This window comes from Yoonia sp. R2-816 (assembly GCF_046762905.1).
GTDB lineage: Bacteria > Pseudomonadota > Alphaproteobacteria > Rhodobacterales > Rhodobacteraceae > Yoonia.
Genome location: NZ_JBKQXN010000350.1, coordinates 1 through 57,542, shown reverse-complemented (window position 1 = coordinate 57,542; position 57,542 = coordinate 1). Strand labels below are relative to the sequence as shown.

55 protein-coding genes (1 of these 55 running past the window's edge) are annotated in these 57,542 nt (G+C 60.3%); 40 read left to right on the top strand and 15 right to left on the bottom strand.

From position 1 onward, the window contains the following. The 4 genes in view from ACFWW2_RS26195 to ACFWW2_RS26180 are tightly spaced (at most 52 nt apart) and all read left to right on the top strand, a layout consistent with a single transcriptional unit that may run on beyond the window. Positions 1-274: the final stretch of an NAD(P)-dependent oxidoreductase gene (locus ACFWW2_RS26195; protein ID WP_393933656.1), read on the top strand. The gene continues 1,067 nt to the left of window position 1, outside the view; the window shows 274 of its 1,341 coding nt (coding positions 1,068-1,341); its start codon lies off the left edge, out of view; it ends in the stop codon at positions 272-274. Positions 275-282: 8 nt separating this feature from the next. Then, entirely contained in the window at positions 283-1,149 is an 867-nt protein-coding gene (locus ACFWW2_RS26190) for a class I SAM-dependent methyltransferase (RefSeq protein WP_393933530.1), read from the top strand. Between the two features lie 23 nt (positions 1,150-1,172). Beyond that, positions 1,173-2,477, top strand: coding sequence for an NAD-dependent dihydropyrimidine dehydrogenase subunit PreA (gene preA, locus ACFWW2_RS26185; RefSeq protein ID WP_393933528.1), 1,305 nt, complete (start codon positions 1,173-1,175; stop codon positions 2,475-2,477). Positions 2,478-2,529: 52 nt separating this feature from the next. Next, positions 2,530-2,793 (top strand): Rho termination factor N-terminal domain-containing protein, encoded by a 264-nt coding sequence (locus ACFWW2_RS26180; RefSeq protein ID WP_393933526.1) that lies wholly within the window; start codon positions 2,530-2,532, stop codon positions 2,791-2,793. 67 nt (positions 2,794-2,860) lie between these two features. Here the strand turns inward: ACFWW2_RS26180 and ACFWW2_RS26175 are convergent, their stop codons facing one another. Both ACFWW2_RS26175 and ACFWW2_RS26170 read right to left on the bottom strand, forming a co-directional pair. Next, positions 2,861-3,106, bottom strand: a complete 246-nt coding sequence (locus ACFWW2_RS26175; RefSeq protein ID WP_393933524.1) for a hypothetical protein — start codon at positions 3,104-3,106, stop codon at positions 2,861-2,863. A 35-nt stretch (positions 3,107-3,141) separates the two neighbouring features. Beyond that, positions 3,142-3,810 carry an FAD-binding oxidoreductase gene (locus ACFWW2_RS26170; protein ID WP_393933522.1) on the bottom strand — a complete coding sequence of 223 codons (669 nt, stop codon included), beginning with the start codon at positions 3,808-3,810 and terminating at the stop codon, positions 3,142-3,144. A gap of 132 nt (positions 3,811-3,942) precedes the next feature. Between ACFWW2_RS26170 and ACFWW2_RS26165 the strand changes: the two genes are divergently transcribed. Beyond that, on the top strand, positions 3,943-4,902 hold the full coding sequence (locus ACFWW2_RS26165) for an MBL fold metallo-hydrolase (RefSeq protein ID WP_393933520.1): 960 nt from the start codon (positions 3,943-3,945) through the stop codon (positions 4,900-4,902). Here ACFWW2_RS26165 and ACFWW2_RS26160 read toward each other — a convergent pair. Next, positions 4,899-5,501, bottom strand: a complete 603-nt coding sequence (locus ACFWW2_RS26160; protein ID WP_393933518.1) for a TetR family transcriptional regulator C-terminal domain-containing protein — start codon at positions 5,499-5,501, stop codon at positions 4,899-4,901. The genes ACFWW2_RS26165 and ACFWW2_RS26160 overlap by 4 nt on opposite strands. A 172-nt stretch (positions 5,502-5,673) precedes the next feature. On the opposite strand from ACFWW2_RS26160, the gene ACFWW2_RS26155 reads away from it, so the two are divergent. The 9 genes from ACFWW2_RS26155 (at position 5,674) to ACFWW2_RS26115 (ending at position 13,955) form a co-directional block, all read left to right on the top strand. Next, entirely contained in the window at positions 5,674-6,924 is a 1,251-nt protein-coding gene (locus ACFWW2_RS26155) for a Zn-dependent hydrolase (protein ID WP_393933516.1), read from the top strand. A gap of 26 nt (positions 6,925-6,950) precedes the next feature. Continuing rightward, the gene (locus tag ACFWW2_RS26150; protein ID WP_393933514.1) at positions 6,951-7,373 is read left to right on the top strand and encodes a hypothetical protein; all 423 of its coding nucleotides are present in this window, start codon (positions 6,951-6,953) and stop codon (positions 7,371-7,373) included. A gap of 4 nt (positions 7,374-7,377) precedes the next feature. Continuing rightward, the gene (hydA, locus tag ACFWW2_RS26145) at positions 7,378-8,832 is read left to right on the top strand and encodes a dihydropyrimidinase (protein ID WP_393933512.1); all 1,455 of its coding nucleotides are present in this window, start codon (positions 7,378-7,380) and stop codon (positions 8,830-8,832) included. A gap of 163 nt (positions 8,833-8,995) precedes the next feature. After that, positions 8,996-9,205: a hypothetical protein gene (locus ACFWW2_RS26140; RefSeq protein ID WP_393933510.1), complete on the top strand. Its 210-nt coding sequence runs from the start codon at positions 8,996-8,998 to the stop codon at positions 9,203-9,205. 125 nt (positions 9,206-9,330) lie between these two features. Next, the gene (locus ACFWW2_RS26135; RefSeq protein ID WP_393933654.1) at positions 9,331-10,098 is read left to right on the top strand and encodes an ABC transporter ATP-binding protein; all 768 of its coding nucleotides are present in this window, start codon (positions 9,331-9,333) and stop codon (positions 10,096-10,098) included. A 51-nt stretch (positions 10,099-10,149) separates the two neighbouring features. Further along, positions 10,150-11,070 carry an ABC transporter permease gene (locus tag ACFWW2_RS26130; RefSeq protein WP_393933508.1) on the top strand — a complete coding sequence of 307 codons (921 nt, stop codon included), beginning with the start codon at positions 10,150-10,152 and terminating at the stop codon, positions 11,068-11,070. Continuing rightward, the gene (locus tag ACFWW2_RS26125; RefSeq protein WP_393933506.1) at positions 11,067-11,918 is read left to right on the top strand and encodes an ABC transporter permease; all 852 of its coding nucleotides are present in this window, start codon (positions 11,067-11,069) and stop codon (positions 11,916-11,918) included. Before ACFWW2_RS26130 ends, ACFWW2_RS26125 begins: the two co-directional genes overlap by 4 nt. Before the next feature lie 43 nt (positions 11,919-11,961). Beyond that, positions 11,962-12,954 carry an ABC transporter substrate-binding protein gene (locus tag ACFWW2_RS26120; protein ID WP_393933504.1) on the top strand — a complete coding sequence of 331 codons (993 nt, stop codon included), beginning with the start codon at positions 11,962-11,964 and terminating at the stop codon, positions 12,952-12,954. A 128-nt stretch (positions 12,955-13,082) separates the two neighbouring features. Further along, positions 13,083-13,955: a hypothetical protein gene (locus ACFWW2_RS26115; protein WP_393933502.1), complete on the top strand. Its 873-nt coding sequence runs from the start codon at positions 13,083-13,085 to the stop codon at positions 13,953-13,955. Between the two features lie 204 nt (positions 13,956-14,159). Here the strand turns inward: ACFWW2_RS26115 and ACFWW2_RS26110 are convergent, their stop codons facing one another. The 8 genes from ACFWW2_RS26110 to ACFWW2_RS26075 all read right to left on the bottom strand — a co-directional run bounded on the left by ACFWW2_RS26110 (position 14,160) and on the right by ACFWW2_RS26075 (position 22,777). Then, positions 14,160-15,179: a P1 family peptidase gene (locus ACFWW2_RS26110; RefSeq protein ID WP_393933500.1), complete on the bottom strand. Its 1,020-nt coding sequence runs from the start codon at positions 15,177-15,179 to the stop codon at positions 14,160-14,162. Then, positions 15,163-15,900, bottom strand: a complete 738-nt coding sequence (locus tag ACFWW2_RS26105) for an SDR family oxidoreductase (RefSeq protein ID WP_393933498.1) — start codon at positions 15,898-15,900, stop codon at positions 15,163-15,165. Before ACFWW2_RS26105 ends, ACFWW2_RS26110 begins: the two co-directional genes overlap by 17 nt. Beyond that, positions 15,897-16,421: a hypothetical protein gene (locus tag ACFWW2_RS26100; protein ID WP_393933496.1), complete on the bottom strand. Its 525-nt coding sequence runs from the start codon at positions 16,419-16,421 to the stop codon at positions 15,897-15,899. Before ACFWW2_RS26100 ends, ACFWW2_RS26105 begins: the two co-directional genes overlap by 4 nt. 6 nt (positions 16,422-16,427) lie before the next feature. Then, entirely contained in the window at positions 16,428-17,870 is a 1,443-nt protein-coding gene (locus tag ACFWW2_RS26095; protein ID WP_393933494.1) for an aldehyde dehydrogenase family protein, read from the bottom strand. After that, positions 17,851-19,446, bottom strand: coding sequence for an ABC transporter ATP-binding protein (locus ACFWW2_RS26090; RefSeq protein WP_393933492.1), 1,596 nt, complete (start codon positions 19,444-19,446; stop codon positions 17,851-17,853). Before ACFWW2_RS26090 ends, ACFWW2_RS26095 begins: the two co-directional genes overlap by 20 nt. Beyond that, entirely contained in the window at positions 19,443-20,258 is an 816-nt protein-coding gene (locus tag ACFWW2_RS26085) for an ABC transporter permease (protein WP_393933490.1), read from the bottom strand. Before ACFWW2_RS26085 ends, ACFWW2_RS26090 begins: the two co-directional genes overlap by 4 nt. Next, positions 20,255-21,199, bottom strand: coding sequence for an ABC transporter permease (locus ACFWW2_RS26080; protein ID WP_393933488.1), 945 nt, complete (start codon positions 21,197-21,199; stop codon positions 20,255-20,257). The genes ACFWW2_RS26085 and ACFWW2_RS26080 overlap by 4 nt, the downstream gene beginning before the upstream one ends. 102 nt (positions 21,200-21,301) lie before the next feature. Beyond that, the gene (locus ACFWW2_RS26075) at positions 21,302-22,777 is read right to left on the bottom strand and encodes an ABC transporter substrate-binding protein (protein ID WP_393933486.1); all 1,476 of its coding nucleotides are present in this window, start codon (positions 22,775-22,777) and stop codon (positions 21,302-21,304) included. Between the two features lie 390 nt (positions 22,778-23,167). Here ACFWW2_RS26075 and panB point away from each other — a divergent pair, with 390 nt between their 5' ends. After that, complete coding sequence (panB, locus tag ACFWW2_RS26070; protein WP_393933484.1) at positions 23,168-23,992, top strand: 3-methyl-2-oxobutanoate hydroxymethyltransferase; 825 nt, start codon at positions 23,168-23,170, stop codon at positions 23,990-23,992. Continuing rightward, positions 23,989-24,846 (top strand): pantoate--beta-alanine ligase, encoded by an 858-nt coding sequence (gene panC, locus ACFWW2_RS26065; protein ID WP_393933482.1) that lies wholly within the window; start codon positions 23,989-23,991, stop codon positions 24,844-24,846. Before panB ends, panC begins: the two co-directional genes overlap by 4 nt. A gap of 144 nt (positions 24,847-24,990) precedes the next feature. Here panC and ACFWW2_RS26060 read toward each other — a convergent pair whose 3' ends face one another. Together ACFWW2_RS26060 and ACFWW2_RS26055 are read right to left on the bottom strand one after the other, a co-directional pair. Then, positions 24,991-25,488, bottom strand: coding sequence for a hypothetical protein (locus tag ACFWW2_RS26060; protein ID WP_393933480.1), 498 nt, complete (start codon positions 25,486-25,488; stop codon positions 24,991-24,993). 212 nt (positions 25,489-25,700) lie between these two features. Then, entirely contained in the window at positions 25,701-26,972 is a 1,272-nt protein-coding gene (locus ACFWW2_RS26055; RefSeq protein ID WP_393933653.1) for an acetylornithine deacetylase/succinyl-diaminopimelate desuccinylase family protein, read from the bottom strand. Between the two features lie 82 nt (positions 26,973-27,054). Here ACFWW2_RS26055 and ACFWW2_RS26050 point away from each other — a divergent pair, with 82 nt between their 5' ends. The 10 genes from ACFWW2_RS26050 (at position 27,055) to ACFWW2_RS26005 (ending at position 42,601) form a co-directional block, all read left to right on the top strand. Further along, complete coding sequence (locus tag ACFWW2_RS26050; RefSeq protein ID WP_393933478.1) at positions 27,055-29,052, top strand: hydantoinase/oxoprolinase N-terminal domain-containing protein; 1,998 nt, start codon at positions 27,055-27,057, stop codon at positions 29,050-29,052. A gap of 144 nt (positions 29,053-29,196) precedes the next feature. Then, entirely contained in the window at positions 29,197-30,831 is a 1,635-nt protein-coding gene (locus tag ACFWW2_RS26045; protein ID WP_393933476.1) for a S8 family peptidase, read from the top strand. Between the two features lie 8 nt (positions 30,832-30,839). Next, positions 30,840-32,603, top strand: coding sequence for a trypsin-like serine peptidase (locus ACFWW2_RS26040; RefSeq protein ID WP_393933474.1), 1,764 nt, complete (start codon positions 30,840-30,842; stop codon positions 32,601-32,603). Next, positions 32,600-35,755 carry an ATP-binding protein gene (locus ACFWW2_RS26035; RefSeq protein WP_393933472.1) on the top strand — a complete coding sequence of 1,052 codons (3,156 nt, stop codon included), beginning with the start codon at positions 32,600-32,602 and terminating at the stop codon, positions 35,753-35,755. Before ACFWW2_RS26040 ends, ACFWW2_RS26035 begins: the two co-directional genes overlap by 4 nt. A gap of 18 nt (positions 35,756-35,773) precedes the next feature. Further along, positions 35,774-37,714, top strand: a complete 1,941-nt coding sequence (locus tag ACFWW2_RS26030) for a DNA/RNA non-specific endonuclease (protein WP_393933470.1) — start codon at positions 35,774-35,776, stop codon at positions 37,712-37,714. Positions 37,715-37,810: 96 nt separating this feature from the next. Next, complete coding sequence (locus ACFWW2_RS26025; protein WP_393933468.1) at positions 37,811-38,419, top strand: CDP-alcohol phosphatidyltransferase family protein; 609 nt, start codon at positions 37,811-37,813, stop codon at positions 38,417-38,419. A 12-nt stretch (positions 38,420-38,431) separates the two neighbouring features. Further along, the gene (locus ACFWW2_RS26020) at positions 38,432-39,631 is read left to right on the top strand and encodes an ABC transporter substrate-binding protein (RefSeq protein ID WP_393933466.1); all 1,200 of its coding nucleotides are present in this window, start codon (positions 38,432-38,434) and stop codon (positions 39,629-39,631) included. 55 nt (positions 39,632-39,686) lie between these two features. Beyond that, positions 39,687-41,381: an ABC transporter permease gene (locus ACFWW2_RS26015; RefSeq protein ID WP_393933464.1), complete on the top strand. Its 1,695-nt coding sequence runs from the start codon at positions 39,687-39,689 to the stop codon at positions 41,379-41,381. Continuing rightward, positions 41,374-42,009, top strand: coding sequence for an ATP-binding cassette domain-containing protein (locus tag ACFWW2_RS26010; RefSeq protein ID WP_393933462.1), 636 nt, complete (start codon positions 41,374-41,376; stop codon positions 42,007-42,009). The genes ACFWW2_RS26015 and ACFWW2_RS26010 overlap by 8 nt, the downstream gene beginning before the upstream one ends. Positions 42,010-42,106: 97 nt before the next feature. Further along, positions 42,107-42,601 carry a GNAT family N-acetyltransferase gene (locus ACFWW2_RS26005; RefSeq protein WP_393933460.1) on the top strand — a complete coding sequence of 165 codons (495 nt, stop codon included), beginning with the start codon at positions 42,107-42,109 and terminating at the stop codon, positions 42,599-42,601. Here the strand turns inward: ACFWW2_RS26005 and crtC are convergent. Then, positions 42,598-43,470: a carotenoid 1,2-hydratase gene (crtC, locus tag ACFWW2_RS26000; RefSeq protein ID WP_393933652.1), complete on the bottom strand. Its 873-nt coding sequence runs from the start codon at positions 43,468-43,470 to the stop codon at positions 42,598-42,600. The genes ACFWW2_RS26005 and crtC overlap by 4 nt on opposite strands. Continuing rightward, on the bottom strand, positions 43,425-44,987 hold the full coding sequence (crtD, locus tag ACFWW2_RS25995; protein WP_393933458.1) for a 1-hydroxycarotenoid 3,4-desaturase CrtD: 1,563 nt from the start codon (positions 44,985-44,987) through the stop codon (positions 43,425-43,427). Before crtD ends, crtC begins: the two co-directional genes overlap by 46 nt. 88 nt (positions 44,988-45,075) lie before the next feature. On the opposite strand from crtD, the gene ACFWW2_RS25990 reads away from it, so the two are divergent. From ACFWW2_RS25990 to dxs, 14 genes are all read left to right on the top strand, one after another. Continuing rightward, positions 45,076-45,957, top strand: coding sequence for a polyprenyl synthetase family protein (locus tag ACFWW2_RS25990; RefSeq protein WP_393933456.1), 882 nt, complete (start codon positions 45,076-45,078; stop codon positions 45,955-45,957). Then, positions 45,957-47,105: a methyltransferase gene (locus ACFWW2_RS25985; RefSeq protein WP_393933454.1), complete on the top strand. Its 1,149-nt coding sequence runs from the start codon at positions 45,957-45,959 to the stop codon at positions 47,103-47,105. The genes ACFWW2_RS25990 and ACFWW2_RS25985 overlap by 1 nt, the downstream gene beginning before the upstream one ends. Positions 47,106-47,218: 113 nt before the next feature. Continuing rightward, on the top strand, positions 47,219-48,157 hold the full coding sequence (bchC, locus tag ACFWW2_RS25980; protein ID WP_393933452.1) for a chlorophyll synthesis pathway protein BchC: 939 nt from the start codon (positions 47,219-47,221) through the stop codon (positions 48,155-48,157). Continuing rightward, the gene (locus ACFWW2_RS25975; RefSeq protein WP_393933450.1) at positions 48,154-49,158 is read left to right on the top strand and encodes a chlorophyllide a reductase iron protein subunit X; all 1,005 of its coding nucleotides are present in this window, start codon (positions 48,154-48,156) and stop codon (positions 49,156-49,158) included. The genes bchC and ACFWW2_RS25975 overlap by 4 nt, the downstream gene beginning before the upstream one ends. Beyond that, positions 49,145-49,294 carry a hypothetical protein gene (locus ACFWW2_RS25970; protein ID WP_393933448.1) on the top strand — a complete coding sequence of 50 codons (150 nt, stop codon included), beginning with the start codon at positions 49,145-49,147 and terminating at the stop codon, positions 49,292-49,294. The genes ACFWW2_RS25975 and ACFWW2_RS25970 overlap by 14 nt, the downstream gene beginning before the upstream one ends. Continuing rightward, entirely contained in the window at positions 49,284-50,885 is a 1,602-nt protein-coding gene (bchY, locus tag ACFWW2_RS25965) for a chlorophyllide a reductase subunit Y (RefSeq protein ID WP_393933446.1), read from the top strand. The genes ACFWW2_RS25970 and bchY overlap by 11 nt, the downstream gene beginning before the upstream one ends. Before the next feature lie 76 nt (positions 50,886-50,961). Beyond that, entirely contained in the window at positions 50,962-52,422 is a 1,461-nt protein-coding gene (bchZ, locus tag ACFWW2_RS25960) for a chlorophyllide a reductase subunit Z (protein ID WP_393933444.1), read from the top strand. After that, positions 52,419-52,643, top strand: a complete 225-nt coding sequence (gene pufQ, locus ACFWW2_RS25955; RefSeq protein WP_393933442.1) for a cytochrome PufQ — start codon at positions 52,419-52,421, stop codon at positions 52,641-52,643. The genes bchZ and pufQ overlap by 4 nt, the downstream gene beginning before the upstream one ends. A 147-nt stretch (positions 52,644-52,790) precedes the next feature. Further along, the gene (pufB, locus tag ACFWW2_RS25950; RefSeq protein WP_393933440.1) at positions 52,791-52,946 is read left to right on the top strand and encodes a light-harvesting antenna LH1, beta subunit; all 156 of its coding nucleotides are present in this window, start codon (positions 52,791-52,793) and stop codon (positions 52,944-52,946) included. A 14-nt stretch (positions 52,947-52,960) separates the two neighbouring features. Further along, positions 52,961-53,116, top strand: coding sequence for a light-harvesting antenna LH1, alpha subunit (pufA, locus tag ACFWW2_RS25945; protein ID WP_393933438.1), 156 nt, complete (start codon positions 52,961-52,963; stop codon positions 53,114-53,116). A 127-nt stretch (positions 53,117-53,243) separates the two neighbouring features. Next, complete coding sequence (pufL, locus tag ACFWW2_RS25940; protein WP_393933436.1) at positions 53,244-54,074, top strand: photosynthetic reaction center subunit L; 831 nt, start codon at positions 53,244-53,246, stop codon at positions 54,072-54,074. A 13-nt stretch (positions 54,075-54,087) separates the two neighbouring features. After that, positions 54,088-55,017 (top strand): photosynthetic reaction center subunit M, encoded by a 930-nt coding sequence (pufM, locus tag ACFWW2_RS25935; protein ID WP_393933434.1) that lies wholly within the window; start codon positions 54,088-54,090, stop codon positions 55,015-55,017. Between the two features lie 11 nt (positions 55,018-55,028). After that, positions 55,029-55,262 (top strand): RC-LH1 core complex protein PufX, encoded by a 234-nt coding sequence (gene pufX, locus ACFWW2_RS25930; protein WP_393933432.1) that lies wholly within the window; start codon positions 55,029-55,031, stop codon positions 55,260-55,262. Between the two features lie 180 nt (positions 55,263-55,442). Continuing rightward, entirely contained in the window at positions 55,443-57,368 is a 1,926-nt protein-coding gene (gene dxs, locus ACFWW2_RS25925) for a 1-deoxy-D-xylulose-5-phosphate synthase (RefSeq protein WP_393933430.1), read from the top strand. Positions 57,369-57,542 lie beyond the last annotated feature (174 nt).

The following is a 57,542-nucleotide window of genomic DNA, read 5'->3' as shown; positions in this document are numbered from 1 at the left end:
TACCGCCGATGACGGCGCGGGTCTGAAAGGCACGGGCGAGACGGTGCGGCTGAGGGCGGATCAGGTGTTCAAGGCCATTGGCCAGTCCCTGGAAACCGATGCCGAACTGGCACTGAACGGGCGCAAAATCGCGGTGACGGGTGCGGGCCGCACCAGCCGCGATGGCGTCTGGGCCGGGGGTGATTGTGCCAGCGGTGGCGACGATCTGACAGTGACCGCCGTGGCCGAAGGGCGCGACGCGGCTGAGGATATCCACGCCGCGCTTTCCGCCTGATCTGTGCTATGCTGGATGCGGGACGAATAGCGCTGGAGGAAGAGATGGAGACGCTCGAAACGCGCGTGGCCGCACATTACACCACGCAAGACCTGCTTGATCGCATTGAAAAAGCCCTGAAAGAACAGGGTGTTGATGTAGCAACGGTGGATAACCTCAAACCGGTGGACGAATTCCACACCGGCGGGCTGGAGGCGACGGACGCGCTGTTATCGCAGCTGGATGTCACCCCGGACATGCGCGTTCTGGATGTCGGTTGCGGGTTGGGCGGCACTGCCCGACATATCGTGCACCGCTATGGCGCGCATGTGACGGGCATTGATCTGACGCCGCTTTATGTCGAGGTCGGGCAGGCCCTGAACGCCCGCGTGCATCTGGACGAGGCCATTAACCTGCATGTCGCTTCTGCCACTGATCTGCCGATGGAAGATGCCAGTTTCGATCTGGCAACGATGTTTCATGTTGGGATGAACATCGCCGACAAGGAACATATGTTCGCAGAAATTGCCCGCGTCCTGAAACCCGGCGGCCGCTTTGCCCTGTTCGACGTGATGCGAGATGACAGCCCCGATGATCTGTTGTTTCCGGTACCGTGGTCCGAGAAATCCGAGACCTCGTTCGTTGATGCCGCATCGGTCTATCACGGTGCAGCTGAGGCAGCGGGCTTGACCCTGCACGGTCAGCGATATCGCCGTGATTTCACGCTGAGTTTCTTTGCGCATGTTTTTGAACGTATGGCAGAGGCTGGCGGCCCGCCGCCCTTGGGCATTCATCTGCTGATGGGCGACACCGCGGGCGTGAAGCTGAAAAACTACGTCGCGAATGTAGAGGCGCGCAGGCTGGCGCCGGTTGAGATGATATTTGACAAGCCCTGAGACGGGCGGGAAAGGAACACGTGATGGCCGATCTCACCACTGATTTTCTGGGGATCAAATCCCCCAACCCGTTCTGGCTGGCCTCTGCCCCGCCAACGGACAAGGAATACAACGTGCGCCGCGCGTTCGAGGCCGGGTGGGGCGGTGTCGTCTGGAAAACCCTGGGATCAGAAGGGCCGCCTGTTGTTAACGTCAATGGCCCGCGATACGGCGCGATCTATGGTGCAGACCGGCGTTTGCTGGGTCTCAACAACATCGAGTTGATCACGGACCGCCCGCTTGAGGTCAATCTGGAAGAAATCGCACGGGTCAAGGCCGACTACCCCGACCGCGCCATGATCGTCAGCATCATGGTCCCGTGCGAGGAACAGGCGTGGAAAGATATCCTGCCCCGCGTGACTGAGACGGGTGCTGATGGTATCGAGCTGAACTTCGGCTGCCCGCACGGCATGTCTGAACGGGGCATGGGCAGCGCCGTGGGGCAGGTCCCCGAATACATCGAAATGGTCACCCGCTGGTGCAAGCAATATTACGACAAGCCGGTGATCGTGAAACTGACCCCCAACATCACCGATATCCGCAAACCGGCCGCAGCGGCCAAACGCGGTGGGGCGGATGCGGTCAGCCTGATCAACACGATCAACTCGATTACTTCTGTAAATCTCGACACCATGTCGCCCGAACCGTCGATTGACGGCAAAGGCAGCCATGGCGGCTATTGCGGCCCGGCGGTTAAACCGATTGCGATGTCGATGGTGTCGGAAATCGCGCGGCACGAGGAAACCCGCGGCATGCCGATCAGTGGGATTGGTGGGATTACCACATGGCGCGACGCGGCGGAGTTCATCAGCTTGGGCTGCGGGAATGTGCAGGTCTGCACCGCGGCGATGACCTATGGTTTCAAGGTTGTGCAGGAAATGATTAGCGGTTTGTCACAGTGGATGGACGAAAAGGGCTATACCAGTGTTGAAGAGGTTGTGGGTCGTGCCGTACCAAACGTCACCGACTGGCAGTATCTCAACCTCAACTATGTGGCCAAGGCGAAGATCAGCCAGGATGATTGCATCAAATGCGGACGCTGCTACGCGGCCTGCGAAGACACCAGCCATCAGGCGATCGCCATGTCCGAGGATCGCACATTTACGGTGATTGATGAAGAATGCGTCGCCTGTAATCTTTGTGTCGATGTTTGCCCTGTCGAAAACTGCATCACAATGGAGCCGATGAAGCCCGGTGAAGTTGATCCGCGCACCGGCAAGGTGGTCCAGAAGGAATACGCCAACTGGACAACGCACCCCAACAACCCGGGTGCTGTTGCAGCGGAATAGACGGGAACCACGGAGCCCTTTCCTTTGTTGTGCAATGGAAAGGAGTTCCAATATGACCAAAGACCACGGCCCGTCGATCAAGGATGATGAGACCTACGAGGCGCTGCGCGAAGATGGTGCGTCGAAGGAGAAAGCGGCGCGCATCGCCAATGCAAAGGCGAGCGATGATCAGTCACCATCCGAAAAAGGTGGCAAGGCAAAACCGTATGAAGAATGGACCCGCGATGAGCTTTACAAGCGCGCGCAGGAGCTCGATATCGAGGGCCGGTCAGACATGAACAAGGATGAGCTGATCGGCGCGCTGCGTGATCATTGAGACGCAGACTTTTCGTGACGAAAAGTCTGACACGGAACAAAGTCTTCGTAAAGAAGACTTTGTGGGTTCAACGATGCACGGTCAGGTGATCTGGAGCACAGATGATAACGAACTGGCCCGCGCATTCGAGTAAATGAAACTCACGTTTTTTTACTTCAGCAATTATCGCGTCGCGTCCGACTTCACGTTCCACATCGCGAACAGCGCGCCTGACGATACCGCCGGTGCGCGCAGCCTTCTCGCTGAACAGATGATAAAAGAAAGCGGGATTTCCGCCTGCAAAGCGGGTTGTACCAAGCTGTAACTGTCTCATCCCGCAACGCTAAACGCGATACGGTTTACGGACCCTTACCAGCCATCTTCGGTATAAATTCGGCCTTCGGCGACACCCATTTCTTTCAACGCGCTCCGCACATCGTCAACCATCCCGCCGGGGCCACAAATGTAGAATGGCTGACCGGTATCCCCGATCAGATCCCGCAGCATCTCCTTGTCCAGCCTGCCTTTGACATGGGCCGTGTCCTTTTGATCGGACACGACAAATGTCGTTTCGACACCTGGCATCGACTGCCACAGCTCCTGCAGGATGATGTCCTTGTCAGTCTTGTTGGAAAAGATCAGGTGCGATCCCGATGTCCCGTCTTCCTGTTGTTTGCGCAGGATGGAAATGAACGGTGTGATGCCTGCGCCACCAGCAATAAACACGCCTGGCCCATGGTCCGTGATGGCCCCAAAAGGATCGGCAACTTTCACCTGATCTGTCATCCCAAGCGTCGGGATCTGTTCGGTCACCCCGTCATGATCAGGATAGGATTTGATCACGAATTCCAGATGTTTGTCATTAGGCCGCGATGTCATGGTGAACGGGCGGCTTTCATCCTTCCACCCTTCTTTTTGCAGGGTCAACTCGGTCGCCTGCCCTGCCTCAAACTCAAAATCCTCGGGGCGGTTGAAGGTCAACTGATAGGTGTCGTGCGTCACCAGGGCGATGTCTTGCAGGGTCAATGTGTAGGTCATGCTATCGGTCCTTTTGTTGGATAGGTAACGCCCGAACCATCCGGTGGTTCCGTTGACGATTGCGTGTGTGATCTGGTTTGTGACGACCGCTGGGCGCATAGTCCCGGCATGCGTTCCTGAAAGAAAACCACAATGACCCTCGCCCCCGATCGCCGTTTTATCCTGAAAGCGCTGGGGGCCGCCGGGCTGATCAGCCTCAGCCCCTCGGGCCCGCTCCACGCCGATGGCATGATGCCGATGCGGGCGATCCGCCAGTTTCCCTTGGGTGCAATGACCGTCACCATCATTGATGATGGCAGTTTTTCCATGGGGGTCGGCATGTTTGCGGCCAATGCGGGCAAGACGGCGGCAGGCGACCTTTTGGCCAGCTATGGGCTGTCGCCCACCGTGGCGGAAATGCCGTTGCAGGTGATGCTGGTCGAAACCCAAGGGGTGCGGGTGCTGATTGATACGGGAATGGGCGACATCACCTTTCATGGCAATGTACCCGATAACGGGCGGTTGGTCCGCTCTTTACAGACGCTGGGCCTGGCCCCGTCGGATATTGATATCGTGCTGCTGACCCATGGTCACCCGGACCATGTGGGCGGGCTGACCGCCCAAGGCGAACAGGTCTTTGCAAATGCTGACCATCACTTGCCGGAAATCGAACTGGCATTCTGGACCCAGTCGCCCGACCGGGCGCCGGTGGCCTTGCGCGAGATGATCATCGAATGTCGGCGGCATCTGTTGCCGGTGGCGCATCGCCTGCGGTCCTACGATGATGGGACCGAAATTGCCCCCGGGATCACAGCAATCGCAGCACCCGGTCACACCCATGGCCACCATGCGATCATGCTGGAAAGCGATGGGCGGCAATTGCTGCATCTTGTCGATACGGCAGTGCATTACATCACCGGGCTGGAGCGGCCAGACTGGACGGTCGGGGCCGATATCGACAAACCGAAAGCGATTGAGACACGCAGACGGCTGCTGGCGCGCGCCGCAGATGACCAGATACTGATCGCCGGTTATCATTTCCCTTTTCCCGGCGTGGGACGGATCATGCGGATGGGTGACGCATATCGATACGTCCCTGTCCCGCTGGTCTAAACCCGCAAAATACTGCGCATGACATGATCAAGGAACTGACCGGCCCCCGAAAACGGGTCATCGGTACCCAGAACCGCCCGCACCTGCACATCGAAGTCGGCGTAGTGCTGGGTCAGCGCCCAGATGGAAAAGATCAGATGGTGCGGATCGACATCCGCGATCAGGCCCGCATCCGCCCACCCTTTGATAATCACCGCCTTTTCATCGACCATATCCTTCAGGTCGGTATGCAGGATGGCCTTGATCCGCGGCGCGCCTTGCAGGATTTCATTGGCAAACAGGCGGCTTTCGCGGGGGTAATCCCGGCTCATCGCCAGTTTGCGCCTGGCATAGCCCATGATCTCCTCGACCGGGTCGCCCTCGCCATCCAGCGCCTTGAGCGGATCAAGCCAGTTTTCCAGCAGCCGCTCCAGCAGGGCCGTGTGGATCGCCTCTTTGGACGGGAAGTAATAGAGGAGGTTGGGTTTGGACAGCCCCGCCGCCTCTGCAATCTGATCAAGCGTCGATCCCCGGAACCCGAACTGCGAAAAAATCACCAGCCCTGCATCGAGAATGGCCATCCGATTGCGCTGCTGAATACGGGTTGGTGGTTTGGTCATGCAAATCTCTGCTCAAAATGTGGGCGACGTGACTGACGGCGGGGTGTTCGTGCTTTCTTTGGTTGCATCTGCCTATAAGTCGTGCGGAGAACTTGACTGATGCCACCCCTCTGTTAGCGTTGTTTTGACCGTTTGGTCAAACCCAGACTGCCCCAGCCACGAGGAGAGAGCCATGGCCGCCCCCGGAGAGAACCTGCGCATCAATGGTGAACGCCTGTGGGACAGCCTGATGGAGATGGCCAAGATTGGCCCCGGCGTGGCGGGCGGCAACAACCGCCAGACCCTGACGGACGAAGACAGCGAAGGCCGCCATCTGTTCCAGAAATGGTGCGAAGATGCCGGCTGTACGATGGGTGTCGATGAGATCGGCAATATGTTCGCCCGGCGCGAAGGGACCGACCCGGATGCGCTGCCCGTCTATGTCGGCTCGCATCTGGATACGCAGCCCACCGGCGGGAAGTATGACGGAGTGCTGGGTGTGCTGGGCGGGCTGGAAATTATCCGCACGCTGAACGATCTGGACATCCAGACCAAACACCCCATCGTGGTGACGAACTGGACCAATGAAGAGGGCACGCGGTATGCCCCGGCCATGCTTGCTTCGGGCGTTTTTGCAGGCAAGCATGAACTCGACTGGGCCTATGACCGCGTTGATGCCGATGGCAAACGCTTCGGCGATGAGTTGGAGCGCATCGGCTGGAAAGGCCCCGAGAAGGTCGGCGACCGTAAGATGCATGCCTTTTTCGAATTGCATATCGAACAGGGCCCAATCCTGGAGGCCGAGGGCAAAGATATCGGCGTCGTCACCCACGGGCAGGGCCTGCGCTGGATCGAATGCACGGTGACAGGCAAGGAAAGCCACACCGGATCAACCCCCATGCATATGCGCAAGAACGCGGGGCGCGGCCTCGCCCTGATCACCGAACTGGTCCACGAAATTGCGATGAAGAACCAGCCGAATGCGGTGGGCGCCATCGGCCATATCGACGTCTACCCCAACAGCCGCAACATCATCCCCGGCAAGGTGGTCTTCACCGTCGATATGCGCACGCATCTGTTGGACAAGCTGAACGCGATGGTGGCCGAACTGATGGAGCGGGCGCCGAAGCTGTGTGAGGATATTGGCGTGACGTTTGAGGCTGAAATCGTCGGCCAATTCGATCCGCCCGCCTTTGATGAAGGCTGTGTGGCGGCCGTGCGCAACGCGGCAGAGCGGTTGGGCTACAGCCACATGGATATCGTCTCGGGCGCTGGGCATGACGCCTGCTGGATCAACGACCTGTATCCAACATCTATGGTCATGTGTCCTTGTGTCGACGGCCTGAGCCACAACGAGGCGGAAGAAATCAGCCCCGAATGGGCGCGGGCGGGGACAGATGTGCTGTTCCACGCGGTGGTCGAGACGGCGGAGATTGTGGGGTGAGGGCACAGATTGCCGGTTTGTTATGCTTGACCGCCTCAGTCGGTGCGGCGGACTCTGACATGGTGCCCCTCGCAACCATACTGGCGGACCAACCGGAACAGTCGTATCAGTACGTTAGATGTGCAGCATTCTACCTTGCAAATGTGGAGTGGGCAGGTCAGGCAATTAGCGAAGAAGTATTTGAAAGTTCGAAGAAGTCTCTTGAAGACTTGCTGCTAATTGCAACGCTCGTAAGGTCGGCAGATAGCGCGGACGGAGTTGAGCATATAGCTGAAACAGTGAACTTGGATACACGCCAAATCGCGGATTTCTATTTGGAGAACTATCGCGAAAGCTATGCTCTGAGGGGAACTGCATGGGAAGCCAATGCGGTGTGGGAAGGTGATGCAGCGACTTGCCAACCAATAGCGGAAGCTGCCAGCCAAATTGCTAAGGAATTGGGAGACTGATGAAATGACCAAAGTCATCAAAAACGGCACTATCGTCACGCATGATCTGACCTACAAGGCCGACGTCCTGATCGATGGCGGCAAGATCATTGAAATCGGCCCGGACCTGAAAGGCGACGAACAGCTCGACGCGACCGGCTGTTATGTCATGCCCGGTGGGATCGACCCGCATACCCATCTGGAAATGCCTTTCATGGGCACCTATTCCAGTGATGATTTTGAAAGTGGGACCCGCGCAGCCTTGTCCGGCGGCACCACGATGGTCGTCGATTTCGCCCTGCCCAGTCCCGGCCAGGGCCTGCATGACGCCCTGCAGATGTGGGACAACAAATCGGGCCGCGCCAATTGCGATTATTCCTTCCACATGGCCGTCACCTGGTGGGGTGAGCAGGTGTTCAATGAAATGGAAAGCGTGATCAAGGATCGCGGCATCAACACCTTCAAGCATTTTATGGCCTATAAAGGCGCGCTGATGGTGAACGATGACGAGATGTATGCGTCCTTTTCGCGCCTTGCCTCGCTTGGGGGGATTGCGCTGGTCCATGCGGAAAACGGCGATGTGGTGGCCGAACTCTCTGCCAAGCTACTGGCCGAGGGTAATACCGGCCCAGAGGCCCACGCCTATTCCCGCCCGCCCCAGGTCGAGGGCGAGGCGGCCAACCGCGCCATCATGATCGCCGACATGACCGGCGTGCCGCTTTATATCGTGCATGTGTCCTGTGAAGAGGCGCATGAGGCGATCCGGCGCGCCCGTCAGCAAGGCAAGCGCGTCTGGGGTGAGCCGCTGATCCAGCATCTGACGCTGGATGAGAGCGAGTATTTCAACAAAGACTGGGACCACGCCGCCCGCCGCGTCATGTCGCCGCCGTTCCGGAACAAGCAGCATCAGGATAGCCTTTGGGCCGGGTTGCAGGCCGGGTCATTGTCGGTTGTGGCGACGGACCACTGCGCCTTTACGACCGAGCAGAAACGGTTTGGCGTGGGTGATTTCACCAAGATCCCGAACGGGACAGGGGGGCTTGAGGATCGGATGCCGATGCTCTGGACCCATGGGGTGGCCACGGGGCGGCTGACGATGAACGAATTCGTCGCCGTGACCTCGACCAATATCGCGAAGGTACTGAACTGCTATCCCAAAAAGGGGGCCATTCTGGTCGGGGCAGATGCCGATATCGTCGTGCTTGATCCCAAGAAGTCCAAGACGATCAGTGCATCCACCCAGCAATCCGCCATCGACTACAACGTGTTCGAAGGCAAAGAGGTAACAGGCCTGCCCCGGTTCACCCTGACGCGCGGCCATGTGGCCATTCATGACGGTGAAGTGCGCACAGAGGAAGGCCACGGCGAGTTCGTGAAACGCGAGGCGAATACGCCGACCAACAAGGCGCTGAGCACGTGGAAAGAACTGACCGCGCCGCGGCCCGTGGAACGGACGGGTATTCCGGCGACGGGGGTGTGACGGATTGGGACCACTTGGGATAATTATAATCCTTGCCGCCGTCATATTGGTATTTGTCGGATTGGTATTGGGGATTGCCCATCTTACAGCGCGACTGGGTTACCCAAAGATTGGCTTGGCCTTGGTGATGCTCGGGGGGGCTTACCTCGTTTATTCTGCCGCGATGACGCTGATCGACTGCGCGGCAGTGCCCACTGTAGTTCCGCTGACAGGTGAGCTTTCTGGTGAGCTGTATGTGAGACACGCATGCGACGGGCAAGGTGGCTTTGCAAGCTATGTGTACGGGTTTGTCGCCGCGCCAAGTGGCGCGGTCATTCTGGCATTACTTGCATGGCGCCGTTGGAAAATGCTGCCCGTGTTCCCATCAATATGATGAAACCATGTCTGCCCCTACCCGTTTTGCAACTTCCGAGGATTTGATTGCCTATGCCAACTGTTGCTGAACTTGCCGTACAATCACTTGGTGCAGAGACACCCGACGCAGCACATGGTAGTCAAGTGATTGCCGCGCGTGCTCTCAATCTCACCTTCCAGACCAACGATGGCCCGGTTCATGCCCTCAAGGATGTGAACCTAACGATCAACAGGGGCGATTTCGTCAGCTTTATCGGCCCTTCTGGCTGCGGCAAGACTACTTTCCTTCGGTGCATCGCGGGGCTCGAAGCCCCCACCGGGGGCGAGATCACCGTCAACGGCATGACCCCGGACGAGGCGCGGCGGGCGCGGGCGTATGGCTATGTGTTTCAGGCGGCGGGGCTATATCCGTGGCGCACGATTGGCGGGAATATAAAACTGCCGTTGGAGATCATGGGGTTTTCCAAGTCCGAGCAGGCGGACCGGGTGAAGCGTGTGATGGAATTGGTCGATCTGGCGGGGTTTGAGAAGAAGTTTCCTTGGCAGTTATCGGGGGGCATGCAGCAACGCGCCTCTATTGCCCGCGCGCTGGCTTTTGACGCGGATATCCTGCTGATGGACGAACCCTTTGGCGCTCTGGACGAGATCGTGCGGGACCATCTGAATGAACAACTGCTCCAGCTTTGGGCGCGGACGGAAAAGACGATTGGTTTCGTCACTCATTCGATCCCCGAGGCGGTGTATCTGTCTACTAAGATCGTCGTGATGTCCCCGCGTCCGGGCCGGATCACCGACGTGATCGACAGCCCGCTGCCGAAAGAGCGACCTTTGGACATTCGGGACACGCCGGAGTTTATCGAGATCGCGCATCGGGTGCGTGATGGTCTGCGGGCAGGGCATGTGGATGACTAGGGTTTGCCTCCGGCGGGGATATTTGCGCTCGGAAGAAGCCGGGGGTCCTGCGTGAAATCATTGCTGCCGATCCTGACCGTTATTGGTGCGATCCTGCTGGTTTGGGTCGTTGCCGTGGTGCCAATGAACATGCATCTGACCGCTGATCAGGCGCAACGGGACGGGTTGGTTGTGTCGCCGGAAACCCCGGCGGAACGACAGGCCTATTCCGGGCTTGGGCTGACCCTGAAAAACCCGGCGCTGATCGGGCAGACATATAATCTGGAGCGCCCGCGCCTGCCGTCGCCGCATCAGGTCGGGGCGGAAATGTGGGACACGATCTTTGCCAAGAAAATCACGTCGCGCCGGTCGCTAGTTTATCACGGCTGGGTGACGCTGTCCGCCACGCTGCTGGGTTTCGCCATTGGCACGACGCTGGGCATCCTGCTGGCGGTCGGGATTGTCTATAACAAGGCCATGGACATGAGCGTCATGCCTTGGGCGATTGCCAGCCAGACTATTCCCATTCTGGCGCTCGCCCCGATGATCATCGTGATGCTGGGGGCGATTGGCATTCAGGGCTTGTTCCCGAAATCGGTGATCAGCGCCTATTTGAGCTTCTTTCCCGTGGTTGTCGGCATGGTCAAAGGGTTGCGCAGCCCCGATGCGATGCAGATGGATCTGCTGCGGACATACAATGCCAGCCCCGCCCAGGGGTTCTGGAAACTGCGCCTGCCGGCCTCCGTGCCGTATCTCTTCGCCTCGCTCAAGATCGGGATATCGGCGTCATTGGTGGGCGCCATTGTGGCTGAACTGCCCACCGGTGCGCGGGCCGGGTTTGGTGCCCGAATGCTGGTGGGGGATCAATATGGGCAGCCGCTGGTGACTTGGGCGGCGCTTTTTGCGGCCGCAATCACGGCGGCTGCACTTGTGGGCCTCTTCAGTGCGATTGAACGCATGACCCTGCGCCGCATGGGGATGCAGGCAACATGACCGGCACGGCGATCATCGGGGCGCTGGCCGTCTGGGGCGCTGGCTGGTTCATCAACAGTCGTCTGGCCAACTCTGCCGCGGCCCAGACCCGTTTGGTCAAACTGCTTGTCCCCGCCATTTTCGGCCTGACGATCCTGATCATGTGGGAAATGCTGGTGCGGCTGCTCGAGGTCAGCCCGGTGATCCTGCCCCCACCCACCGCCATTGCAGAACGGTTCACGCAGGAACTGCCGCTGCTCTGGGCCGATTTCGAGCAGACCGTGATCAAGGGCGCGATGACCGGCTATGTCCTTGGCGCGCTTGCGGCGCTTGTTATCGCCATTCTGGCGGACAGGTCGGAATTCTGGATCAGGGGTGTTTTGCCGGTCGGCAGCTTCATGGCCGCCCTGCCGATTGTAGGCACGGCCCCGATTTTCGTAAAGTGGCTGGGCAGCGACTGGGAATCGAAGGCCGCCGTTGTTGGCGTCATGGTATTCTTCCCCATCTTCGTGAACATTATCGCCGGCCTGCGCGACACATCGGCGATGCAGCGCGACCTGATGCGCACCTATGGGGCCGGATACTGGCCGACCCTGGTCAAGCTGCGCCTGCCCGCAGCCATGCCCTTCATCTTCAACGGGCTGAAGATCGCGACCACGCTTGCCCTGATCGGGGCCATTGTTGCTGAATTCTTTGGCTCACCCACGGTCGGTATGGGCTTTCGGATATCGACCTCGGTCGGTCAGCTTGCGTTAGATCTGGTCTGGGCTGAAATTGTGGTGGCGGCGATCGCCGGAAGCGCGTTCTATGGGGTCATGGCATGGATCGAAAGCCGGGTGACATTCTGGCACCCGTCGCAAAGGAAATAACCAAGCCCCGTAAAGTGGGCGCATAACTGACTTGGAGGTCAATATGAAAAGACTACTGATTGCCGCAGCACTTGCCGCAGGTCTGGGCGGGACAGCCCATGCGGACGGGCACGCCAATGACGTGACGCTGCAACTGCAATGGGTGACCCAATCCCAGTTCGCGGGCTATTACGTGGCCCAGGATCAGGGGTTTTACGAAGAGGAAGGGCTGAACGTGACCATCCTGTCCGGTGGTCCCGACATCGCCCCGCCACAGGTGTTGGCCGGTGGCGGTGCCGATGTGATGCTGAACTGGATGCCCTCCGCGCTTGCCGCCCGTGAAAAGGGGCTGCCCGTGGTCAATATCGCGCAGCCATTCAAGACATCGGGCCTGATGCTGACCTGCTGGAAGGACACGGGTATCGAAACGGTCGAGGATTTTCGGGGCAAGACCATCGGCGTCTGGTTCTTTGGCAATGAATACCCGTTCCTGAGTTGGATGAGCCAGGTCGGCATCCCGACCGATGGTGGCGAGGATGGCGTGACCGTGCTTAAGCAAGGCTTCAACGTCGATCCGCTGCTCCAGCGCCAGGCTGACTGCATTTCGACCATGACCTATAATGAGTATGGTCAGGTGTTGGATGCGGGCGTGTCCGAGGATGAACTGATCACCTTCAAATACGAGGATCAGGGCGTAGCCACCCTTGAGGACGGGATTTATGTGCTTGAGGAGAACCTCGAAGATCCCGTGTTCGTGGACAAGATGGTCCGCTTTGTGCGCGCATCGATGAAAGGCTGGAAATGGGCCGAGGAGAACCCCGAAGAGGCCGCAGGTATCGTGCTCGACAATGATGAAACCGGGGCGCAGTCAGAGGCCGCGCAGATCCGCATGATGGGCGAGATTGCCAAGCTGACGGCGGGGTCCAACGGGTCGCTTGATCCGGCGGATTTCCAGCGGACCGTCGACACATTGCTGGCCGGTGGGTCCGATCCTGTGATCACGGCCCAGCCCGAAGGGGCGTGGACCAGCATGATCACCGATCAGGCGCTGAACTAAACGGACCAACGACGGTTTGGGCGGGCGCCGCGATAGGCGGCGCCCGCCTGTCTTTTGCGCAGCTGGTGTTTTCAATGACTTAGGGCCCCGCCTTTTGAAAAAAAGGCAGTAGTACTTACCTAATTACCATGCCCATTTTTATACAATCGCTTCCACTCTCATTTTCCACTTTCTGGCGCTATCTGATGCTGATGCCGTTCCTGGCGATCGGTTCGATCATCTTCCATTTCGCCAGCATAATCCCTTTTATCGGTTGGCTTGTGCCTGGGATGATCAGCGTCTGGTTGACGGTGATGGGTCTGCGCTGTGCCCTCGCGGCCCGCGGCTATACCCAAGGCATCGACGGCGGAACGCTGTTGACGGTGTGCCTATACTTCAGCGTTATTTTCCTCGGTGTCGGGATCATCCTTAATCTCTTCATGTCGGCAGTATTCTGGCTGGTACAGCAGGCGGGGCTGACGATTGATCCGGTTGGTCTGTTTGCCGGGCTATTCGGCGCGTCACCCTATTGGAGCGCGGCGCTCCTAGCGGTCCTTGCGCCGCTTGCATTCGCCACCGCCGCCTTTGCTGTCCCCCTGACGGCTGCCGCTGCATCGACAGGCCTGGGCGGCTGGAATTACAAGGCATTTGCGGGGTTTGGCCAAGGCGTGATCGGGCTGATGATCGTCATGGCGGTTTGGCTGTTCAGCGGTCATATCTTCTCGATCTTTGGCGAAGTCTGGACGGGCTTTGGCCTGATCGTCACCATGATCTGGGCCATTGTCGAAGGTGAGAGCCTGCCATGGGACACGGACTTTGCCCCGTTCACCGCCTTGCGCGGCACGCTCATCATGGCCTGGGCATCCAGCTGGTATTTCGCGACCGCCGTGCTGACATGGGAACGTTACGCGCAGGTGCCGCAAGGCAAGCCCGGCCATCAAGGGGAACAGAGCGGTCTCACCACAAAGGATATCCGGGACCTGCGCCGTGCCCGCATGCGCGGAAAAGACTCGACCGAGTGATCATGCGTCGGGTGTTTATCGAAGCGTGACCGTGTCCCGGGTTTGATCCCGAAACTCATACAAGGACAGCGCCCGGCGCTGTTTTACCTTCAACGCGGTGTCAAAATACCAGCGCTGTGATGACGATATTCGCTAATAGAGAGATTACATGAAAGCATGCGGGGTCTAATCCGCGCCTCTGCCTGGGCAACGCTTGGCAACGTGTCATAGCATCTCGCGGTAGGTCGGGATGATATCCCCATCCGCGGCAGTCGCCTCATACACCCCCCGGCAGATCGCCCGGCTCAGGCAGATCGCCGCAGCGGCCCCGATATCTCGCATGGCCTGGTGGTCAACAATGTCGCCTGTTCCTGTTGATGCGGCAAACACAAGATCCCCGTCCAGCGGCGTGTGCGCCGGGACAATCGCCCGCGCAAGCCCGTCATGGGCCGCCACCGCCATGCGGTGGCACTGTGATTTGCTCAACGGGGCATCGGTGGCGACAATCGCGATTGTCGTATTGGCAAACTGCCCCGTCGCGTGCATGAACATCGCCTTTTCCTTGCGGCTGGATTGGGGTGTGACCAGCCCTGCGGCCGTGTCGGGGCCCATGCCGCCGAATTCGCCCTCCATCTCGAACGGGGCCGCCCAGAAATGCCGGTCGCCGGGCGTTGTCACGCTGCCCAATGAATTCACGGCCACCAGCGCGCCGACCGTTGTGCCGTCCGCCAAAACCATCGAGGCTGACCCCAATCCGCCCTTCTGCATCGCAGCCATGGCCCCGGTGCCTACCCCGACAGAGCCCAAGGCAAATGTATCTTCCGCCGCGTCCAATGCGGCACGACCCAAGGCCCGATAGGGGTTCTCATCCCAATCCTTGTCACCCCCATTGATCAGATCAAAGATAATGGCACCTGGCACAATGGGGATATGCATCGCCCCGACGGCATAGCCGCGCCCCATTGCGCGCAACCCATCCATCACACCGGAACAGGCATCCAGTCCAAAGGCCGAACCGCCTGACAGCACCAGCGCATCCACCGCCGCCACGGTCTTGTCCGGGGCCAGCAAATCGGTCTCGCGCGTGCCCGGCGCGCCGCCCATCACATGCACGCTGGCCACAAACGGCTTGTCCCCCACCAGCACCGTGCTGCCGGATTTCAACCCATCGTCCTGCGCATTGCCGACGCGCAGCCCGGCCACATCGGTGATCAGGTTTCGCGGTCCTTTAGATACAGCGCCCACCGTCCACCTCCATCGCCACGCCGGTGATCATGCTGGCCTCGTCCGAGCACAGAAAACAGGCGGCGTTCCCCATATCCTCGGGCGTCGAAAATCGACCCAGCGGGATGGTTGCGAGAAACTTCGCCCGCATCACGGGCGTGTCCTCGCCCATGAAGGACGCAAGCAATGGCGTCTCCCCCGCTACCGGGTTCAGCGCGTTCACCCGCACGCCATGCGGGGCCAGTTCCACCGCCATCGCCTTGGTCGCCGTGATCATCCATCCCTTGGAGGCATTGTACCAGTTCAGCCGGGGCCGCGGCGACACTCCGGCGGTGGACGCGATATTCAGGATCGCCCCGGTTTCGCGTTCCTTGAAATGGGGCACAAAGGCGCGCGCCATATGGTAGACCGATTTCATGTTCACGTTGAAAACCCGGTCAAAATCCGCCTCACTGACATCCTCCATCGGGCTGGGCAGATGCGTGACACCAGCGTTATTCACCAGAATATCCAGCGGCCCGGAACCCAGCACCGTCTTTGCCAGATAGTTGACCGAGGCCCCGTCGGACACATCGCAGGTCAGGGCGCGCCCGCCGATTTCATCCGCCACATGCTGCGCGCCATCGGCGTTGATATCGGCGATAATCACCTGCGCTCCTTCGGCAGCGAATTTGCGGGCGATGCCCGCGCCAAAGCCTGAGCCGCCCCCTGTGACGATGGCCGTTTTTCCGTTCAACCTCATTGTCCCGTCCCCGCTTTCCGTCCGACCCGGTAAGTGTAGAACAACGCCACCAAAAGGCCCAGCAGACCACCGGCATAGCTGCCCTCATGCATCGCCCCCGCCCGCAGGAACGCAACCCGGTCGATCACACCGGGCGGCAGATTGAATTGTGCGGCAAGCTCCGGAGTTGCGATCAGGGTCAGCAGGCCAAGCGTTGTGATCGCGCAAATGGCCGAGATCCCGATGACCAGCCCGATTGCGCGCATCCCGGTCCGAAAGTACCGGGCATTGCCCTGAATGCGCAGCCCAAGCGCCATCACCGGCACCCCGATCACCAAGCCCATCCACCAACTGGCTGCCGCGCCGACCACGGCTGCACCTAGCCGGTTGTGCAAATCCGCAGGGATGCCGAATTGCGGGAATTTCAGCACGTGAAAATATTCCGGCGCAACCGCATAGCTGATCTGATTATGCAGCGCCCCATAAAGCCCCGCCGCCAGACAAGCGATGACGATCAGGAGGGGAAACAAAACCCATTTCAACGCGGCTCACCCATGCCAGGCCGCCACGGTCTTCAGGGTCGAAAACCCGTAAAGCGCCTCAAACCCCTTTTCGCGCCCATGCCCCGATTTGCCGACGCCGCCAAAAGGCAGTTCCACACCACCTCCGGCCCCGTAATTATTGATGAACACCTGCCCCGACCGCAGCGCCTTCGCCAACCGCATCTGCCGACCCCCATCATGGGTCCAGATGGACGCAACCAGCCCGTAATCTGTGCCATTCGCAATACCCAGCGCCTCTGCCTCATCCTCGAACGGAATGATGACCTGCACCGGGCCAAAGATTTCATCGCGCGCCAGCACATGGTCCGGCGGGACATCTGCAAACAGGGTGGGAGGCACGTAATGGCCCGGTGCATCCGTCACGATCTGTCCTTCCGCGGCAATGGTCAGGTCAGCGCCCCGCGCCAGAAATCCCTCCACAATCTCCTTTTGCCGAGCCGAGATCAGCGGGCCGACATTGAGATCCTCCATCGCCGGGCCAACCTTCAGATCGCGATAAGCGCCGGCCATCCGATCCCGCACCTGATCATACACACCACGCTGCACCAGTATCCGGCTCGACGCCGAACAGGTCTGCCCCGCATTCTGGATGCCCGCGTTCACCAGAAACGGCAGCGCGCGGTCCAGATCGGCATCGTCAAACACCAGCTGCGGGGACTTACCGCCCAATTCCAGCGTCACCGGGATCACATTGCGCGCCGCCGCCGCCTGTATCGCCTCCCCCGTGCGGACCGACCCTGTAAACGACATATGCTGCACCCCGGGATGCGCGGCCAGCGCGGCCCCGGCCTCGGCCCCCAGCCCGGTCACCACGTTCAACGCACCGGCAGGCAGCCCCGCCTGCATTGCCAGCGCGGCAAAGGCCAGTGCCGTCAGACACGCATCTTCCGCCGGTTTCAGCACGCAGGCATTGCCCATCGCCAGCGCGGCACCGACGGACCGGCCAATGATCTGCATCGGATAATTCCAGGGGATGATATGGCCCGTCACCCCATGTGGCTCACGCAGCGTATAGACGGTATAGCCGTCCAGATACGGGATCGTCTCGCCTGTGATCTTGTCCGCCGCACCGCCGTAGAACTCCATATATCGAGCCAGCGCCACCACATCCGCCCGCGCTTGCGCCAGCGGCTTGCCCACATCCATCGCTTCCAGCTTCGCCAGCGCCTCGCGATGGTTCAGCACCAGAATACCTAGCCGGGTCAGGATGCGGCCACGCTCCAACGCGGTCATCTGGCCCCAATCCCCATCGCGGGCCTCTTGCGCCGCCGCAACAGCCGCATCAACGTCATCAGCGGTGCCGCGCGCGATGGTGGTGAGCAATTCACCATCAGACGGGTTCGTGACTTGGATCGGGGTATCGCCCCTCAACCAAGCCCCCTCGATCAGATGCGCGGCCTCGGGAATATCAAACGGTTTCAACGGCATGGGACAACTCCGGCAGTTTCGGTGCAGCGGCAATCAGGGTCTTCGTGTAGGGGTGCTGGGGATTGGTGAACACCTGTTCCGTCTCACCCTGTTCCACGATCTTGCCCGCCTGCATCACCATGACCCGGTCCGTGACGGTGCGCACGACAGACAAATCATGGCTGATAAACAGATACGCCAGCGGGCGCTTGCGGCAAAGATCGGCAATCAGGTCCAGCACTTGGGCCCGGACAGAGACATCCAATGCTGACACGGCCTCATCAAAGATGATCAGTTCCGGCTCAATAATCAGGGCGCGGGCAATTGCGATACGCTGTCGCTGACCCCCGGAAAATTCGTGGATATACTTGCCCGCATCGCCCGACGACAACCCGACATCGCCAAGCGCCTTTCCAATCGCCGCCGCGCGCGCCTTGCCTTGGGGCGGATCATCCAGCAGGTGAAACGGCTCGGTGATCAGCCGGTCAACCCGGTGGCGCGGATTAAAGCTGCTGTAGGGGTCCTGAAACACCACCTGCATCCGCCGCCGCACCGCAAGGTTCGGGCGATGATGGGTAAAGACCGGTTCGCCATCCAGCCGGATTTCCCCGCCCTGCACCTCCTCAAGCCCCAGAATGGCGCGGGTCAGGGTGGATTTGCCACACCCGCTTTCGCCCACCAGCCCGACGCGCTCGCCATGGTCCATCTGAAAACTGACATCGTCCAGCGCCCTGACCACCGGGCGCGGCCCCAACAGGGCTTTCCGGCGCGCTGGATAATCACGCACCACATTGCGCACCGACAAAAGCTGCCCGACACCCCCGCGTTCCGGCAGTTGGACAGCATGGCCCGACGCCTCAAACAAGGCCCGCGTATAGGGATGCTGCATATTGGCCAGCAACTGCGCCGTCGGCGCGGCCTCGACCACGCGCCCCTTCTGCATGACAACAATATGATCGGCCACATCGGCCACCACAGCCAGATCATGAGTGATCAGCAACAGCCCCATATCGAATTCCCGTACGAGGTCCTGCAACAGGTCCAGGATGCGCGCTTGCGTGGTCACATCCAGCGCCGTTGTCGGTTCATCCGCGATCAGCAGCTTCGGCCGCAGCGCGATCGCCATCGCGATCACGACGCGCTGGCGTTGCCCGCCTGACAACTCATGGGGATACCGCGTCGGGGCGACCTTCAGCCCGACCCGCTCCAGCATCGCGGCAGCGCGCTGATGCGCTTCGGCCTTCGTTGTCTTTTCGTGAATCAGGATCGTCTCCGCGACCTGCGCGCCAATCGTCTGCACCGGGTTCAGCGCCGTCATCGGCTCCTGAAACACCATGCCCATTGCATTGCCACGCATCTGGCACAGATCCGATTCCGGAGTTTGCAGGATGTCCACACCATCAAGCAGGATTTGCCCCTGCGCCACCGCCCCGCGCGGCAACAACCCCATGACCGACAGCGCCGTCATGGATTTGCCCGATCCGCTCTCGCCCGTGATCGCGACAATCTCGCCATGCTGCATCGACAGGCTCACATCCTGCAAAATCTCGGTCTGACCAATCCGCAGGGACAGGCCGTTGATCGCCAGAATGCTCATACCCGCGCCACCCTGATCCGCGGGTCCAGCCAGTCGCGCAACCCGTCCCCCAGCAGGTTCAGCCCCAACACCATCAAGAGGATCGCGAAACCCGGCACCAGCGCGGTGTGCGGAGCGATGCTGACCAGCGTCTGCGCATCCGCCAGCATCCGGCCCCAGCTTGCTGTCGGCGGCTGCGCGCCGAGGCCGATATAGGACAGTGCCGCCTCGGCCAGTATCCCCAGCGAAAACTGGATCGTCCCCTGCACGATCATCAGATTGGTGATGTTGGGCAGGATATGTTCGACCGAAATACGCGCCGCCGATTTGCCGCAAACACGGGCGGCCAGAATGAAATCCCGCTCCCATAACGGCAGGGCGGCCCCCCGCGTCAGCCGGGCAAAAACCGGAATGTTGAAAATGCCGATGGCGATAATCGCATTCACCGCCGACGCCCCGAAGACAGCCGTGATCAGGATCGCAATCACCAGCGATGGAAACGCGAACACCAGATCATTGCCGCGCATGATCAGCTCATCCAGCAACGACCCGCGCCTTGCAGCGGCCAGCAACCCCAGCGGAATACCAATCGCCATCCCGATGCCGACAGCAACCAGCGCCACCGCAATCGACGTGCGCGCGCCCATCATGATCATCGACAGAATATCGCGACCGAAATGATCGGTCCCCAACAGGTTTGCCCCACCCGGGCCTTGCAGCTTGTTCGGAATATCCAGCGCCTCGATATCGTAGGGCGTCCACAGAAATGACACCGCCGCGAGCGCCAGAAAAATCACCGTCAGCGAGATACCGATGATCAGGTTACGGCTCATGCCCGCGCCCTCAGTCGAGGGTCAACAGCGGCATAGGCCAGATCGACCGCGAAATTGACGACGATGACGGTGAACACCAACAGCATCACCACGCTTTCCACCACGATCAGGTCGCGGGCGCTGATGGATTGGAAAATCAGCCGGCCCAGACCGGGCAGGAAAAACACCTGCTCAATGATGATGCCACCGGCCAGCAGGAACGAAAACTGCAGCCCTATGATCGTCAGCACGGGGATCAGCGCGTTGCGCACGGCATGACGCCACAGGGCCTGCCTGCGGGTCAGCCCTTTGGCGCGGGCAGTGCGGATGAAATCCTCACCCAGCATGTCCAGCAGGGACGATCGCATGACGCGCGCCAGGATCGCCGCCTGCGGCAAGGCCAGCGCGATGGCAGGCAGCGTCAGCGCCTTGATCGCCTGCAACGGATCACCCCACCCCGGAAAGCCCCCTGCGCTGAACCAGCGCAGATTGATCGCAAAGATCAGCACAAGGATCATCGCGAACCAGAAATTCGGGATGGCGACACCCAGTTGGGTCGCCCCCATGATCGTGATGTCACCGGGTCCGCCGCGCCTGCTGGCGGCATAAATACCGGCGGGAAAGGCAATAAGGGTCGACAGGATTAGCGCATAAATCGCCAGCGGCAGCGACACCCAGATGCGATCCGCGATCAGGTCGGCAACCGGTGTCTTATAGGTCCAGCTTTGCCCGAAATCCCCCTGCAACAGCCCCGTCACCCAGTCGAAATACCGGGTGACCACCGACTGATCGAGGCCCATTTCCGCCCGCAAGGCCGCAATCGTATCGGGCCTCGCATTCACCCCCAGCATGAAGGCGGCGGGATCGCCCGGGATCACCTCGATCACCGCAAAGATCACCAAAGACGCCACAAAAAGGCTGATAACAAGCGATGTCAGACGGCCAAGGGCATAGCGGATCATATGTTCAATGTACTGAGGGCGGGCCCCGACCGCGGGTGGGGGTGAAGCCCCCGCCCTGGGGGGCGGTCGGGGGCTGCCCGGCGTTGCCGCCGGGCGGGCGCTCTACTCAGACCACGACACCCCGGTCAGATCAACCGCCGCCGTCGGCTGGTTCACCCACAGGCCCTGCACACCCGCCTTGGCCACTGTCGCCACCGCAAGTTCGAACAGATAGCCGTTCACGTAATCCTCCGAAATGATCGTCTGCGCCCGGGCCAGCAACGCACTCCGCCCCGCCGGATCGGTGGTCGCGTTCAGCTCTTCCATCAGCGCCTGAAAATCCGGGTTGTCATACTGGAAATAATAGTCCGGATTGGCATAGATGCCGATATCCATCGGTTCGGTATGGCTGACAATGCTCAGCCCGAAATCCTTGTTTGTGAACACCTCCTCGATCCACTGCGCCCATTCGAGGTTCGTGATCTCGGTCTCGATCCCCACCTCGCGCAGCTGAGCGGCGATAATCTCGCCCCCGCGCCGGGCATAGGACGGCGGCGGCAGCTTCAGCGTGGTGGTAAAGCCATCCGCAAACCCCGCCTCGGCCAGCAATGCCCGCGCGCGGTCGGGATCATGCGGCGAATTGGCCAGCAGATCGACATAATCGGGATGATGTGGCGCGAAATGGGTGCCAATCGGCGTACCAAGGCCAAACATCGCGCCGTCAATGATCGCCTGCCGGTCAATGGCATGGGCCACGGCCTGCCGGACCAGCACATTGTCAAACGGCGGCATCTTGTTGTTGGTGGACAGGATCGTCTCGCCCTCGGTATTACCCACCAAGACTTGGAACCTTGGATCAGCCTCGAACTGCGGCAGGTTCTCTGGCGCGGGGAAGCCGATGAACGCATCCACATCCTCGGCCATCACGGCAGCAAAAGCAGCGGTCGGATCGCTGATAAACCGGAACGTCGCGCTTTCCAGCGCCGGGGCGGGACCCCAGTAATCGGCATTGCGCATCAGTTCGATCCGGTCGCCCTGCACCCAATCGGTGAATGTGAAGGGACCCGTGCCAATCGGATTGCTTGCGATGTTCTCAATGCTTTCGGGCGCCACAATCACCGCATCCCCCCAGGCCATGTTGAACAGAAAATTCCCGTTCGGTTGGTCCAGCGTCACCTGTACGGTCAGCGGGTCCACTACGTTCACATCCGCGATCCCCGCAAACAGACCCTTCTGCGCATTGGTGCTGTCCTCGGCCCTTGCGCGATCAAGGCTGAACTTCACATCCTCCGCATCCATCGCCGTGCCGTCATGAAACGTCACCCCGGCAGCCAGGTTGAAGGTATAGACCAGCCCGTCATCCGAGATATCCCAGCTTTGTGCCAACCCCCGGATAATCGCGCCATCGGCATCAAACCGGGTCAGCCCTTCGAACACATTGGCATAAAGCACACTATCAATCGCCTGCGCGGCCCCGCCCGTGGGGTCAAGGTTCGGCGGCTCCAACTGAATGGCCACGGTAATGCTGTCCTGCGCCAGCGCGGTCGTGGCCCAAAGACCGATAACAGCCGAAGCGGCAAAGCGTTTGAAATGATACATGATGTCCCCCTGTTGTCGGGATGAGTGTTGACCTAACGTTGGGGCAAATCAAGTCCCCTGCAAATGACCGTAGGATGGGTGATTCACCCATCATGTCCCAATCCTTAACGCCCCTTAACAAACCCCACCGCACGCCCGCTTAATCCCCCATAATGCCGAACTGGGGTCCGACGTTTTGCCGACGCAAATCCGACGCAATGCCGACCGGGCATTTCCCAGCAAAATAAGGCGTTAACCCAAGATTCGCCGCAAATCGCGAAAACCACCGTACGGTGGGGGCAACGCAACGCCCGCCGCGCGCCTATCTGACGCCCCGTTCCGGAGATGCATTTGCGCTAGAAACGCACCTCGCCGACTGGTAATTCCCGCCCAACAGGAAAGGGAAAGACCATGAGCGCCACCGCCAAAAAACGTGCCCCCCTCCCCGATGATATCCGCGCCGCCAAGGGTGGCACACCGCTTGTCAGCCTGACCGCCTACACCACGCCCATGGCGCAGATGATGGATGAGCATTGCGATTTTGTGCTGGTCGGCGACAGTGTAGGCATGGTGCTGCACGGGCTGCCATCCACCCTTGGCGTGACGATGGAAATGATGATCCTGCACGGGCAGGCTGTCGCGCGCGGGCTGACCTCGGCCATGATGGTGATCGACATGCCGTTCGGGTCTTACGAGGAAAGCAAGGAGCAGGCGTTTCACAACGCTGCGCGGCTAATGGCCGAAACTGGGGCTGGTGCGGTCAAGCTGGAAGGCGGCACCCAAATGGCTGAAACCATTGCCTTTCTTGTGGCGCGTGGCATTCCGGTGATGGCTCATATCGGGCTGACGCCGCAATCCATCAACACGCTTGGCGGCTACAAGGTGCAAGGGCGCGGCGACGCGCGCGATGCAGCCCTCTCCGATGCGGATGCGGTGGCAACAGCGGGTGCCTTTGCGGTGGTGCTGGAGAAAGTGCCAGAGAGTTTGGCCGACGAAATCACGGCCCGCGTGCCGATCCCGACCATCGGCATCGGGGCGAGCGCAGGATGCGACGGGCAGATATTGGTCGTCGATGACATGCTGGGGCTGTTCACCGCCTTCAAGGCGAAATTCGTCAAGCGTTACGCACATTTGGGCGATGACGGGACTGCGGCGATTGCCGCCTATGCAGCCGATGTGCGGACGCGCAAGTTCCCCGGCAAAGAACATGTCTTCGCGGACGAGGCCCCCAAGTGATCGCGCCCATCAAGCGGACTTTGGCGGACCTGCGCGCGCAGACCGCCATCTGGCGCAAGGCAGGCGAAACCATTGGCGTCGTCCCCACCATGGGCGCGCTGCATCAGGGGCATCTGTCGCTGGCCCGCGCTGCCCGCGAACGTTGCGATCGGGTGATCGTGACGATCTTCGTGAACCCCAAGCAGTTCAACAACCCCGATGATCTGGACAGCTACCCGCGGACCGAGGAAGACGACGCGCGCAAGCTGGAATCGATTGGCGTCGACTTGATCTATGTCCCTGATCCGGAACAGATCTATCCCGATGGTTTTGCGACAAACGTCAGTGTCGCGGGGCTGACGGATATGCTCTGCGGTGCTGCCCGCCCCGGCCATTTTGACGGTGTTGCGACCGTGGTATCGAAGCTGTTCCTGCAGACCTCCGCCGACTTCGCGTTCTTTGGCGAGAAAGACTACCAGCAGCTACAGGTCGTCCGCCGCCTCGCCGCCGATCTGGATATCCCGATCGAAGTTGTCGGCTGCCCAACCATCCGGGAAGAGGACGGGCTGGCCATGTCCTCGCGCAACCTGCTCCTGTCCGACCGGTCACGGATCAAGGCACCTGTGCTGGCCGAAGTGATGGAGGATATGGGCGCGCAACTGCTGGAAGGGGCGACGATGCGTGACATCGTCGATGACGCCAAAGCGCGGATACTGGCCGCGGGCTTCAACGAGGTGGATTATCTGGAACTGCGGGACGGCGGGGATTTGTCACTACTGGATCGAACCAAGCCGGATGCCCGGTTGTTTGCGGCAGCCTGGCTGGCTGGGGTCAGGTTGATTGATAATATGGCGGTAGGTTTGTCGGCGGGCTGATTAAAGCCACGTGGGGGACAGCCTTATCGAGGTGATGCCTGGGGCAGAGCATGTATGAACAAATGCTTGCTACACGCCACGGAGTTGCGGTTTGCCTGATCTCGAGCAATGATTTTTCCGATTTGCCTCGGCTCTGTTCCGCCTCTATTCCAAAACGGCTCTGAGAAGCGCACGCCTGTCTGTTGGACTTAATCCTCCGAGCACGACAAGGGTGCCGCTAATCGCCTCAACCGCGCTCAAATTGTACGGTGCACGGAATATATCGGCCAAGAGTAGGACGCTTAGTGTCGTGCTTTTCAAAAAGTCGGGGTGCGGTGCCCGAGCTCCGGAATCGATTAGGCGTTGTGGACCACCAGCGAGCATAATTATTGCGCATACCAGTCTTTCTGGATCCTCCGTCGGGTTTTCAATCCATTGCCCAATCGCGTAATTCCGCAATCGATCCTGCGAGATATAGCATTCCGACCGGCTAAACAGCTCCCCCGCTTCGCCGTCATAAAATGCATCAAGGGCATATGGAGGGAAATCCACACCGGCGATTTCTTCTTTCGGCGAAAAAGGGGTGTCCACACTGACCTCATGGGCCAAAGCGCTTCCTGTGATAAAAATTGAGGTCGTGATAGAAAGTAGTTTTTGAAGCATCGGACTCTCCATGAGGTGGATCTCGCGAAGAATAGGTCAGCGTTGAAATGCCCGCTAGCGCTTTTTTTGCAAGGCTTGTGAACCGTCTTGGAGACAGTTCGCATGTTCGTGTGAGGCGGCGATCGCGTATAAGGTCTCTTACATCGACTTTGGGAGTGAATGTCGCCAGGACAAGTTTCAGTTTTACGCGGAGCTGTCAGTGTTGAGCCACCTTACCGCAGCAGAATATCCACCAACGCCCCCGCCATCACCTTGGCACTGTCGAGCATATCCTCAACCCCAACATATTCATCCGGCTTATGCGCCAGTTCCAGAATCCCCGGCCCGTAGGCGATGCAGTTCTTCAGCTTCCCAATCCGGTCGATATGTTTCTGGTCGTAAGTCCCGGGCGAGGCCACGAATTCCGCAGGTTTGCCAAGCACTTGCTCGATCTGCGCGGCCACGATCTGCACCACCGGCGCGTCCCGGTCGGTCATGCTGGGCAGGACCACGTTGATCTCGCGCAGGTCATAGTCGAACTTGTCGCGGCTGGCCTTGAGGTCTTCGAGCAGCTTGGTCACTTCGCCGCGCACATCGTCGATGTTTTCCTCTGCCAGGAACCGCCGGTCGATAACGATCCGGCAACTGTCGGGCACGCAATGGGCAGGCAGGCCGGTGTAGTCCGCATCCTGTTCCGGCTGGCCGCCATGGACGGAGTTGATGTTCATTGTTGATGATCGCGCCCCTTCCGGCACCACCGGCATGTCCGTCGTGCGGGTGGCCATGGCGGGGTAGAGCTTGTCCTCGAATTCGGTCAGCACAGCCCCCATATGCCGGACCGCGCAATCGCCCAGAAACGGCATGGAGCCATGGGCGATTTCGCCGAATGTCTCGATCTCTGCCCACCAGCCGCCGCGATGCCCAAGGCACACGCGATCCTTGTTCAGCGGTTCGGGGATGATCACATGCTGAACGCGTTTGGGATCGAAATAGCCCTGTTCGGCCAGATAGGCGACGCCGCCATAGCCGCCGGATTCCTCGTCTGCGGTGCCGGAGATTTCGATGGCGCCCGCAAAATCGGGGTGGGTGGCGATGAACGCTTCGGCGGCGATGATGGAGGCCGCCAGCCCACCCTTCATATCGCAGGCGCCGCGCCCGTAGATTTTCCCGTCGATCAGGTCACCGCCAAACGGGTCCGTCGTCCAGCCGGACCCGACCTCGACCACGTCGATATGGCTATTGAAATGCACGCAATCGCCTTTTGCGGTGCCTTCCCGTCGCGCCACGATATTCCAGCGCGGATATTTGTCGCTGTCGCCGGGGGTGCCGTGGGCGCGGATCAGCTCGGTCTGAAATCCACTGCCTTGCAGGCGTTTGTCCAGAAACTCGCAAATCTCGCGGTAGTTGTCGCCGGGCGGGTTCAGCGTTGGGATGCGGATCAGGTCCTGTGTCAGCGCGATCAGATCGTCGCGCCGGTCGGTAATGGATTGGCTCAAGTCAGTCATGGCCTGACTATTGGCCAAGGAACGCATCGACACAATCGCCAAATCATGCATATCAGGGCGGGCAGGCAGCAGGGTTTTGGCGATGGCGTTTCTTTTGGGTGTGGACACAGGCGGGACCTATACGGATGCCGTCGTGCTGGACGAAGCTGCGGACTGGGTTGTCGCATCGGCAAAGGCGCTGACATCGCGGCCTGATCTGGCAATTGGCGTTGGTGCGGCGATTGATGCAGCACTTGGCCAGGCAGAGGTGTCGCCCGACCAGATTGCCATGGTGTCGTTGTCGACCACATTGGCCACCAATGCGCTGGTCGAGGGACAGGGGGGCAAGGTCGCCCTGGTCGCCATCGGGTTCGACACGGCTGAGTTGGGGCGTGCCGGGTTGGCCGAGGCGCTGGGCAGTGATCCGGTGATCACAATTGCGGGCGGGCATCATCATAGCGGAGATGAAAAGGCCCCGTTTGATCGGGCCGCTTTGACCACAGCGTTAGAGGCGTTGGAGGATGGTGTCACAGGCTTTGCCGTTGCCGGCAGCTTCGCCGCGCGCAACCCGGCGCATGAACTGGCTGCCCGCGATCTGATCCGCGAGGTGACAGGCAAACCGGTGACCTGCGGCCATGAGTTGTCGCAGGCTTTGGGTGGCCCGAAACGGGCGCTGACGGCTGTGTTGAATGCGCGCCTGATTGGCATGATTGATCACCTGATTACAGCCTGCGAAGGGCATCTGGCCCATCTGGGCATCACCGCCCCCTTAATGGTGGTGCGGGGGGATGGGGCGCTGGTGTCGGCTGCTGTGGCCCGGGCAAAGCCGATTGAAACGATCCTGAGTGGCCCTGCCGCCTCTGTCGCCGGGGCCAGTTGGCTGACTGGCGTGAAAAACGCCATGGTCAGCGATATCGGTGGCACCACGACCGATATCTGCCTGCTGTGTGATGGCAAACCGCTGATTGACCCGCAAGGCGCGCGTGTTGGCCCCTACCGCACGATGGTTGAGGCAGTGGCGATGCGCACGACGGGTCTGGGCGGTGATAGCGAGGTGCATCTGACGGACGGTCTGGCAGGCGGGCTGACCTTGGGGCCGCGCCGGGTCATGCCAATGTCGCTTGCGGCGACGGTGTATCCCGACCTTGTGCATGATGCTTTGGACCGCGCCTTGGCGCAGGATGTGCCGCCGGTGGATGATGGGCAATTTGTGATCCCGGTCTGGGGGGATGCACCAACCGGGCTGGACCAGCGCGAGGCGCTGATCGTGGATCGGCTGCGCGCCGGGCCGATGCGGTTGGGACAGGCCGCGCAGAAGCGGTTTGAAATGGCGGCGCTGCGCCGATTGGTTAGTCGCGGTCTGGTCATGCTGGCAGGGATCACCCCATCGGATGCGGCCCATGTACTCGGTCGTCTTGATACATGGGATGCTGCAGCGGCGCGCAAGGCGTTAAGCCTGGCTGCCCGTCGCAGGACGGGTGCAGGTCAGCGTCTTGCGGCGGGGCCCGACATGATGGCCCAGATGATCGTTGATCAATTGACCGCACAGACCGTCGATTGCGTGATGCAGGCGGCCTTTGCCGAGGATGGTTGGGACGATCCGGCCGCCCTTGCCCGGCATCCCTTGATCCATGCGGGGCTGGATCGGCGGCACGGTTTGGTGAATGTGCAGATGTCGCTGGGCCTGCCGCTGATCGGGCTGGGGGCATCGGCCCATAGCTATTACGGGCCGGTGGGGGACAGGCTGGGAACACAGACAATCCTGCCCGACCATGCTGGTGTGGCCAATGCGATAGGGGCTGTTGTGGGACAGGTGGCGATGCATGTCAGCGGTTCGGTGACCAGCACGGGACCTGGTACTTTCGTGGCGCATCTGCCGGACGGGCCCGCCCGATATGACACCTCTAACGCCGCCATGGCAGCGCTGGAGGCAGCATTGCATCGGGAGGCCGGACGCAAGGCGCAGGCGTCGGGCGTTGATGAACCCCATTTTCGCGTTGAACGTGACGTGGCCGAGGCTGAAGTTGAAGGGCAGCAGATTTTCGTCTCCGCCCAGATCAAGGTGACAGCGGGTGGTCGCCCGCGCATCGCCAGCACATAGCGATTCGGCGATCCACAGCCTGCGCAAACCTCTCAATTCACTAGATTTCTCGCTATTGTTTACGTATAGTAAACACAGCCATATTTTTGTGTTACACTCCGCGCAGCAATTTGAGCGAAGTCATTTTTAACGAGGAAATTGGTCATGACATTACGTGACGCGTATCAGGTATTGACGGCAAATGAGGCTGCGGCAGGCAGCGAGCCTATCATTATTGAGCTGGTCTTTACCGAACCGCAAAACCCCGCAGAAGTCGAAGCGCAAATAACAGAGCAGCTGCCCAACGCGCCCGTATCTGTCACGACAGCCTTTGGCGGCGATACCGATCAGTTTCTGTTTGCGGCCTTTGAAGGCATTCGCGAGCGCGGGCAAGAACCTGAGATCTTCGCGCTTGCCCGCCAATTGCGCGCGGCACTCGACGCGCTGGAGGCGAACCCGGTTCTGACCGACAGTATCTATGGCGCGGCGGCGGTGGATGCGGCCACAGATGCCGAAAGCTTTGGCAATCTGTGTTCAACCGATCGGACGAACCTGCAGCCCTTTGGCTGGCCGCACAAGATCATCCACACCCCACAGGCCTGGCGCAAAAGCCGGGGCCAAGGGGCAACGGTCGCCGTGATCGACACAGGCTATTCCACCCATCAGGAGCTGAATGGCGCGATCCGGCAGACCGATCAACTCAATCTGGTCGAGGGAGGTACGGATGCCCATGACAAGTTCAGCAGCGGTTTTCTGAAAAACCCAGGACACGGCACGTTGGTCTGTTCGGTGGTCGCCAGTCGCGGCGATGTGGATGAAGACGGCAATGTGGCCAATAACGGTGCTGTTGTTGGCTCTGCGCCAGAGGCCGAGATCCTGCCCATTCGCGCCATCAAATCCGTTGTCAATTTCCGCCAGTCCACCCTGCCAAAGGCGATTGCCCATGCGATCAATCACGGGGCTGATGTGATTGCAATGGCGCTGGGCGGCCCTACCCGCGTCGCCTCGACCGAGCGGGCGCTGCGGATGGCTGCGGATGCCGGGCTTGTGGTCGTGTGCGCGGCTGGCAACTGCTGGCCAAAGGTGGTGTTTCCCGCCGCCTATGCCGCCAACGACATATGCACAGCGGTAGCCGCATTGACCCAGTCTTTGCAACCATGGGCCAAGTCAGGCCAGGGGCTGCAGGTGACAATCGCCGCCCCGGGCGAAAACGTATGGGGGGCCGCCAAGAATGCGGCCACCGACCCCGATAACGGGGTGAAGGCGTCGCAGGGAACAACCCTTGCTACGTCGCTGACGGCGGGTGTGGCAGCCTGCTGGGTCGCCCGTCACGGGGGCCGCGCAGCACTGCGGGCCAAGGCGCAGGCGTCGGGAACGACAGTGCAGGCTTTGTTCAACAGCAGCGTGACCCATAACATCCAGAAACCTGCTGTCTGGAATGGATCAAACACGTTGGGGGCGGGCGTTGTGGATGCAGAAAAGGCGTTGAATGCCCCGCTGGCACCGGGAACCGAGGCAGTGGCAGGCACGGTGCCGGGCCCTGCCGGGGTGACATCGACGCTGGGTGTGCTGCAGACCCATCTGGCCAGTCATGATCCCGATGCGCTGGAGGATTTCGGCGCCGAACTGGCGGAATTTGCCGGCGAAATCCTATGGCTGTCACATCGTGCAGGCGCCAAGGCGCGGGCAGCCGAAAGTCTGGATAATGAGGCCGCTGTGGGCGCAAATCGCCCCAGCGATGAACTTGCTGCCGCACTGGCTGACAAACCGGTCCTGAAATCGGTACTTCGGACCCTTTAGGGTGTACCATGACCAACGCGCTGACAGCTGATGCATTGCGTCCTCACTTGGCGGCCAGGCCAGACCTGATCAAAGAGGCTTTGGCCGTGATCTATGCCGGTGACGCGCGCAATCTGAGCATGGACGCCATTGCCGTGCAGGCCGATCTGACCGGTCAGGATCAGGCCACATTGCTGGTGGCCAGTCTGGAAAAGCACGGGACAGACGGTGAATTCGCCGCTTTCCTGCAGGGCCGTGGCGTTGCTTTGACATCGTTTGACGACCTGCTCGACGGGTTGGCGCAGGGCCCTGATGACGGTGCGGTGGATCATGCTGATCTCGCGGATTTCGCAACCCGCAGCCATGCCTTTCGCTGCCGGATCAAGGTGGGTGGGCAGGTGATGGGCAGCGGCGCGCTTGTCTCGCCCCGGCTTGTCCTGACAGCAGCCCATGTGATCGAGGCGGCGCTAGACCCGGCGATCGCCACCAAGGTCGAGGTGATTGCCTCTGATGCGCATAGCTATCCTGCGCGCAAGGTCTTTGCGCTGCCCTGTCATCCGGACGAACATGGCGGCGCTCTGCCCCCGGCTGATCAGGCCGCGGATCATCTGGATGTGGCTTTGCTGCGCGTCGATCCGCCCTTGGGCCGCTGGTACAGCCATGTGAAACTGCCCAACCCGGTAAGCCATTGGAACGGTCACGATCGGTTCTTTCTTGTGCATTTTCCCAATGGGGTCGAAAACGGATTGGCCATTGGCGATATCACCCGGAACGACCTGGCCGAGATCCGGGTGCCCCATAATGCGCAGGCTGACGAAGGATCGTCGGGCGGGCCGGGCTTTAGCGGGAATTTTGAATTTTTGGGCATTCATCAAGGCCGTCTTGGCCCGTTCCGCCGGATCGTCCCCTATGATCTGATTGCCGCCAACGATGCGTTTCAAGAGGCGCTGAAATCCGACCAGCCGCCGCGATATCTGTGGTCGCTGGATGGGACGCTGGACAGCCATGTGGTGATCGGGCGCGGCAAGTTCTTTGATGCCATCACCGCCATGGTCGAAAACGACCCGCCCAGCCTGCGCGGTATCTGGGTCCGCCGGATGGACCCAGAGGTGACGACCGGGCTGAGTTTCAGCCACGATCTGCTGGATCAGTTCCTGCGCGCCAGCAATGCCAAATATCGTATCCTGCGCGTTCCCATGGATTTGGGGGTGACCGATCTGGTGACCCATATCAATCAAATCGCCGCGATTGGCGATGCGCCGGTGGCGGCGCAGGGTGTGGCCGATGGCCAGACAACCGATGTGGCGCATGACGATGATCGGGTGCGGCGGCTGGTGGACAGGCTTGATATGGCTGCAAAGGACGCAGACCAGACAATCTGGATTTATGTGGATAATCCGCCAACCGGTTTGCTGGCGGAAACACAGGTGCAACTTGAACATTTTGTGCAGGCGGTGATGACGCATCCGCATTTGCGGCTGGTAATTGCGGGTTACGAAACCTTTGGCCTGGTGAATGCGCTGAGCACCGAAGTGGCGGATGCCCGCCGTATGACGCGTCCCAACCTGATCGTGGAGGAGTTGAAGAATGTCACAATCGACGACGTCAAGCTAAGCATCGCCGAAATGGCGCGCGCTTTGGGTCTGGCGTGGTCGCCGGATGTTGTTGCCTTTATTGCCAGGCGTGCGGTTCAGGGGGTGGAGACGACATTGGGTCATTTCTTTGATCCCAGGCATTTCAGAAGAATCTCGGACGTGATCCGGGACGAAGCAACGCGGAGTATCGGCCAATGATGCAGGAATTGTCCCTTCAGGTGCAGGCCATGCTGGATATCGCCCGTCTGTCGGCAGCGCTTCAGAAACGGTTTCGCCCGGCCGATCTGATGGCCGAGGTGACGGAAGGGGCTGATCTGTCTGATCCAGTTCTGATGATCGACGTTCTGTCCCTGTTGCGCGAGGATTGCGTTGTTGACGGCGATCACTGGATCATGCGCCCCAGCCCCCGGCGCAAGGTTCTGGCGGCTGAAAAGGGCCGCACAGGGCTTGGCGTTGGCACGACGCTCACACCGGTGCAACAGGCGCTGGAGGGGGTGGGTGACTTTGAGCCCGACAGACTGGATGCCCTGATGGCCGAACCGGGTGATACCGATCTTGCAGCACTTGCGGCAACGCTGGATCAGGCGGGACCCAACGCGCCTGCCTATGAACAGCTTGTCGCCCTGCGCGCTGCATTGAACGGCCAGAAACAATCGCGTCGCAATGATGAGATATTGGAAAAAGGCTTCTTTGGCCGCGAAGAAGCCTTGCGCGATCTGGCGGATTGGTTGGCCCATCCGCAACAGAAACAACCCTTGCGCAGTTGGCACATCTCGGGTCTGCCGGGGATCGGCAAATCCTATTTGTTGGAAAAGGTGATCCAGTCTGCCCGACTGGCCCATAAACCGATCCTGATCCGGCTGGATTTTGATCGCGCAGCACTGGATGTCCTGAACCCATACGCGCTTTTTGAAGAGATATCGCGCCAGATGGCCGATGCCGTACCTGCCGCTGCACCGGAACTACGCAAGCTTCGCCAGCAAAGCGCGGCAGAGCGTCTGGAGTCCCGCCCGGCCACCAAGATGCGCCAACTGCCCCGCAAACTGTTGCGCGGATTGGCGGCAGTCGCCAATGACAGCGCCCGCACGGTTCTGTTTGTGCTTGATACGCTTGAAGTCCTGCGTGGCCGGGGCGAGACACATATCATCACGCTGTTTGAACATCTTGATCTGCTACTGGATTACGGAATGCAGCGGGTCACCATCATTTCGGCTGGCCGGGGTGACGCACTTGCCCCGGCCCCCCGCCGGATGAAAAAACATACCGCACTCAGCGGGCTGGAGGACTGGGCAGCGGAGGCGTTGCTGAAAAAACGGGGGGTCGATCCGGCGCTTTGGCCGCGCATCCTGCCGCTGGCCAAGGGCAACCCGCTACTGCTGACGCTTGCAGGGCGGGCATTGTCAGAGGAAGGCATCAGCACCGATGACCTGCCGGATGAGGCGGATGTCACAACGGTTGGTGGATACCTTTACCGGGCAATCCTGTCGCGGGTGCCCAAAGATCTGCGGGCCGTGGCCAATCAGGGTCTGACATTGCGGGCCATCAATCTCGAAACCCTGCAGAACGTTGTCGCGCCGCCCTTGGGTCTTGAGATGACCGAGGCCGCCGCCGCCAACATGCTGGAGACACTGGCAACCCATCATTGGCTGGTCGAACGGGATAACGCAGGCTGGATCAGCCACCGCAGCGATGTGCGGGCGGCTTTCCTGCCTTTGATCTACGCCGATGATCCGCAGACCATGGCCGCAATCAATCGGGCCGCTGTCGCGTGGTTTGACAGCCGCGATCCAGAGCAGGCCCTTTATCACAGGCTGCAATTGATGCGCGCCGGCGATCCGGCACCAGAAGTCAATCCAACGGAAGCCGCGGCATTCACTCAGCCGATGCTGGATGATCTGCCCGATCTGGCCCGCGATCTGGTGTTGCAGGCGCGAGGCAACCGCTCTGATTTCGGGCGGGCAGAGGCGCCTTCCACCAATGATCGGCTCCCATCAGCGGAGCCGTCGGAACTGACCTTTGAAGATATTGATCGCTTCCTCATCAAGCCGTTTTCGCCTGCATCGCCGGGGTCGAGAACCATTGCCTGGTCATCAAAGTTCGACCGGCTGATCTTCGATGCGCCCGGGACTGTTCGAACGCCAGATAAACGCGCCCTGACCGATTTGCATATGATGCTGGAACGCGGCGATGTGCGCGAGGCGCAGTATATCGTTGAGGAAAGCTTTGACGCGCCGTTCCCCATTGCATCCGACGCCGCCATCCTTGTGATCTGCGAGCAATGGCTGGCGGGTCGGTGGAGTGCGGTTGAGCGTCTGTGGCCCACAATGGGGTTTGATGTCCTGGCCCGCGTCCTTGATGACAAGGATCATGTGCGTGGCCGCCTGATGCTTGAAATCGCGGCAGAGTTCGATTTTGACGTTGTGGTCGATGCGATCCGCGATCAGGCGCTTCCGGATTTCGCCATTGATCTGATCCAGAACCCGCCCGCTTTTGGCATGGAACGGGGGGCGCTGGATTTTGCGCTGCTGGTTGCCCGTGGTCGCTTTGTACCCATCGATCGCACCATTGGCCATGTGGCGCATCTGATGGAACCATCAGAGCCTGAGGCGGGGCGCGCCGCCGTCTATGACGCTGACAGATTGCGCAGCCGGACGGGGGTCGAGATCGCTGAAAGCGCATATTCCGGGATCTATGCCGTCATGCCGCTGAACCCTTATGGCAGTTTTCTGGCCGCCCGCGCCCCGTTGTTCGGGGTGCTGCAGGAGGCGGAGGAAAGGCCCGACATTGCACAGGTTGCGCGCCTGTTCGCACCAGGTCTGACCCGGTGGGAGTTCCTGTCGGACACGATCCTGCACGGGATTGCTGACAAGATCGATGTGGCCGAAGGGTTGGGGTTAACTGCAGAATTTGCTGGTGGGCTGACAGCCTATCACCGGTTGCCTGATCTGCCGCTGATCGCCGCCGCGGCGGAGCGCTGGCGGCGGACAGTTGCGGGGGTTTGGTCCTACGGATCGACTCCACCCGAGGGCTGGACAGGTCAGGTGGCGGGTATGGATGACGGTGCAGTTGCCCTCATGGATCACCTTCTGGCAGATGCCAATTCGGTCGAACAGGCGCGCGCTGCCTTGACCGCCTGGATGCCTGATGACGGCGATGCAGCCCGCCTCGTCCGCAGATATGGCAGGCGATACAATACAGTGATGAGCGCAGATTTGCCGGAGGCTGCGGACAGCCCGCGCGCCGCAGTGCTGGAGGCGTATAAACACCTGACCAAGGCAGATGTACCCATGGTCGTCGCGGCCCCGCTCGCCATTCTGGCCGCGCACCAATTCAATCTCGACCGTATTTGATCACAAAGGAGATTTCAGATGACCGATGACCGCGCCATTTCCCGGCTGGAACGTCTTGGCACAACAGGTGCGCTGGACAAGGTAAAGGCGGCACTGGACAAGGCCCCGCCTATTCTGGACGAATTCGGGTTCAGTGCAGATGCCGTGCGCGCCGCCCTTGGTACTCGTTTCGATCAGTTGGAAAGCGTAGGCATGCGCGCATCGCAACTTGAGGCAATTGTGCGGGCTGTAGGGCGCCCGCCGCTGATCGTGCGCAACGGCAAGATCGAAGGCACAATGGCGCTGGCCGACGATTTTGATGCTGGCATTAGCGGCAGGATCGCGGCGGTTGAACCCCTTGTCGGATCGGTCGGGCGGATCGAATTCATCAATCACGACATGGCGTGGGGTGGAACCGGCTGGGTGATCGAGGATGACGGTACTACGATGCTGATCGCCACCAACCGGCATGTGGCCAAGCTGGTGGCGCGGCGCACGGCCAATGGCGATGGGACTTATATGTTCAGCCCGGCCTCTGTCCGATATGGCGCGCGGATTGATTTCGGGGAAGAGGCTGACGTGCCCCCTGATCCTACCCGCGTGCTGAAGATCGAGAAATTCACCTATCTGGCCGATGACGCCGCGGCCGATGTGGCCATTGCCCGCGTCACCCGGCCCGATGCGGGTGTACCCATCGGCGCGCTGCCGCTGGCCGCCAATGATGGCGATGATCAGGAAACAGTGGCCGTTGTGGGTTATCCAGCTTCTGACCCGTTCCGTAACGATCCGACAGAGATGCAGAATTATTTCAAGGATATCTACGATGTGAAACGCTTTGCCCCCGGTTTCCTGCGGGTGCAAGACACGCTGGGCATTCTGGGCCATGACTGCACGACGCTGGGCGGCAACTCGGGATCGCCGGTGATCAGCCTTGAGCAGAAAGGTGTTGTGGGACTGCATTTTGCTGGCACATATGGGGTGGGCAATAGTGCCGTGCGGGTCAGCACGCTGAAAGGGTTGTTGGATCAGACAACAACTGTTGTGCCCGTTCCCGATGAGGTGGCGGCGGTTTTCGAGGACCCCACCCATGATGCGGATCATTTCGCGGGCCGCGAAGGGTATGACCCGAACTTCCTGCGCGTCGTGAATGTGCCGTTGCCAACGATACCGGACGCGCTGGATCTGGCGAAACCCAGCGACGCGACGGCAGAGCGGCCGCACGAGTTGCGCTATCAGCATTTTGGTGTGCTTTATAGTCTGGCCAAGAAAAGCCCGGTGATTGCAGCCCTCAATATCGACGGGGACCAGACAAGGCGGATCAAGCGCAGCAATTCGCGCTGGTGGAAGGATCTGCGCATTTCGGCGGACAAACAGCTGGGCCGTGACGATTATGATGATCCCGAGATTGATCGGGGGCATATGGTGCGTCGGGCCGCCACGAATTGGGGGCCGGATGTCGAGACCGCGAAGCGCGCGAACCTGGACAGTTTCCATTACACCGCCGCCAGCCCGCAGCATGAGGGGCTGAACCAGAACACGGCAACTTGGCTGGGTCTGGAAGATCACATCATGGATAACGTGCGCACCTTCGGGTTCCGCGCCAATGTGTTTACCGGGCCGGTCTTTTCCGATGATGACCCGCCACTGGGCGATAGCGGCGCGCCCATCCCGCTGCATTACTTCAAGGTGGTGACGATGCTGGCAGAGGATGAAAACGCCACCCTGCGCCTGCACGCAACGGCATATGTTCTGAGCCAGGGGCAGTTGATCCAACAACTCTTGCTGGATCAGGGTTTGGCAGCAGCGGTGGAGGGGTTCACCTTCGGCGCATTCCGCACCTTCCAGGTGCGTATCGACGATCTGGAAACCTTGACCGGCTATGATTTCGGCCCGCTGCGCGATGCCGATCCATTAGCAACACCGGACGAAGCGAACGTGCGGGTGCAACCGCTGGACCGTTTGGAACAGATCAGACTGTAATATGTCAAAATCCCTGGTGACGCTCACTTTCGTGTCACCGGAATTGCTTCGTTACCGCGCATGGGCCACAAGGCTTGAAACCTTGGATACCGCCCCATGCTCGACCGCTATGCCCGCCAGTTGATTGATCCACCGCTGAACCAGATCGGTAGCGGTCTGGCGGCGCGGGGGTTCACGGCCAATGGGGTGACGCTGATTGGCTTGGGGCTGGGCCTGCTCGCTGCTGCGTTCATCGCGCTGGGCTGGCCACTGCTCGCCCTAGTGCCGCTGCTCGCCAGCCGCATTGCCGATGGACTGGACGGGGCGGTGGCGCGCGCCACCCGCAAGACCGACTTTGGCGGCTATCTGGATATCGCCGCTGATTTCCTGTTCTATGGGGCCATCCCGCTGGCCTTTGTGCTGAACGATCCGGTGACCAACGGGGCAGCGGGGGCGTTTCTGCTGGCCTCATTCTATTTCAACGGCACCAGCTTTCTGGGCTACGCCATTCTGGCGGAAAAGCATGGGTTGAAGACGGACGCGCAAGGGCAAAAATCGCTCTATTACTCCAACGGCATTCTAGAGGGGACAGAGACCATCGTGTTCTTTGTCATCCTCTGCCTGTTCCCCGCATATTTCGCAGTTCTATCGTGGATCTTTGGCATCTTGTGCTTTGCCACGGCGACACTGCGGATATATGCCGCAAAACAAATCTATACCGAGTAAAGGAAAGCTCACATGAAACATCTTGCCGTTCTGGCCGCCCTGTTGGCTCCGGTGCCTGCGCTGGCCGATATTGACGTGACCAATTGGGATGCCGTCGTGGCTGAAGCCGACGGACAGACCGTCTATTGGAATGCCTGGGGCGGATCGACGACGACGAATGATTTCATCGCCTGGGTCGGTGACCGGGTGGCCGAGGAGTACGGCGTGACCCTGGAACATGTGAAGCTGACCGATACCGCCGATGCTGTCACCCGCGTCCTGTCCGAAAAGCAGGCGGGCGAGGATGAAGGCGGCGCCATCGACATGATCTGGATCAACGGTGCCAACTTTGCGGCGATGAAAGAGGCTGATCTGCTCTTTGGCCCTTATGCCGAGCAGCTGCCGAACTGGGCGCTCGTCGATACTGAAGGAAAATCAGTACAAACCGATTTCACCGTGCCGACCGAAGGCTTTGAAAGCCCATGGGCCATGGCCCAGGTCGTGTTTGATTACGATACGGCTGATCTGGCAGAGCCGCTTGGTTCCATGCAGGAGATCCTTGAATGGACCGCCGCAAACCCCGGGCGCTTTACCTATCCGCAGCCGCCGGATTTTCTGGGCACCACGTTTCTGAAGCAGGTTCTGGTGGATATCCTGCCCGACCCGTCAGTTCTGTCCGAACCGGCCACGGATGAGAATTATGACGAGGTGACCGCCCCGCTTTGGGCCTTTCTCGACGAACTGACGCCAAACCTCTGGCGGGAAGGCAAGGCCTATCCCCCCACCGGAACGGCCATGTTCCCGCTGATCGCCGATGGCGAACTGGATCTGTCGATTTCGTTTAGCCCCGGTGCGGCGTCCACAGCCATTGCCAATAACGAACTTCCCGACACCGTACGGACCTTTGTGCTCGACAAGGGCACGATCGGGAATGCGTCCTTTGTGGCTGTTCCTTACAACTCCGGTTCCAAGGCGGGCGCCATGGTGGTTGCCAACTTCCTGATGTCGCCAGAGGCGCAGGCCCGTGCGCAGGATCCGGCCATTCTGGGATATGGGACCGTGCTGAATATGGACGCGTTGACACCTGAGGACCTGGCGCTGTTTGACGCGCTGGATCTGGGCATCGCCACGTTGACCCCGGCTGAGTTGGGCACCGTTCAGGCAGAACCGCACCCAAGCTGGATGACGCGCATCGCCGATGACTGGATGACGCGCTATGGCGTTGCGCAGTAGTCGTTTTAATGCTGGCGAAACGCAGTCCCGGGTCTGATCCGGGACAGCGACCTTCATGAAAACCCGCCGGTTTCCACCCGCCCTGCCGATCCTCACGCTTTTGGCGATGTTGGGTCCGGTCGCCGCAGGGCTTTGGGGCACCCTTCTGCCCGCCTTTGGGCATTTGCCTGCAGCAGGGCTCAGCGGTCCGTCGCTTGCCCCATTTCGCGACCTGTTCGACTGGGTCGGGCTGCCCCGGGCGATGCTTTTATCCATCAGCACAGGGATCATCGCGACTTCGGTCTCCCTCACCATCGTCATGCTCGTCACCGCAGGCTGGTCAGGGACGCGACCCTTTCGGGTGCTGGAGCGGCTGCTGTCGCCCTTGCTGTCCGTGCCGCATGCCGCCGCTGCCTTTGGCCTCGCCTTCCTGATCGCTCCATCCGGTTGGATCGCCCGCCTGCTGTCACCGGGTGTGACAGGGTGGGAGCGCCCACCGGACCTGCTGATCGTGCAGGATAGTTGGGGTCTGACCATGACAGTTGGCCTGATCGTGAAAGAGGTGCCGTTTCTGTTGCTGATCACGCTCGCCGCCTTGGGGCAGGCTGACGCGCAGCGCAGCGTGACAATCTCGCAGGCCCTTGGATATGGCCGTTTAACGGGATGGCTGAAAACAGTGTTCCCGCGCGTCTATGCGCAAATCCGACCGCCGATCTATGTGGTGCTGGCCTATTCGATGTCCGTGGTGGATGTGGCCGTGATCCTTGGCCCGAACACGCCACCCACCCTGTCCGTTCAGATCGTCAAATGGATGTCCGATCCTGATTTGGCCATGCGCCTGACCGGGGCTGCCGGTGCCTTGCTGCAGCTGGCACTGGTCATCGGGGCACTGGCGTTCTGGCGATTGGGTGAGATCGTGGCGGCCCATGTCGGCCGTCGATGGATTGCGGCGGGCCGCCGTGGCAGGCTGGATATCGTCACCGCGCATGTGGCGTTGGGCCTTGGTGCGGCTTCGGCGCTGGCCGTGCTACTGGGACTGGTGGTGCTGGCCATCTGGTCCCTTGCCGGCTTCTGGGGTTTCCCCGATGCGTTCCCCGACCAGTTCACATTCCGCAATTGGATGCGCTTTGGGCCCGGTACGCTTGAGGCACTGGGGGAGACGGCGCTGATCGCCATTGTCGTCGCGGGTGTCGCCCTGATCCTGACGATTGGCTGTCTGGAGGCCGAGTATCGTCACGGCCTGCAATTCAGCCAACGGGGTGTGTGGTTGTTGTATCTGCCGTTGCTGATCCCGCAGACGGCATTCCTGCCAGGCCTGCAAACCCTGATGCTGAATATCGGGGCGGATGTCGGGCGGTTGCCTGTAATGCTGGCGCATCTCGTTTTTGTGCTGCCTTACGTATTCTTGTCGCTGGCCGATCCGTTCCGGGCCTGGGATACCCGGATGGGCACCATTGCCGCAGCCTTGCGGGCCAGCCCGAATGGGGTCTTGTGGCGGGTGCGCCTGCCGATGCTGCTGCGCCCGATCCTGACAGCGCTGGCGGTCGGGCTGGCGGTATCTGTGGGCCAGTATCTGGCGACGCTGTTGATTGGCGGTGGCCGGGTTGCCACGCTGACGACCGAGGCTGTGGCGCTGGCATCGGGCGGTGATCGCCGAGCCATCGGGGTTTACGGGTTGATGCAGACAGGGGCCGCGCTGGTACCCTTTGCATTGGCGCTGCTGATCCCGGCGGTTGTGTGGCGTAACAGAAAGGGGCTTCGCCATGGATAAAGGTCTGTCGCTACGCAACGTGACGATTTCAAAGGGTGACGTGCCGCTCCTTTCGGTCAATCACGACATCGGGCCGGGCGAGGTGCTGACAGTGATGGGGCCATCGGGCGTAGGCAAATCCACGTTACTTGCTTTCATCACCGGCACGCTGGCCCAGGATTTTGAGGCGACGGGCGAGGTCTGGCTGGATGGGCACGAGATCACACATGCCCCGCCCCACCGGCGCCGCGTCGGCATATTGTTTCAGGATGATCTGCTGTTTCCGCATCTGTCCGTCGGGGCCAATCTGGCCTTTGGTCTGGCCCAAGGCGGGTCGAGCCGAGACCGGTTGGCCAAGGTCGATGAGGCGTTGGACGAGGTGGGGCTGAAAGGTTTTGCCGACCGCGATCCCGCAACGCTGTCCGGCGGACAAAAGGCACGGGTTGCCCTGATGCGGATGCTATTATCCGAACCCTGTGGTCTGTTGCTGGACGAACCCTTTTCGCGGCTCGATGCGACCCTCAGGGCGCAGGTGCGCGAGATGGTGTTCGACCGGGCAAGGGCACGGGAGTTGCCGGTGCTGATGGTGACCCACGATGCAGAGGATGCGCGCGCGGCGGGTGGGGTGATTGTGACTCTGGGGGGTTAGGTAGTAGGGCTATATCCGTAGGCCGTCTGCGAAACGCAATTTTAGATGCTGTGTAAACTATAGTCGAATTTTTAGCTTGGGGGATTGGTCGAACCATATGCTGATTGCACTAAAGGAGATGACTGCAGAGAATCGACGGATCCTTGAGCAGATGTTTCAATACTATCTGTATGATATGTCGGAATTTACAGGATGGTCGTTGTCGGAAGACGGTTCGTTCTCCTATCCCACAGATCTGCTAACTCCTTATTGGCAAGAACAAGACCACTATCCATATTTTATTATTTGCAATGATGAGGTTGCTGGCTTCTGCCTACTCCGACGTTTGTCTGCCGATCGTATCATTTGGGACATGGGCCAATTCTTTGTTCTACGTAAGTTCCGCAGACACAAGCTGGGTGAAATGGCCTTTGAAAAGGCGATAACTCTGCATACCGGACAATGGCAGGTCCGTGTGTTGATCGCGAATAAACCTGCATATCAATTCTGGAAAAGAAGCGTCACCGTTGTGTCCAAGGGGAATTTCGCAGAGACCGTAGGAAGTTATCTTGGGGCGAAGATGACGTATTTCACCTTTCGCAGCGAACCCTAATTTTTTGACAAACCTCGCCGTCGTGGCACCCTGACCGCCAGCATCGGTTTGATCAGCGGCGATGCAAAACGGTTGAGGTCCAGCGCCTCGTGGACCCCGGTCACCACTTCGCCGTTGAGTGTTGTTTGCACGGCAGAGCGGGAGTAGAACGGCGCATCCAGCATATTCAGCACTTGTCTGGGCATTGTGCCGGGATCAGCCCGGGTTTCACGCCTCACCTGCCATAGCGATCGTTTAAAGCGTGTGCGTGGGGGTGCTTCTACCTCTTGCGCGTTGCCGCCCTTGTCAAAGGCGATGGCGGTGTCGAGCGTTGTGCCATCCCGACGCACGGCATCATAGATGCAAGTCGCCCCCGCCTTGGTCGGATAACGGCCCCAGGTCCAGAAGCTGAAATCCTGCTCCAGCGCGCGGGTCCCGAAATTGGCATCGAAATAGCCATGACCAGACCATTGCCAGCCCTTTGCCTCGAGATCGACGGTGATGGCCGAGGATGGCGCGAAGGGCCGCCAGATATGGGTGCCGTCCGGGGTGAGTGGCAATTCGATCGATGTCATCGCATCGGGGGTGATCGTGATCCGGCCACGCACCCGGCTGATGATTGGCGGGCTTGAAATTTCATTGATGTCGATGATCAATTCGCGGCCTGTCCAATGCATCGATGACGGGCCAACCTGCAGCGTGTCCCGTGATGTCACCAGCGCATCGCGCCCCCGATCCGTCATGGTGAACCGCCCGCCGGGCCCATAGGTGGCCACATTGATACAGCAGTGATTGGCGGGGTCACGGCGCCCTGACCACGCATACCAAGGCGAAAAAACCGATCCTATGAACCCGATGACAGAGACCGCTTTGGTCCCGCAATCGCTGATCCCGTCAACATACCACCACGCGTAGCCGTTTGGGGGGACGTCAAGTGCGAAGCAAGGTCCGTCATGATCGCCGCGGCCGCGTGCCGGGCGGAGAGCACAGCCATCGGCACCCCCGCCCCCGGATGCGCCCCGCCCCCGCAGAGGTAAAGGCCCGGCATCTGCGTCCGTGCCATCGGGCGTTTGAACGCCGCCGTCAGCCCATGCGGGCTCCGCCCGTAAAGGGAACCGCTGCTGCCCGGAAACATCGCGTCGAACCCGTGTGGTGTTGTCAGCGCCTCTGACCCCGGTTGCGGATCGAAGGTCAGCCCGAATTGCTTGAGCCGGGCGAAAATCAGTGTCTGACATGGGCCTTTTTCCTTTTCCGGGTCGCGGGGGATGGGGGGGGCGTTCATGATGATCTCGAACCGCTGCACGGCGTCTGGGGCAACGGCCCCGTGATCCTGCGCGCAGAGATAGAGCGTGGCATCGGTGGGCATTTCACCTTTGGCAAGGCTGGCGAACTCTGCCTTTGGGGTATGTCCGAAAAACACGGTGTGGTGCGCCAGATCGATGCCCTTGGGTACTGCCGCAAAGGCGTGGACATAAGCCGACAGGCTGCGCGGTTCGGTGGCGGTTTGCGGCACCGCCTCTTTCGGGCCGACGCCTAGCAGGCCGGTGGTCAGCGCGCGCGGATCGCCGTTGAACAGGACGACATCGGCTGGGACATGGCCGCCAGCGGTTTCGACACCGGTGACCTTGCCGCCTTGGCGTGTGATCCGCGTTGCCTTGGTGTTGTAATGAAACTGCGCGCCGCGCGCCGCTGCCAGTGCGGCGATTGTTGTGGCGACGCGATGCATCCCGCCTTTGACGGTCCAAACACCCTGCGCCTCGGCCTGCCAGATCAGTGACAGAATCGCAGGGGCGGCATAGGGCGATCCGCCAACATAGGTGGCGTAGCGCCCGAAGAGCTGCGCCAGTCGCAGGTCGCTGAAAGACGTGCTCAGCAACCCGGCGAGGGTCCGATGCGGGGCCATATCACGGATCAGGCCGGGCTTGTGCAGTACGGTGCGGGTCATTGCCCGCTGATTGGGCTCTGCTGTCTGCATCATGGGCACGTCGAAATTGTCAAACAGACGCTTGGCGCGGGCAGAAAACTTGGTGAATTGCGCGGCGGCCTTGGCGCCAAAAGCATCTGCGATATTGGCGTGGCAGGCTTCGGCATCCGCCATCAGATCCAGTCGTGTGCCGTCGTCCCAGTAGTGCCGCGCCAATGTTTGAAGGGGGGTTAGCGTCAGATGATCATCCAGATTTTCGCCGACATCGCTGAACAACGCAGCAACGACGTGTCGCATTGTCAGGACGGTCGGACCCGCATCAACCGGCCCAGCCTTGGAAGGAACAGTGCGCATTTTGCCGCCCGGCTGGTCATGCATATCCAGCACGGTCACGTCACAGCCCTGATGACTGAGCCGCAGTGCCGCGGCCAGCCCGCCGATGCCTGCACCGACGATGACGACTTTTTGGGCGCTGCCCTTCATCCGATCCTCAGACTCGTCTGTCCTATTTGATTTACATTGACACATGTAAACTAAAATGGACACTATGAAGTGCAAAGGGGACACGCACATGAAAATCTCGGATCGGATTGAAGCGACCATCAATGCAGCGATCAGGCAGGGACAAGGCGGCATTGCACCAGCCAAGCTGGCTGCCGCCCTTGACTATGCCGTGACCCCCGGCGGCGCACGGATCCGGCCCACGATCCTGACATCAGTGGCCATGGCCTGCGGTGACGACAGGCCGGATGTGACGGATGCAGCCGCTGCCGCGCTTGAGCTGATCCATTGTGCGAGCCTTGTCCACGACGATTTACCTTGTTTTGATGACGCCGATCTTCGTCGTGGCAAACCGGCGCTGCACCGTGCTTTTTCAGAACCGCTGGCCGTTTTGACCGGTGACAGCCTGATTATCATGGCGTTTCAGGTACTGGCACGCGTGGCCGCAGATGCGCCGACCCGTGCGCTGGACCTGATCGAGATTCTGGGCACCCGCACTGGCATGCCCTTTGGCATATGCGCGGGCCAGGGGTGGGAAAGCGAAGATCAGATTGATCTCTCTGCCTATCATCAGGCCAAGACAGGTGCGCTGTTCATTGCGGCCACCCAGATGGGGGCCGTTGCCGCCGGGCAAGAGGCAGGGCCATGGGGAGAACTGGGGTCGCGCATCGGCGAGGCGTTTCAGGTCGCCGACGATCTGCGCGACGCGTTGTGTGATGAGCAAACGCTTGGCAAACCCGCCGGTCAGGACGATCTGCACGGGCGGCCAAATGCGGTCGCATCGCTTGGGGTGCGCGGCGCAATCCAGCGGTTCGACGATATCCTTGGCGGGGCCATTTCGTCGATCCCGGCCTGCCCGGGTGAGGCCGCTTTGGCCCAGATGGTGCGCGCCTATGCCGACAAACTGGTGCCCGCCGGTGCCCGCAACCGGCCGACCGTTCCAGGTGAGTAGTGGCAGATCTCGATCTACCCGGATCCGGGTTTGCCCCTGATCCCCAAGCGGCGCGCCCCGCGTCGCGGCTCACTCGTCTGATCGCATCGCGCCAGTTTCAGAAATGGGCCGCCCGCTTCCCGCTGACCCGCAGACTGGTGCGCCACGAAGGCGAGGCGATGTTCGATCTTGTCGCCGGGTTTTGCCATTCCCAGATCCTGCAGGCGCTGGTCAAACTGGACATCCCAAAGACGCTGTTAGAGGCCGAACGCCCCCTTGATGCCTTGGCCAAAGATGCGGCAGTGCCAAAGGACCGGATGCAGGTTCTGCTGTCCGCAGGTATCGCGATTGGCCTGCTGAAACAGCGGCGCAGTGGCCATTATGCGCTGACAACGCGTGGCGCGGCGCTCGCCGGTGTGCCCGGACTGGATGGCATGATCCGTCATCACGACGTGCTTTATCGCGACCTGGCCGACCCGGTGGCGTTTTTCAGGGGTGAGGTTCAGACCGAACTGGCAGAATTCTGGCCTTACGTTTTTGGCGCCGGCGGCGCGACTGACCCGCAGGTCACCGCGACCTATTCGCAATTGATGGCGGATAGCCAGCTGCTTGTGGCAGAAGACACGCTTGCTCTGACTGATCTGGCTGGCGTCTCCCGACTAATGGATGTGGGGGGCGGCACGGGCACGTTTCTGGCCGCCACTGGGGCGGCATATCCTGAACTGGCTGTTACGCTATTTGACCTGCCCGCTGTCGTTCCCGCGGCGCAGACACGCTTTGCCGATGCCGGGATGTCGGGGCGGGCAACGATCGTTGCCGGATCATTCCGCGACAACCCGCTGCCGCAGGGGGCAGACATGATCAGCCTTGTCCGCGTGCTCTATGATCATAGTGACGCGACTGTGGCTGATCTTCTGCGATCAGTCTGGGATGCCCTGCCGCCGGGCGGATCGGTTCTGATTTCCGAACCGATGACGGGCGGGCAAACGCCCGAGCGGGCAGGTGACGCCTATTTCGCGCTTTATTGCATGGCGATGCGGACCGGGCGGGCACGGTCGGCGGAACAAATCGGCGATCTGCTGCATCACGCCGGTTTCGCCAACATGACGGGGCCGAAGTCACGGCGCCCTTTCGTCACCACTGTTTTGCAGGGTGTAAAGCCAAGTTGACACTTTTACTGTCCAAAGTAATTGACACAACGTCACGTCAAGTTAGACTGACACCAAGGACAAAGTGCCGCGGCTGAGTCCTTTCGGGTCTATCGCGGCAGGTGGGAGACGTTTTGGAAAGCAAGGCCGTCATACTCTCAGCACCCGGGAAACTGGCGCTCGATACGGTGGGAATCACATCGCCAGAGGCCGATGATATCGTTGTGGCGATCCGGCATTCCGGCATCTCCACTGGTACGGAAAAGCTGTTCTGGTCGGGTGAAATGCCGCCATTTCCCGGTATAGGCTACCCCCTGATCCCCGGATACGAGGCCGCTGGCGAAGTTGTCGAAGCAGGCGTTGACAGCGGCTACCGCGTGGGGGAGCATGTCTTTGTGCCCGGCGCCACTTGCTACGAAGGGGCGCATGGACTGTTCGGGGCCGCCGCCGCGACGCTGGTCACCAAAGCGGCCCGTGTGACCCGGATTGACGCAGGTTGGGGCGCCGCTGGCGCCCTGCTGGCCCTGGCCGCAACCGCGCGACACGCGATGGCGGGGCCGGGCAAGGCTGTTCCCGATCTGATCGTTGGTCATGGCGTGCTTGGCCGCCTTCTGGCCCGTCTGACCATTGCTGCCGGTGCGCCTGCGCCCACGGTCTGGGAAATCGACCCGATCCGGATGGGCGGTGCGGATGGGTACGCGGTGATGACCCCCGAAACCGACACCCGCCGCGACTATACATCCGTCTATGACGCATCCGGACGTGGCGACCTTTTGAATGACCTGATCGGACGGATCGCCAAAGGCGGCGAGATTGTTCTGGCCGGTTTTTATACCGCACCGCTGCAATTCGCCTTTCCGCCCGCTTTCATGAAGGAAGCCCGCTTTCGCATCAGCGCAGAGTGGACGCCTGACGACATGACGGCAACCAAGGCATTGGTTGAGGCCGGCGCGCTGGAGCTGGCCGACCTGATCACCCACCAACAACCGGCTGCCGAGGCGGCCAAGGCATACGAGACCGCCTTTACCGATCCGGCCTGTCTGAAAATGATCCTGAACTGGGGAACTGCGTGAAAGATGAGATTCCAAACCTGAAGGATTTTGATCAGCGCCTGCGGGATGAAGCGGCTGAAGAACCTTCGCTTGAGGTGCCGCAAGGCGAACCCACGTCGAAAACTCAGATCATTGCGATTTATGGCAAGGGCGGCATCGGCAAGTCATTCACATTGGCAAACCTGTCACACATGATGGCCGAGATGGGCAAACGGGTCCTGCTGATCGGCTGTGATCCGAAATCCGATACCACCAGCCTTTTGTTCGGGGGCAAGGCCTGCCCGACGATCATCGAAACCAGCGCCAAAAAGAAGCTGGCCGGTGAAGAGGTTGCTATTGGCGACGTTTGCTTTAAACGGGGCGGTGTTTTTGCCATGGAACTTGGCGGCCCTGAAGTGGGTCGCGGCTGTGGTGGCCGTGGGATCATTCACGGTTTTGAACTTCTCGAAAAGTTGGGGTTCCACGACTGGGACTTTGATTATGTGCTCCTCGACTTCCTCGGGGACGTTGTCTGTGGTGGCTTCGGCCTGCCCATCGCGCGCGATATGGCGCAGAAGGTGATACTTGTCGGATCGAACGATCTCCAATCGCTTTATGTTGCTAACAATGTCTGCTCCGCGGTCGAATACTTCCGCAAGCTTGGTGGCAATGTTGGGGTCGCCGGACTTGTCATTAACAAAGATGACGGGACAGGAGAGGCCCAGGCCTTCGCCGAGGCAGTTAGTATTCCTGTCCTTGCTGCAATCCCACAAGACGACGATCTAAGGAAGAAATCCGCCAATTATCAGATCGTCGGGACCCACCAAAGCAAGTGGGGCCAGATGTTTGAAGGTTTGGCAGAGGCGGTCGGCCTTGCGCCACCGGTCCGTCCGGCACCGCTGGATCAGGACGGTCTGTTGGGCCTGTTTGATGCCAAGGACACTGGCGGTGATTACCAGTTGGTCCCCGCAACAGATACCGACATGCGCGGCAAGAACGCCAAGCCCAAGGAAAGCCTGGAGGTCATCTATGATGACGCCTGATGCTGACAAAACCCAATGGGCGCAAGTGTATCAGATAATGGCCAAGGCCTGCCCCGAGCAGACCAAACACCTGCTGGACGATATCCGTCGCAGCGCCCCGATCATCGTCAAGGAACACCAACACCATGACGCATGAGCCCGGAAAAAAAGGCTATGAGGTCGGCTATGATGAGGCTGGCAAAGTCCAGATCATCGAAGGCGTTGCCCGTGCCGCGGTAGAGGTCCCGGATCAGGTCCGGGACGCTGTCGCGCTTGAGGGCGGCTGTACTGCCGGGGCAGCCACGATGGAGGCTGCAGCGAGGGCCGCGGGCAAATCGGACATCCTGGATCAATACGCCAAGGACTATCCGCAAGGACCCCACGACCAGCCGCAAAGCATGTGCCCGGCTTTCGGGTCTTTGCGCGTGGGCCTTCGCATGAAACGTGTGGCAACGGTGCTGTCCGGCTCTGCCTGCTGTGTTTATGGCCTGACCTTCGTGTCCCATTTCTATGGTGCGCGCCGGTCGGTGGGTTATGTGCCGTTCAATTCAGAGACATTGGTGACCGGCAAGCTATTCGAGGATATCCGCGAAAGCGTCCACGATATGGCCGATCCTGATCGCTACGACGCAATTGTGGTGACGAACCTGTGCGTACCGACCGCCTCTGGCGTGCCGCTGCGTTTGCTGCCGAAGGAAATCAACGGCGTGCGCATTGTCGGGATCGACGTGCCCGGTTTCGGGATCCCGACCCATGCCGAGGCAAAGGATGTGCTGGCCGGTGCGATGCTGAACTATGCCCGCGAAGAGGTTGCGGCAGGTCCGGTGCAAGCGCCCGTAGGCGGCAAGTCAGACCGTCCCACCGTTGCGCTTTTGGGTGAGATGTTCCCCGCCGATCCGATGATGATCGGCGCCATGCTGGGCCCGATGGGGCTGGCTGCCGGTCCCGTTGTTCCCACGCGCGAGTGGCGCGAGCTTTATGCGGCCCTTGATTGCGGTGCAGTTGCGGCGATCCATCCGTTTTACACCGCGTCCATCCGAGAGTTCGAGGCAGCCGGTCGTCCAATCGTAGGTTCCGCACCGGTGGGCTATAACGGCACGGCGGCTTGGCTGATGAATATCGGCGAGGCATTCAACGTGCCGCCAGCGCAGATTGCGGCGGCCCAGAATGCGTTTTTGCCTGCAATCAGCGAGGCGCTGAAAGGCGCTCAGATCAATGGCACCGTGACGCTGTCGGGTTATGAAGGGTCCGAGTTGCTGGTCGCTCGCCTGCTGATCGAAAGCGGCGCGGATGTCCCTTATGTCGGCACGGCCTGCCCCAAAACACCCTGGTCTGCAGCGGATGCCGAATGGCTTGCCTCGCGCGGTGTAAAAGTGACCTATCGCGCGTCGCTTGAGGATGACCTGGCCGCAGTTGACGCGATCAAACCAGATCTTGCCATTGGCACAACACCCGTTGTGCAGCACGCCAAGGAACACGGCATTCCGGCGCTTTACTTCACCAACCTGATTTCTGCACGGCCACTCATGGGGCCAGCGGGTGCGGGCTCGCTGGCTCAGGTCGTGAATGCGGCAATTGCCGGGAAAGAGAAGATGGACACCATGCGCGCCTTTTTCGAAGGCGTTGGCAATGGGGACACCGCAGGTGTCTGGGAAGGGTCGCCGAACCTGCGGCCGGACTTCCGTGCGCAGCATCAAAAGAAGCTCGACAAGATGGCGCGCGCTGCGAAAGCGGAGCAGATGATATGAAGAATTTTGGCCAAAATTCTTCCGTCGGGCAAAATCTTCGTGACGAAGATTTTGCGGCCCCGCAAGGAGGCGCGCCATGCTAGTCACCGATCACGATCGCGCTGGCGGCTACTGGGGTGCAGTCTATGCATTCTGCGCCGTCAAGGGCCTGCAAGTTGTGATCGACGGCCCTGTGGGTTGCGAAAACCTGCCCGTGACCTCCGTTCTGCACTACACCGATGGCCTACCCCCGCATGAACTGCCCATCGTCGTCACCGGCCTTGGCGAAAGCGAAATGGGTGAAGGTACCGAAGAGGCGATGAAACGGGCTTGGGACACGCTCGATCCTGCCCTGCCTGCGGTCGTTGTCACCGGATCGATTGCCGAGATGATCGGCGGCGGTGTCACCCCGCAAGGCACCAATATCCAGCGGTTCCTGCCGCGCACCATTGATGAAGACCAATGGGAATGCGCAGACCGGGCGATGACTTGGATCTTCACCGAATTCGGGATGACCAAGGGCCGGATGCCACCCGAGAAGAAGCACGAAGAAGACGCCAAGCCGCGCGTGAACATTCTTGGGCCGATGTATGGCGCCTTCAACATGCCGTCCGATCTGGCCGAAATCCGGCGTCTGGTCGAAGGGATCGGGGCCGAGGTCAACATGGTGATGCCCCTGGGCGCTCATGTAGCCGAGATGCGCAATCTGGTGAATGCCGATGTGAATATCACCATGTATCGCGAATTCGGTCGCGGCCTTTGCGAGGTTCTGGGCAAGCCCTACCTGCAAGCGCCGTTTGGGATCGACTCAACCACAAAATTCCTGCGTAAACTGGGTGAGTTGACGGGTCTCGACCCGGAGCCGTTCATCGAACGCGAAAAACATTCGACGATCAAACCGGTCTGGGATCTTTGGCGCTCGGTTACGCAAGACTTCTTTGCGACTGCGGAGTTTGGGATCGTCGCCAATGAGACCTATGCAAGAGGTGTCCGGCATTTCCTCGAAGGCGATCTGGGTTTCCCCTGTGCTTTCGCCGTTGCCCGCTGCCGTGGCAAGAAGACCAACAATGACGAAGTGCGCAGCCTGATCCACACCAAACGACCGCTGATCGTACTCGGGTCGATCAACGAAAAAATGTATATGGCGGAAATGAAGGCAGGGCATGGCCCATCGCCTGTATTCATCCCCGCCAGCTTCCCCGGCGCCGCGATCCGCCGCGCCACGGGCACGCCGTTCATGGGCTATGCAGGGGCGACTTACCTGCTGCAAGAGGTCTGCAATGGCCTGTTTGATGCGCTGTTCCATATCCTGCCGCTGGCCAGCGACATGGATGCAACCGACGCCACCCTGACACCGCTGCGCCGCGATTTCCCTTGGGATGCCGACGCGCAGGCCAAGCTGGATGAGATCGTGGCGACCCATCCGATCCTTACACGTATTTCTGCCGCCAAAACGCTGCGGGACGCAGCCGAACGCGCGGCCCTCGACGCCGGAGCCGACCGGGTTGTTCTGGAAACCGTCGAGACCCTGCAATCATCCTCGGGAGGACGCAAATGACTGATTTCACAACAGATGCACCGGTGCTTCGGAGCCGAACCGCACCCCCGAAACGTGAATACTATGCCTATTTCACGCTGATCTTTCTGGCGACCCTGCCCTTGGCATTTCTGACCTGGGGGCTGTCGGCAGCCCGCCGGATGGAACTGCCTGAAAAGGGACCGCTGGCCAAGGCCTGGACACAGGCCCGGATCATTACGCCGCATATCTTCAACGCATGAAGATACGGCAAGACATTTGCCCAGCGATGGGCATCCACAGGTTCATCATTCCCCCCCGGGATGGTGGATTGGGGCAGAGGAAGAGCTTCTGTCGTAACCCGGCCGCGGGGGGTGCGCGGCGTCAGACCCCAATTTTGGAGACAAAACATGGCTGACAAATCAGACCTGTCTTTCACAGGTCTTACTGACGAGCAGGCCCAGGAGCTGCACTCAGTTTATATGAGCGGGTTTGCGATCTTCACGATCGTCGCCCTGATTGCTCATTTTCTGACGTACATCAAGCTTCCTTGGTTCAGCTGGTAGGAAAGGAATAGCACATGGCACAGTTCTACAAGATCTGGCTGGTATTCGACCCGCGCCGCGTCTTCGTGGCTCAGGGCGTATTCCTGTTCCTGCTCGCAGCGATGATTCACCTCGTCCTGCTGAGCAACCCAGCGACAAACTGGTTCCAGCTCGCCTTTGGCGCGCAGTAACCGGCTTCGCCGCACAAGATAGCTACGGGCAGGGCCCCGCGTTCTGCCCGTAGCAAACACCGACATTGACGATGACAGGGCGCGCCCGAACGGGGACGCAGGGCCTGTCCATGAATGGAGTAGGAAGATGGCGCAGCTCAGCTTCGAAAGAAAATACCGGGTCCGTGGCGGGACATTGGTAGGCGGTGATCTGTTCGACTTTTGGGTGGGGCCATTTTACGTTGGCTTCTTCGGGGTCACGACGTTCTTTTTTGCCGTCCTAGGCACGATCTTGATCTTTTACGGGGCCAGCCAAGGCCCCACATGGAACCCCTGGCTGATCTCGATTGATCCGCCGCCTTTGGAATACGGCCTGGGTGCAGCGCCGCTACTGGAAGGCGGGCTGTGGCAGATTATCACGATCTGCGCCATCGGTGCCTTTGTCAGCTGGATGATGCGCGAGGTCGAGATTTGCCGCAAACTCGGCATCGGCTACCATGTGCCGTTCGCGTTCGGGGTTGCCATCTTTGCCTATGTCACGCTGGTGGTGATCCGCCCGGTCCTGCTGGGCGCGTGGGGGCACGGCTTCCCCTATGGCATCTTCAGCCACCTCGATTGGGTGAACAATGTGGGTTATGCCTATGGCAATTTCCACTACAACCCCGCCCATATGGTGGCGATCACCTTCTTCTTTACCACCTGTCTGGCGCTGGCGCTGCATGGCTCGCTCGTGCTGTCTGCGGTCAACCCTGGTAAGGGCAAGGAAATTGCATCGCCTGACCACGAAGACACCTATTTTCGCGATCTGATCGGCTATTCCATCGGACCTTTGGGCATCCACCGGCTGGGTCTGTTCCTGGCGCTGAATGCCGGCTTTTGGAGTGCGATCTGCATCGTGATCTCGGGCACCATCTGGTTCGAGGAATGGATCGTCTGGTGGGATTGGTATTACGAACTGCCCTGGTGGCGGGATCTGTAGGAGGACATGAACAATGGCTGAATATCAAAACATCTTCACCCAGGTTCAGGTTCAGGGACCGCCAGAACTGGGGATCAACCCCGCTGACACCAACCCCGCGTCAGAGCGGATCGGCAAAGGGCGGTTCTCCAAGCTGGCCGGCTGGTTCGGCAACGCCCAGCTGGGGCCGCTCTACCTTGGGTCCTTCGGGGTCATCTCGCTGGCGACCGGTCTGATCTGGTTTGTCATGGTAGGCATGTCATTCTGGGCGCAGGCTGATTACAACCCGGCGATTTTCCTGCGGGATCTGTTCTGGCTATCGCTGGATCCGCCATCGCCCGGCTATGGTCTGGGCATGCCACCCATGGATGACGGCGGCTATTTCATGATCGCCTCGTTCTTCCTGTTAGTCTCGGTGCTGACCTGGTGGGTCCGGACCTATCTGCGGGCCGAAGCATTGGGCATGGGCAAACATGTGGCCTGGGCATTCGCGTCGGCCATCTGGCTGTTCCTCGTGCTGGGCCTGTTCCGGCCGATCCTGATGGGCGACTGGTCTGAAATGGTGCCCTACGGCGTCTTCAGCCATCTGGACTGGACCAACCTGTTCTCGATCACCTATGGCAACCTGTTCTACAATCCGTTCCACGCGCTGAGCATCGTGTTCCTGTATGGATCCGCCCTGCTGTTCGCGATGCATGGGGCCACGATCCTTGCCGTCAGCCGCTTTGGTGGCGAACGCGAGATCGAACAGATCGTGGATCGGGGTACGGCCACGGAACGGGCCGCCCTGTTCTGGCGCTGGACCATGGGCTTTAACGCCACGATGGAAGGTATCCACCGCTGGGCCTGGTGGTTTGCGGTTTTGACGACCCTGACAGGCGGTATCGGCATCCTGCTGACCGGCACGGTTGTTGATAACTGGTTCGTCTGGGCGCAAGACCACGGCTACGCCCCGCTGGATTAAGGAGAGAGATGATGAAAAACGATAACATCCTTAACCTGAACGAAAAGAGCAGGCTGACCGCCGATATCACGCTCTTGATGCTCAAGGGGGCAGGTTATGCCGCGGCCTTTATCCTGGCGGTATGGCTGATCATCGCGGTCATCGCGCTCATTGGTCGGGCCCTGCCCGCCGAAAGCCGGGACACACCTGATCCGATTATCCGGTCGTCACTCACGGTTGATGCACCACTGGTGCAGACACTCTGACCACCTTGGGGCGGGCGGCGCGCGACGCTGCCGCCCGCCCCTTCGCCGTCGAACCTCCCTCCCTGGCTGGTTCGTCTTGGGGCATTGCGCCCCGTTCCCTTCCTGTTGGCTACAGGAGACTGGCGTCGCAAGCGGGGCAAACCCCTTGCGGCGCCTTTTTATACCTCAAGAGGTAACGCTATGACCGATCGCCCCGATACCCCGTTTCTTGACAGTGTTGCCGGTCCTGCTGATCTGCGACGGCTGAATGATACGGCGCTGGCGAACCTCGCCGATGACCTGCGGGCCGAGGTGATTTCGGCAGTGTCCCAGACCGGCGGGCATCTGGGGTCCTCGCTGGGTGTGGTGGAACTGACCGTCGCCATTCATGCGGTTTTCGACACGCCCCGGGACAAGCTGATCTGGGATGTCAGCCACCAATGCTATCCGCACAAGGTACTGACCGGGCGGCGTGACAGGATCCGCACATTGCGGCAAGAGGGTGGGCTGTCGGGCTTTACCAAGCGTGCAGAAAGCGAATACGACCCGTTTGGCGCGGCCCATTCCAGCACATCCATTTCCGCCGCTTTGGGCTTTACCGTCGGCCGCGACATGGGTCAGCCGACGGGTGACGCGATTGCCGTGATCGGTGACGGGTCGATCAGCGCAGGCATGGCCTATGAGGCAATGAACAATGCCGGGCACGAGGGGCGCCGGCTGTTTGTGATCCTCAACGACAACGAAATGTCGATTGCACCGCCTGTGGGTGCGATGTCGAAGTATTTGTCCAGCCTCTATGCCTCGCCCATGGGCGAGCTGCACAAGATGGCCGAAGGGTTCGAGGCGGCCTTGCCCGGCCCATTGCGCGACCACGCAAGACGGGCGCGGCAGTTGGTGACAGGGGTGCAGACAGGCGGGTCCGGCACGCTGTTCGAGGAGCTGGGGTTCAGCTACATTGGCCCGATTGACGGGCATGATATGTCACAGCTTTTGCCTGTGTTGCGAGCGGCGAAAACGCGGGCGACAGGCCCCGTCCTGATCCATGTTTGCACAACTAAAGGAAAGGGTTACGCCCCGGCAGAGGGCAGTGCCGATTGCGGGCACGGCGTATCAAAATTCGACGTCAAGACCGGCGCACAGGCCAAGGGAAAATCCAACGCGCCCGCCTATACCAAGGTGTTCGGATCGGCGCTGACGAAAGAGGCCGAGCTTGACCCAAAAGTCGTCGCTGTCACCGCGGCGATGCCGTCAGGCACCGGGGTCAACATTATGGGTGAGCGGTTCCCGAACCGTGTGTTTGATGTGGGCATCGCCGAACAGCACGGTGTGACATTCAGCGCGGGTATGGCCGCATCAGGGTTGAAACCGTTTTGCGCCATTTACTCGACCTTCCTACAACGCGGTTACGATCAGGTTGTGCATGATGTTGCCTTGCAAAACTTACCGGTTCGTTTCGCGATCGACCGTGCGGGCCTTGTAGGCGCCGATGGGCCGACCCATGCGGGCGCGTTCGACATCGGCTATATGGCGGCCCTGCCCAATATGGTGGTGATGGCCGCCGGGGATGAATTGGAGCTGATGCATATGGTGCGCACTGCTGCGGCCTATGATGCGGGGCCGATTGCGTTCCGCTATCCGCGCGGTGAGGGGGTGGGACTGGATCTGCCCGAACGGGGTGAGATTATCGCCATCGGCAAGGGCCGCGTGGTCCGTGAAGGCACTGATATCGCTTTGCTTTCCTTTGGTGCGCATCTGGCGGAATGCCACAAGGCGGCTGACGCGATGGCCGCACAGGGCGTGTCGGTGACGATTGCCGATGCACGCTTTGCCAAGCCGCTGGACCGCGATCTGATCCGGCAGTTGTTGCGCAATCACAAAGCGCTGGTGACAGTTGAACAAGGCGCGCGTGGCGGGTTCGGCGCCATGGTTCTGCATGATCTGGCCAATGATGGCTTGCTGGACGGACGCTGCCAAATCAGAACGATGACACTGCCGGACCGGTACATCGATCAAGCCTCACCGGCAGCGATGTATGCCGATGCCGGACTGACGGCGGTGGACATCGCAGCAACCGCCATGCAGGCCGCCGGGGTCAGGCTGAAACGGTCGCCCCAGGGTGTTGCGTGACCCCCCACCGTACGGTGGTTTTTGCCATTTACGGCGAACGGTTGGTCATTATGCACCCCCTTTTTAAGTGCTTGTAAACATTGAAAGCTGCTGGTCGCTTTGTGTGCGACACGGGCGCTTTTTGCGGCGTAGTGCTTGTATTACTTGATCAGATTGTAGGTCTTCGGTCCTGAT

Excerpts from the sequence above, each read along its gene's own strand:
- bchY (WP_393933446.1), top strand. The coding sequence starts at position 49,284 with ATGACGCATGAGCCCGGAAAAAAAGGCTATGAGGTCGGCTATGATGAG.
- ACFWW2_RS26075 (WP_393933486.1), bottom strand. The coding sequence starts at position 22,777 with ATGTATCATTTCAAACGCTTTGCCGCTTCGGCTGTTATCGGTCTTTGG.
- pufB (WP_393933440.1), top strand. The coding sequence starts at position 52,791 with ATGGCTGACAAATCAGACCTGTCTTTCACAGGTCTTACTGACGAGCAG.
- ACFWW2_RS26020 (WP_393933466.1), top strand. The coding sequence starts at position 38,432 with ATGAAACATCTTGCCGTTCTGGCCGCCCTGTTGGCTCCGGTGCCTGCG.
- ACFWW2_RS26115 (WP_393933502.1), top strand. The coding sequence starts at position 13,083 with ATGCCCATTTTTATACAATCGCTTCCACTCTCATTTTCCACTTTCTGG.
- ACFWW2_RS26090 (WP_393933492.1), bottom strand. The coding sequence starts at position 19,446 with ATGAGCATTCTGGCGATCAACGGCCTGTCCCTGCGGATTGGTCAGACC.
- pufL (WP_393933436.1), top strand. The coding sequence starts at position 53,244 with ATGGCGCAGCTCAGCTTCGAAAGAAAATACCGGGTCCGTGGCGGGACA.
- ACFWW2_RS26125 (WP_393933506.1), top strand. The coding sequence starts at position 11,067 with ATGACCGGCACGGCGATCATCGGGGCGCTGGCCGTCTGGGGCGCTGGC.
- ACFWW2_RS26005 (WP_393933460.1), top strand. The coding sequence starts at position 42,107 with ATGCTGATTGCACTAAAGGAGATGACTGCAGAGAATCGACGGATCCTT.
- ACFWW2_RS26170 (WP_393933522.1), bottom strand. The coding sequence starts at position 3,810 with ATGACCTACACATTGACCCTGCAAGACATCGCCCTGGTGACGCACGAC.
- ACFWW2_RS26140 (WP_393933510.1), top strand. The coding sequence starts at position 8,996 with ATGACGCTGATCGACTGCGCGGCAGTGCCCACTGTAGTTCCGCTGACA.
- ACFWW2_RS26030 (WP_393933470.1), top strand. The coding sequence starts at position 35,774 with ATGACCGATGACCGCGCCATTTCCCGGCTGGAACGTCTTGGCACAACA.
- crtD (WP_393933458.1), bottom strand. The coding sequence starts at position 44,987 with ATGAAGGGCAGCGCCCAAAAAGTCGTCATCGTCGGTGCAGGCATCGGC.
- ACFWW2_RS26095 (WP_393933494.1), bottom strand. The coding sequence starts at position 17,870 with ATGCCGTTGAAACCGTTTGATATTCCCGAGGCCGCGCATCTGATCGAG.
- ACFWW2_RS26040 (WP_393933474.1), top strand. The coding sequence starts at position 30,840 with ATGACCAACGCGCTGACAGCTGATGCATTGCGTCCTCACTTGGCGGCC.
- ACFWW2_RS26035 (WP_393933472.1), top strand. The coding sequence starts at position 32,600 with ATGATGCAGGAATTGTCCCTTCAGGTGCAGGCCATGCTGGATATCGCC.
- pufX (WP_393933432.1), top strand. The coding sequence starts at position 55,029 with ATGAAAAACGATAACATCCTTAACCTGAACGAAAAGAGCAGGCTGACC.
- pufA (WP_393933438.1), top strand. The coding sequence starts at position 52,961 with ATGGCACAGTTCTACAAGATCTGGCTGGTATTCGACCCGCGCCGCGTC.
- ACFWW2_RS26025 (WP_393933468.1), top strand. The coding sequence starts at position 37,811 with ATGCTCGACCGCTATGCCCGCCAGTTGATTGATCCACCGCTGAACCAG.
- ACFWW2_RS26045 (WP_393933476.1), top strand. The coding sequence starts at position 29,197 with ATGACATTACGTGACGCGTATCAGGTATTGACGGCAAATGAGGCTGCG.
- ACFWW2_RS26010 (WP_393933462.1), top strand. The coding sequence starts at position 41,374 with ATGGATAAAGGTCTGTCGCTACGCAACGTGACGATTTCAAAGGGTGAC.
- ACFWW2_RS25990 (WP_393933456.1), top strand. The coding sequence starts at position 45,076 with ATGAAAATCTCGGATCGGATTGAAGCGACCATCAATGCAGCGATCAGG.
- ACFWW2_RS26105 (WP_393933498.1), bottom strand. The coding sequence starts at position 15,900 with ATGAGGTTGAACGGAAAAACGGCCATCGTCACAGGGGGCGGCTCAGGC.
- pufQ (WP_393933442.1), top strand. The coding sequence starts at position 52,419 with ATGACTGATTTCACAACAGATGCACCGGTGCTTCGGAGCCGAACCGCA.
- ACFWW2_RS26190 (WP_393933530.1), top strand. The coding sequence starts at position 283 with ATGCTGGATGCGGGACGAATAGCGCTGGAGGAAGAGATGGAGACGCTC.
- ACFWW2_RS26080 (WP_393933488.1), bottom strand. The coding sequence starts at position 21,199 with ATGATCCGCTATGCCCTTGGCCGTCTGACATCGCTTGTTATCAGCCTT.
- ACFWW2_RS25970 (WP_393933448.1), top strand. The coding sequence starts at position 49,145 with ATGATGACGCCTGATGCTGACAAAACCCAATGGGCGCAAGTGTATCAG.
- bchZ (WP_393933444.1), top strand. The coding sequence starts at position 50,962 with ATGCTAGTCACCGATCACGATCGCGCTGGCGGCTACTGGGGTGCAGTC.
- ACFWW2_RS26160 (WP_393933518.1), bottom strand. The coding sequence starts at position 5,501 with ATGACCAAACCACCAACCCGTATTCAGCAGCGCAATCGGATGGCCATT.
- ACFWW2_RS26085 (WP_393933490.1), bottom strand. The coding sequence starts at position 20,258 with ATGAGCCGTAACCTGATCATCGGTATCTCGCTGACGGTGATTTTTCTG.
- preA (WP_393933528.1), top strand. The coding sequence starts at position 1,173 with ATGGCCGATCTCACCACTGATTTTCTGGGGATCAAATCCCCCAACCCG.
- ACFWW2_RS26055 (WP_393933653.1), bottom strand. The coding sequence starts at position 26,972 with ATGACTGACTTGAGCCAATCCATTACCGACCGGCGCGACGATCTGATC.
- ACFWW2_RS26060 (WP_393933480.1), bottom strand. The coding sequence starts at position 25,488 with ATGCTTCAAAAACTACTTTCTATCACGACCTCAATTTTTATCACAGGA.
- pufM (WP_393933434.1), top strand. The coding sequence starts at position 54,088 with ATGGCTGAATATCAAAACATCTTCACCCAGGTTCAGGTTCAGGGACCG.
- hydA (WP_393933512.1), top strand. The coding sequence starts at position 7,378 with ATGACCAAAGTCATCAAAAACGGCACTATCGTCACGCATGATCTGACC.
- dxs (WP_393933430.1), top strand. The coding sequence starts at position 55,443 with ATGACCGATCGCCCCGATACCCCGTTTCTTGACAGTGTTGCCGGTCCT.
- ACFWW2_RS26165 (WP_393933520.1), top strand. The coding sequence starts at position 3,943 with ATGACCCTCGCCCCCGATCGCCGTTTTATCCTGAAAGCGCTGGGGGCC.
- ACFWW2_RS26180 (WP_393933526.1), top strand. The coding sequence starts at position 2,530 with ATGACCAAAGACCACGGCCCGTCGATCAAGGATGATGAGACCTACGAG.
- panB (WP_393933484.1), top strand. The coding sequence starts at position 23,168 with ATGAGCGCCACCGCCAAAAAACGTGCCCCCCTCCCCGATGATATCCGC.
- ACFWW2_RS26120 (WP_393933504.1), top strand. The coding sequence starts at position 11,962 with ATGAAAAGACTACTGATTGCCGCAGCACTTGCCGCAGGTCTGGGCGGG.
- ACFWW2_RS26155 (WP_393933516.1), top strand. The coding sequence starts at position 5,674 with ATGGCCGCCCCCGGAGAGAACCTGCGCATCAATGGTGAACGCCTGTGG.
- ACFWW2_RS26050 (WP_393933478.1), top strand. The coding sequence starts at position 27,055 with ATGGCGTTTCTTTTGGGTGTGGACACAGGCGGGACCTATACGGATGCC.
- ACFWW2_RS26015 (WP_393933464.1), top strand. The coding sequence starts at position 39,687 with ATGAAAACCCGCCGGTTTCCACCCGCCCTGCCGATCCTCACGCTTTTG.
- ACFWW2_RS26175 (WP_393933524.1), bottom strand. The coding sequence starts at position 3,106 with ATGAGACAGTTACAGCTTGGTACAACCCGCTTTGCAGGCGGAAATCCC.